Consider the following 55,250-nt stretch of genomic DNA (forward strand, 5'->3'; position numbering starts at 1 on the left):
CTCGCCGCCCCCCGCCACTCCTTGGCGCTCAGCGAGGTCAGCTCGGTGCCGGCGAAGGCGACCGTGCCGTCGACGGTGGTGCGGGCGTTGCGCGACGGCATGCCCATGAGGACCCGGGCCAGCAGGGACTTGCCGGAGCCGGACTCCCCGACGATGCCGAGGCTCTCGCCTTCGGCGAGGGTGAGCCCGACGCCCTCCAGGACGTGCCGCGGCGGGCCGTCCGGAGGGTCGAGCCGGACGCTGAGCGATTCGACGCGGAGCAGCTCTTCAGGCGGGGTTCGCATCTACGGCCGTCCTTTCGACAGGGCCTGACCGAGCACGTTGACCGAGAGCACGGTGGCGCACAGGGTGAGCGCGGGGGCGGCGGTGATCCAGGGTGCGGTGGCGAAGTGGACGCGCCCCTCGGCGATGAGGTTCCCCCAGGAGGGGAGCGGGGGCTGGAGGCCGAAGCCGAGGAAGCTCAGCGAGCCCTCCACCACGATCGAGGCGGTGACGGCGGCGAAGGAGTACGCGCCGACGGTGGGCAGCACGTTGGGGATGATCTCGGTGCGCATCACCCGCAGCGGCCCCGCGCCCATGTTCCGGGCGGCCAGGACGTAGTCCTGCTCGCGGACGGAGATGGTCGAGGCGCGGGCCAGCCGGGCGAACGCGGGGACCGACAGCCCGCCGATGAGCAGCCCGATCGTCCAGTAGCCGGCGCCGGAGAGCGAGACGACCGCCATGATCAGGATCAGCGCGGGGAACGCCAGGATGAGGTCGGTGAGGATCCCGACGGCGCCGTCCACGACCCCGCGCAGGTAGCCGGCGGCGATGCCGAGGAGCCCGCCGGCGACCAGCCCGAAGGCGACCGTCATCGCGCCCACGATCAGCGACGACCGGCCGCCGGCGAGGGTGCGGGCGAGGATGTCCCTGCCGATCGCGTCGGTGCCCAGCCAGTGCTGCGCGGAGGGGGGTTCCAGGATCGCGGAGAAGTCGGCGCGGAGCGGGTCGAGGGCGGGCAGCAGGGACGAGGCGGCCGCGCCGAGCACGACCAGCGCGAGCCAGCAGCTCGCGAGGGCGGTGCCGATCCGGCCGCGGGAGGGGGCGCGCCGGGGGTCCCGGGCGGCCTGGGCCGCGGGGGCGGCGGCGGTTTCAACGGGATGCATTGCGGGTCCTCGGGTCGACGAGCGAGTAGATGAGGTCGACGGCGATGCTCGCGACGACGACGGCCGCGCCGGAGAAGATGATGACGGCCTCGATGACGGGGAAGTCCCGCGTCTCGATCGCCCCCATCGCCAGCTGGCCCATGCCGGGGATCGCGAAGACCGACTCGATCAGGACGGACCCGCCGAACGCGAGCCCGACCGTCATGCCGACGATGGTCAGCGCGGAGAAGCTGGACGGGCGCAGCGCCCGGGTCGCCAGCAGCACCGGGGCGCTCATGCCCCTGGACCGCGCGGCGAGGATGTAGGGCTGGTCGAGCGTCTCGATCAACCCCGCCCGCAGCAGCCGGACCAGGACCGCCGCCTCGGCGAGGCCGGTGGCCAGCACCGGCAGGGCGAGGTGGCGGAGGTGGCCGGCCGGGTCGATCCAGGCGTCCCGCCACCCGGTGGCGGGCAGCGCCCCCAGGGCGACGGCGAAGACCGCGATCAGCCCGAGCGCGATGATGAACGGCGGCGTCGCGATCAGCAGGAACGACGCCAGGGTGCCGGCCCGGTCGACGCGCCCGCCGGGCTTCCACGCCGAGGCCATCGCGAGCGGGACGGCGATGGCCAGCGCGACGATCTGGCCGCCGATCAGCAGTTCGAGGGTGACCGGCAGCCGCCGGGCGATCTCGTCGGCGACGGGCCTGCCGGTCACCAGAGAGGTGCCCAGGTCGCCCTGGGCGGCCGCGGCGAGCCAGTCCGCCAGCCGGGCCGGCGGGGGGTCGTCCAGGTTCAGCTCGGCCAGGAACGCCTCGATCCGCTCCGGGGTGGCGTCGGGGCCGAGGACGGAGAGGGCGGGGTTCCCGGTGAGCAGCATCGGCAGGCTCATCGTGACGAGCCCGAGGAGCGCCAGCACGATCGCCGCGCGGCCCGCCCGTACGGTCCAGGTTCGCATCATCTTCTGATCCACAGTTCCGAGGGCAGGATCGATATCACGTTGTGCTCGCTGAGGTCGGGGATGCCGCCGACGGTGTAGGAGGCGGCGAAGCCGGAGGGGCTCTCGGTGTAGAACAGCACCGGCGCCTCGTCCACGATGATCTGCGCGGCCTCGCCGTAGAGGCCGGCCCGCTCCTCGGGGTCGACGGTCTCGCCGGCCTCCCCGATGAGCGAGGTGACCTCGGGGTCGGCGTATCCCGAGAAGTTGCCGGGGGCCCCTTCGGGGAAGATGCTCTTCATCGCGGTGTCCGTCTCGCCGTAGGCGGAGGTGAAGAACTCGATGGCGTCGAAGTCCCGGCCGAACAGCCGGGTGTCCATGGTCGCGGCGTCGACGGTGTCGATGGTCATGTCGATGCCGACGTCGGCGAGCATCTGCTGGATCACCGCGGCCCGCTGGGCCGATTGCGGGCGGGCGTCGGTGGTGTAGTCGAACGCCACCGGCTCGCCGTACTCCGCGAGCAGCCGCCGGGCCCGGTCGGGGTCGAAGTCCGGGTGGTCGGTCCGCGCGGTGTAGGGCGACCCGGAGGTGATCGGGCCGTCGGAGAGGCGCCCGGCGCCCTGGTCGGCGGCCTCCAGGATGACCTCGCGGTTGATCGCGGCCTGGACGGCCTGCCGGACGCGGACGTCGTCGAACGGCGGGCGGGTGGTGTTCAGGAAGGCGGTGGCGGTCGTGGAGTCGGCGATCGCCGTGGTCAGGCCCTCGGTGCGGGCCTGGGCGACCAGGTGCGCGGTGTTCAGCCAGACCATGTCGACGGTCCCCGACGACAGGCTCTGGTAGCGGGAGTCGGTGTCGGGGAGGAACCGGAACACCAGCCGGTCCAGGATCGGCGCGGGGCCGTGGTACTCGGGGTTGGGTTCGAGGGTCACCGAGGAGCCGGGGTCGGTGGAGGCCACGGTGAAGGCCCCGGCGCCCAGCGGCGCCTTCCCCTCCTCGGGCTCGGTGGCGATCATGCCGAGGGAGCGGGTGAGGCCGCGGTCGAAGGCGGCGTCGGGGGCGGCGAGGGTGAGCCGGACCGTGGTGTCGTCCACCGCCTCGGCGGAGTCGATCTGCGCGGCCGCCGGCTGGCACAGGCAGGTCGACTCGGGGCCGGCCATCCGCTCGAAGTGGCCGATGACGGCCTCGGCGTCGAGCGGTGAGCCGTCGGAGAAGACCAGGTCGGGCTTGAGCTTCAGGGTCCAGGTGCGGAGGTCGCCGGTCTCGATCGACTCCGCCAGCCGGGGCTCCAGGGCGCCCTCGGGGCCGTCGGTGAAGAGCGGCTCGTAGACGGCGTTGCCGACGATGAGGGTGGACTGGTGGGCGACGAGGTTGTCGATCGGGTCGAGCGAGGTGACGTCGGTGTCCAGGCCGACGGTGAGGGTGCCGCCGGCGGCGCCGTCCGCCGCCGGGGCGCAGGCGGAGAGCGCGGCCGCGGCCGCGAGCCCCGCGGCGGCGGCGAGGGGCCTGTAGGGGCTCATCGGCGGTGGCCCTTCGGCTCGGGGGACCGGTCCGGGGCGGCGGGCAGGATGCGCGCGCGCAGGGCCGCGGCGACCTCGTCGAGGCGGTCGGGGGCGATGTAGGCGGACAGGTACCCGCGGGCGCCGCCGCGCGCCCGGAGGAAGTCGAGGACCTGCTCGATGTCGGAGGCCTTGCAGGTCATGTCGTATCCGGCGAGGAGCCGCTCGCCCTCGGTGTCGGGCTGCCGCCCGTCGGTGGACTCCTGGTCGTCGTTGGTGCGCAGGTAGTCCTCGACGATGAGCCGCCGCTCCGCGCCGACGAGGTCGAGGATGAGCGCGACGAGCACCCCGGTGCGGTCGCGCCCGCCCTGGCAGGCGATGGCGACGCGGCCCTCGATCGCGGCGAGGGCCTCCACCGCGGCGGCGAACCGCTCGGTGGACTCGATCAGCATCCGGAGGTACAGGTCGCCGAAGGAGAGCTCGCCGGCGACGAGGGCGCCGAACACGCGCGCCATGTCGTCCCGGCTCAGCACCGTGCTGCCGGCGACGACCGGGAAGGCGACCGTGGCCAGCGCCTTCGCGGGCGCGTCGGCGCGGTCCAGGGCGCGCTCCGCGTCGGTCCTCAGGTCGAACCAGGTGAAGGGGTGCGGGCAGGCGGCGAGTTCGCCGGGGGTCGCCAGCGAGAGCGCCGCGGCGCGGTAGAGGGTGTCGGAGGAGTGGGTCGGGCGTGCTTCGATCGCTGCGGGGAACTGCACCGATCGCCAGTTGGGCGGAAGTCCGCTTGCGGGGGGCATGCCCGGATGCTAACAAAAATGGCAGGACTGCCAATTTCGAATCGGATGAACGAACCATGAACGCTGACGGCCCGCCCGGCACCGGACGGCGCGCGCAGAAGAGGGCCGACACACGGCTGGCGATCCAGCGGGCCGCGGTGGACCTCTTCGAGGAGCACGGCTACGACGCGACCACGGTCGACGACATCGCCCGCCGGGCGAACGTGGCCCCCCGCACCTTCTTCCGCTACTTCCCGAGCAAGGAGCTCACGCTCTTCAGCGAGGACGTCTCGGAGCGCTTCGCCGCGCTCGTCCTGGAGGCCCCGCCCGACCTGCCGCCGCTGGACGCGCTCGAATCGGCCCTGTCCCTGCTGCTGGAGGACGCCCCCTCCGAGCTCGACCGGCGCCGCCAGGCGCTCCGCCGCCGGCTGCACGAGCAGCCGGGCGTCACCCGGCAGTTCGCCCACGTGCAGGAGCGCATCGCGGAGCGGCTGCGCGCCGCCTTCCGGCAGCGCCTGCGGTCCGGCGGCGACCCCCGCCCCGATCTCGCCGCCGACGCCACCGTCGCGATCTACCTCGGCCTCTCCCGGACCCTGGTGGACGGCGACGCCGACCAGCGGAAACGCGTCCGGGAGTGGTTCGCCGCGGTCCGCACCGTGGTGGGGGAGAGCCGGGCCGGGAGCTGACCGCCCGGCCCCGCGGAGCGGGCCCCGGCCCGCCTCGGCCCGGTCCGGAACGGATCCTCTCGGCCCCGGCGGAGAGGGGGCGCCGGTCCGCCCCGCCGGCGGAGCGTGGACGCCGCAGTATGCCCGCGGGCGTCTGAACGATGGCCGCGGACCGGCCCCGCCGGTTGGATCGAGGGCATGACGAACGACGATGGCAACGGCAACGAGAACACCCGCACGGGGACCGTCCTGGTGCTGGGCGGCACCGGGAAGAGCGGGCGGCGCGTCGCCGAGCGGCTCCGGGCGCGCGGGGCCGGGGTGCGGATCGGGTCGCGCGGCACCGAGACGCCGTTCGACTGGGAGCGGCCGGAGACCTGGCCCGCCGCCGTCTCCGGGGTGCGCTCCGCCTATGTGGCCTACTCTCCCGACGTGGGCTTCCCCGGCGCCTCCGAGGCGGTCGGCGCCTTCGCCGAGCTGGCGGTGCGCGAGGGCGTGCAGCGGCTGGTGCTGCTGAGCGGGCGCGGCGAGCCGGGCGCCCGGCGCAGCGAGGAGGCGCTGTTCGCCGCCGGGGCGCCGGCGGCCTCCGTCGTCCGGGCGAGCTTCTTCGCGCAGAACTTCAGCGAGGGCTTCTTCGCCGACATGGTCCGCTCGGGGGCGGTCGCCTTCCCCGCCGAGGGGGTCCCGGAGCCGTTCATCGACGCCGGGGACATCGCCGACGTGGCGGTGGAGGCGCTCACCGGCGATCCCGCCCGGCACGCGGGCCGGGTGCACGAGGTCACCGGCCCCCGGGCACTGACCTTCCCGGAGGCGGTCGCGGAGGTCTCCGCGGCGGTGGGGCGCGAGATCGCCTACGTCCCGCTGGCCTTCGAGGCGTTCCGCGACGGCATGGTCGGGCAGGGCGCCCCGCCGGAGTTCGCCGCCCGGTTGACCGAGCTGTTCGGCGAGATCCTGGACGGCCGCAACTCCGCGGCCACCGGCGGGGTCCGCGACGTCCTGGGCCGGGAGGCCGCCGACTTCTCCGAGTACGCGAAGCGGACCGCCGCCACCGGGGTGTGGGCCCCCTCCTCCTGAGCCGGCCCCCTGGTCCGGCCCGGACCCCGCCGGCCCCGGCCGGGCGGGCGGCCCGCGGGCGCTCCGAGCGGGACCGCGCGGCGGCGCGGGGCGGCGGCGGTACGGCCGGTGCGGACGGGTTCCGCACCGGCCGCGGCCGTTCCGGGACCGTTCCGGGGCCGCCTATCCGCGCTCCGGCCCCGGCTCGGCGTCCTCGGGGGCCTCGGAGGGTCCGTCCGGGGCCGCCCCGGGCCCGCTGTGCAGGATCTCGCGCGCCTGCTCCGCGGCGCGGAGGATGCTCTCGCTGACGAAGTCGCTGAACCGGGCGACGTTCTCCAGGCGGGCGGCGGTCAGGGTGCCGCGGCCGACGATGTCGACGCCCTGCCGCGCGATCTCGGCGATCTGGGCGGTGCCGCGGGCGCCGGCGACCGTCGACCGGTACCAGACGTCGTCGTCGACGGAGTAGCGCTCGCGGCGGCCCTCTTCGCGCTCCCGGCGGACGAGGCCCTGCTCTTCGAGGAACCCGATCGCCTTGGAGACCGACGCCGGGCTGACCTGGAGCCGCCGGACGAGTTCGGGCGCGGTGAGGCTGACCGTGTCGGCGATGAAGAGGCAGGCCAGAACGCGGGCCGCCATCTTGGGCAGGCCCTGCCGCATCAGCAGGGTGGTGAACGCCTCCTCGTACTCGCGCACGGCCTCGTCGTCGCGCCCGGGGGCCTGCTCCCGGGGCGGGGCGCTCCTGCGCCGGCGGGCGCGGTGCTCGGTGGCGCGCTGCGCCAGGTCGGCGCGGTAGGCGGTGGGGCCGCCGTTGCGCATCACCTCGCGCGTGACCGTCGAGGTGGGGCGCTCCAGGCGCCTGGCGATCTCCGCGTAGGCCAGGCCGTCGGCCAGCCCCAGCGCGATCTGCTGGCGCTCGGGCTGGGTGAGTCTTCCTCCCCGCACAGCGGTCTCCCTTCGTCTCTCCCCTTGCACCGCGAGCGTAGCGTTCACCCCCACGTCAATGCAACAGAAAGTCGTCTCTCATTGCGTTGATTGCACACTCAGTGCAACGAAATACATACTTCTACCTGCATAAATTCAATAAGTCTGCAACGAACTCATTGCGTGATCCATGAAGGCAACGTAGCGTTTCCCACATCGGAAACGACAAGCGCAGCAGGAGGACACGATGCAGACGTTCGACACCCCCGCCCCGATCTCCGCGGTTCTGGACATCCCCGCCGGGCGCATCCAGGTCATCGCCGCCGACCGCACCGACACCATCGTCGAGGTCCGGCCCGCCGACCCCGCCAGGCGCCGCGACACCGCGGCCGCCGAGCAGACCGAGACCGACTACCGCGACGGCGTCCTGCGGATCCAGGCCCCGGCGGCGAAGAACCGGCTCACCGGCCCCTCCGGGGCCGTCGAGGTGACGGTCCGGGTGCCCGAGGGCTCCCGCGTCGACGCGAAGTCCTCCTGCGCCGGGTTCCGGGGCGTGGGGCGCCTGGGCGAGGTCGCCTGCGAGGGCGCCGCCGCCGGGGTCAAGATCGACGAGGCCTCCGGCGTGCGGCTGACCGCCTTCGGCGACGTCTCGGTCGGCCGGCTGACCGGCTCCTCCCGGATCAGCACCCGGAAGGGCGACGTCCGCATCGACGAGGCCGCCTCCGGCACGCTCGAGCTGGCCACCATGGCCGGCGACGTGACGGTCGGCGCCGCCGCCGGGGTCTCCGCCTCGCTGGACGCCGGCACCGACCACGGCCGCATCCGCAACGCGCTGGCCGGCGCCGGCGAGGCCGGGGCCGCCCTGGAGATCCGCGCGACCACCATGCAGGGCGACATCACCGCCCGCAGCCTCTGACCGCGCCGCCCGGCCCCGCGACCTCCGCGGGGCCGGCGGTCCCCGAACCCCCTGACCACCGGCGCCGCACCGGGCGCCGCGCAGATCGAACACCGAAGGAGCACCGAGATGGAGAACAACGGCGGAGGCCTTTCCGAGACCGGGCTGCGCAGAGTGCGCGACGTGCTGGAGCGCCATGTCGGTTCCGGGCGGATCCCCGGCGTCGTCGCCCTGGTCGGCCGGGGCGGGGAGGCGCACGTCGAAGCGGTCGGGACGATGCGCCACGACGGCGGTGCGCCGATGCGCCGGGACACGATCTTCCGGATGGCCTCGACGTCCAAGCCGGTCTCGATCGCGGCGGCGATGATCCTGCTCGACGAGTGCCGGCTGCGCCTGGACGACCCGGCCGAGGAGTGGCTGCCCGAACTCGCCGACCGGCGGGTGCTGAAGCGGCCCGACGGCCCGCTCGACGACACCGTGCCGGCACGCCGACCGATCACCGTGCGGGACATCCTGACCTCCACGTTCGGGCTCGGCATGGACCAGACGGCGCTGGGCACGCCGATCATGAACGCGGTCTTCGAGCAGGGGCTCACCCCCGACCTGCCGGAGCCGATGCCCGAGCCGGACGAGTGGATGCGCCGCCTGGGCGAGCTCCCGCTGATGCACCACCCCGGGGAGCGCTGGCAGTACCACATCGCCGGCGACCTGGCGGGCGTGCTCGTCGCCAGGGTCACCGGCCGGCCGTTCGAGGAGTTCCTGCGCGAGCGCGTCTTCGAGCCGCTGGGCATGGCCGACACCGGCTTCCACGTGCCCGCCGGCGAGATGGACCGGCTTCCGCCGCTGTACGCCCCCGACCCGCGGACCGGCGAGTTCCACGTGTGGGACGAGGCCGAGGGCGGGCGGCACGGCCGGCCCCCGGCGTTCCCGGGCGGCGGAGGCGGGCTGGTCTCCACCGCCGACGACTACCACGCCTATTTCCGGATGCTGCTCAACGGCGGCGTGCACCGGGGCGAGCGGATCCTGTCCCGGCCCGCCGTCGAGCTGATGACCACCGACCGGCTCACGCCCGAGCAGCGGGCCGCCCGGCACCGGCAGGCCGTCGACAACGTGCACATCTCCTTCGGCCAGGGCCAGCACGGCGGCTGGGGGATGGGGGCGGCGGTCCGCACCTACCGCGGCGACTACGCGCCCGTCGGCCAGTTCGGCTGGGACGGCGGAGCCGGCACCTCGGCCTACGCCGACCCGGTGCACGGCGTCGTGGGGATCCTGCTCACCCAGGTCGGGATGTCCGTCCCGGACTCGGCGCGGCTCATCCACGACTTCTGGACCACGCTCTACCAGGCGATCGACGACTGACGCCGGCGCCCGCCCCCGGCGAAGCCCTGCGGAGAGAGGGGACCGCGGAGCCGAAGCCCGGCGGCCCCGGCCCGATGGCACCCGCCCGGCCCTCCGGCCTCCGGTCCCCGCCCGCTCAGGGAAGGGCGGGGGCCGGAGGCCCCGGGCCGCGGCGGCCGCAATCGGGCGGCGCGGGCGCACCGCGGTCCCGGTCCGGCCGGAGTCGCGGCCGGGCCGGGACCGCATCCGTCAGGCCCGCCGCGTGGAGGCGGCTCGGCTCCCACCGGCGCCGGAGAGGGACGTCCCGTCCCCGGGCCCCGAGGGCCGGCGGCGCGAGGGGCCGCTCGGCCGCCCTGGTCCCCGGTCTCCGAGGGCGTGCGCAGGCGCGCCCGCGGGGGCTCAGCGGGTGTCGTCGCCGTCCTCCACCAGCCCCCGCAGCAGCTCCAGGGCGGCCCGCCACCCCTCGGAGTTCTCCCGGGCCCGGAGGCGCTGCTCCTCCTCGGTGCAGTTCAGCGCCGCGAAACCGGTCTCGACGATGCGCACCCGCGCCCCGTCGCCGTCCGGCTCGACGTGGAACTCGACCAGGGTCGCGCTGCCCGGCTCCGGTTCGGCGCCGGGGAACAGCGAGCAGCGCAGCGCCAGCAGGCTGCCGGGCACCACGCGCTCCACCACGCCCCGGTAGTCGCCGTGCTCCCTCCAGCGGAAGACCACGGCGCCGCCGGGCACCGGGTCGAGTTCGGCGCCGTCGAAGGCGTACCAGCGCCGGACGCCGTCCGCCTCGGCCAGCAGCGGCCAGATCCGCTCGACCGGCGCGTCCAGATGCGCGGCGACGTCGATCATGGTCTCGGTCACGGCTTCCTCCCAGCTTCGTCGGCCGCCCCCGCGCGCCCCGGTCGACCGTGGCGGGGTCTCCACGATCATCCCACCGGCGGACGCATCGGCGCAGGTGAGCGGGGCGTGTCCGGCTCCCGTCCACCGGGCGGGGCGGCCGCGCGGAACGGCCGGCCGAAAGCCTTCCGACCCCGCCCCGCGAGCCGCGCGGAACGGGCGGGCGGACCGCGGAACGCTCCCCCGCAGGGCAGGATGGTCGGTGTGAAGTCCGACCGGCTGCTCTCCATCCTCCTGCTGCTGCAGACCCGCTCTCGGATACCCGCCGGGGAGCTGGCCGAGCGGCTGGAGGTGTCGGTCCGGACCATCTACCGGGACGTGGAGGCGCTGTCCGCGGCGGGGGTGCCGGTCTACGCCGAGCGCGGGCGCAACGGCGGCATCGCGCTGCTGCCCGGGTTCCGCACCGACGTCCCCGGGCTGACCGGCGACGAGGCGCGGGCGCTGTTCGTACTGGCCACCCGCGGGACCCACAGCGAGCTGGGGCTGGACGGGCCGATGGCCTCGGCGCTGCACAAGCTGATGGCGGCGGTGCCCGCGGCGCACCGCCCCGCCGCCGAGCTGGCGCGCACCCGGATCATCGTCGATCCGGACCGGTGGACGCGGACCCCGCGCGGGCGGGTCGACCTGGACGTGCTCCAGGAGGCGCTCTTCGCCGACGCCCGGCTCCGGCTGCGCTACCGGAGCAGCGGGGCGGGCGAGGCGCGGGAGTACACCGTCGACCCGTACGCGCTGGTGGCCAAGGCCGGGGTCTGGTACCTGGTCGCCGACCGGGACGGGGAGCCGCGGCTGTTCCGGGTGGACCGGATGGTGCGGGCCGGGATCGTGGACGAGCCGGTGCGCCGCCGCCCCGGCGTGGACGCCGAGGCGCTCTGGCAGGAGCTGCGCCGGCGGGTGGAGCACCGGCCGGCCGGCGTCCGGGTGCGCGCCCTGGTGCGGCGCGGGCGGCTGGAGATGTTCCGGCGGATCACCGACCTGTTCCTGCTCTCCGTCCAGGACGGGGAGGCGCCGGACGGGGAGCGGGGCGCCGGCGGCGGGCCGGGGGAGTGGGTCCCGGTGGAGCTCGGCTACCCGGAGCGGGGCGCGGCCCGCCAGCTCCTCCAGTTCGGCACCGACGTGCGGGTCGTCGACCCGCCGGAGATCCGCTCCCTCCTCGCCGGCCTGGCGGCCGAGGCGGCCCGCCACCACGCCGCCGGTCCGCCGGACGCCTGATCGGGGCCCGGCCGGTCCGCCCCTGGTGCGCCGGCCCCCTGGCGGAGGCCGCCGACGGAGCCGCGCCTTTCGGCCGGGCGACAGCGGAGAGGCGGCGCCCGGTCAGGCGTCGCCGGGGCGTTCGCCGATCCACTGGACCGGCTGGACGACGACGCCGTTGGGGTCTGTGACCTGGAACAGCCGCTCGCCCCGCTCCTCGTCGCGGAGCGGGGTGGTGATCTCGACGCCTTCGGCGCGGAGCCGCTCCTGCTCGGCGGCGGCGTCGCCGACCTCGAAGGCGAGCACGGCCCCCTCGGTGCTCTCCCAGCCGGAGCCCGGCACCAGGACCAGCTCGGAGGAGGGGTCGTCGTGCAGGAACTCGACCGCGTATCCGTCGTCCGCGACGGCCCGGAAGCCGAGGTGGCGCACGGGGCCTCCCAAAGTGATCGTACGACGTACGAAGTTTAATGGTACGGTGTACGATAGTATTCTCGGGACGGCGTGGAACGATCGGGAGGAGCGGCCGCGATGGCCATCCGGAACAGCGGCGGCGGGGACCCGGTGCGGACCCTCGCGCTGCTCTGGCGCACCGCCGGGCCGGCCCGGAAGGGGCGGACCGGGCTCGACGCCGACCGGATCGTCGCCGCGGCGGTCGAGATCGCCGACGCCGAGGGGCTGGACGCGCTGTCCATGCGCAAGGTCGCCGACCGGCTCGGCGTGGGCGCGATGTCGCTCTACACCTACGTCCCAGGCAAGGCCGAGCTGGCCGAGGCGATGCTGGACGCGGTCCGGGGCGAGCTGCCCGACCCGGCGGAGGCGGGGGAGGGGTGGCGGGCCCGGCTGGAGGCGGTCGCCCGGCAGAACCACGGCCTCTACCTGCGGCACCCGTGGCTGCTCCAGGTGGCGGCCGGCCGCCCGGTGCTGGGGCCGAACAGCATGGTCCGCTACGACCGGGAGCTGCGCGCCCTGGAGGGGCTCGGGCTGAGCGACCTCGAGATGGACGGCGTGATCGCGCTGCTCTCCGACTATGTGCACGGCGCCGCCCGGGGCGCGGTGGAAGCGGCGGCCGCGGCCGCCGCCAGCGGCCGCACCGACCGGGAGTGGTGGGAGGAGCACGCCCCCGAGCTGGAGCGGATCGCCGACCCGTCGGCCTACCCGGTGGCGGCCCGGGTCGGCACCGCCGTCGGGGAGCGGTACGACGCCTCGCACGACCCCGCCGCCGACTTCGACTTCGGCCTCGGGCTGGTGCTCGACGGCATCGCCGCCCTGCTGGAGTCGCGCTCGGGGGGCTGAGCGGTCCGGCGCCTCACCCGCCGCCGGAGCGGCTCGGGAAGGAGAAGTCCGCGAGCAGGTGCTCCACGCAGAGGATGAACACCACCACCGCGGCGGTGACCTGCAGCGCGATCGCCCACTCCCGGGGCCCGGCACCGGTGGGCCGCTCCTCGGCCGGCAGGGCGAAATGCCGGCGCAGGTGGCCGCCGTGCCCGATGGTTCCGATGAAGATCACCGCGGGGAACGTCGTCGCCCAGACCAGGGTGGGCCGGATGTCCTGGTAGCCGAACCACCAGACGAACGGGAACAGCGAGAACAGTGCGACGGGGCCGAGGGCCGCGAGCCGCCGCCCGGCGGGCGCCAGCGCGATCCCGCGCAGCGCGAACACGGCCACCGCGGCGGCGTACGCGGCGAGCAGGCGGGAGAGCGGGACATCGGCGAGTACGACCACGGGACTCCTCATCGCACGGGGGTGAAGAATGCCCCGTTCGCACCTTTTATACCGCTACCAGCGGTCACCCCGGCCCGGGAAGCCGACCGGTGCGCCCCGCACCGCCCGCGGCGTGAACGGGCCGGGGCGCCGGTCAGCCCTCCCCGATCTCCGCCTCGATCAGGTCGGCGGCCCTCTCCGCCCCGCCCTCGCCGCGGAGTCCGGCGCGGAGCCCGGCCAGCCGGGCGGCGACCTCCGGGGAGGAGGTGAGCTCCTCCAGCGCCGCGCGCAGCCGCTCCGCACTGGCCTCATCGGTGTCGATGCGCCGCGCCACCCCGTGGTCCCGCAGCGTTTCGGCGTTGACGAACTGGTCGCCGAACTGCGGCACCGCGATCATCGGGACGCCGCAGTACAGCCCCTCGGCGGCGCCGCCCATGCCGGCGTGCGTGACGAACGCCGATGCCCGCTTGAGGATCGCCAGCTGGGGCACCCAGCGGTGCACCTCGGTGTTGTCCGGGATCGGGCCGAGCGCGCCGAGGTCGGTGGCCCCGCCGACCTGCAGGACGACGTGCCAGCCGGGCAGGGAGCCGAAGGCCCGCAGGCACTCCCGGTAGAACCCGGGCAGGTCGGTGAAGGAGGTGCCCATCGACACCAGCAGCGTCCTCTTGCCCTCGGCGCCCGCCGGCGAGTGCCATTCGCCCTGCTCGGCGCGGTCGCCGAAGCAGGGGCCGACGAAGTCGACGACCCGGGGGTCGACGGTGCCGGCGAAGGGCTGCATGGCGCGCGGGATCAGCGCCAGCACGCGGCGCGGGCGTCCGGTGAACTCCTCCGCCCCCAGCCGGACGCCCTGGCCGGCGAGCCAGGCGCCGAACCGGGCGTAGTGGGCGCCGACACCGGGGAGCGCGCCGACCTCCTCCTCGTGGCCCTTCCAGGCGACGTAGGTCGGGGAGAGCTGGACCGCGGGGATCCCCCAGGTCTCGGCGAGGACCCTGGCCGGGTAGGCGGCGATGTCGTACAGGAAGAGATCGGGCCGGTCGTCCCGGTAGGCGCGGCGGACCTGGGGCAGGGCCGCGATCGCGTCGTCCAGGAAGACGTCCAGCGCGGCGGCGGGGTCCTCCGGCCAGGAGTGGTCGTCCACCGGCAGGGTGGAGGTGTAGTGGACCGGTTCGGCGCCGGTGCCGGCGACCAGGCCGTCGACGCGGGGATCGTTGGCGTAGGTGACGCGGTGGCCGCGGGACACCAGCTCCCGGATGACCTCCAGGCTCGGCATGACGTGGCTGACCGCGGGGATGCCCGCCATCGCGATGTGGGCGGGCCGTCGGGTGCGGCGGGGCATGGGGCTCCTCTTCCTGCGCGTCCGCGGTGCGGGCGGTGGAGCGGCGCCGTGCGGCGGCCGCCCGGCGCGGCCGGCGTCGACGCGCCCGTCCACCGCCTCCGGTGCATCCGACGCACCGGGGGCGGTTCCGGATCCGCGCGGCCGGCGGGAGCGGTCAGTAGAGCCGTTCGGCGTAGGAGGGCCCGTAGTACTCCTCCAGCGCCTCCAGCGGGACGTCCGGGCTCTCCAGCCGCTTGGCGATGCGGGGCCGGGAGGGGACCGCGTCCCGCCCCCAGGTCTCGGGGCGCCACAGCTCGGAGCGGAGGAACGCCTTGGAGCAGTGGTGGAAGACCGTGTCGATGTCGACCACCATGGCCAGCCTCGGGCGGCGGCCCTTGACCGCCAGCCCGTCGAAGAACGGGGCGTCCTTCACCAGCCGGGCCCGGCCGTTGATGCGCAGGGTGTCGCCCCGGCCTGGGATGAGGAAGATCAGGCCGACGTGCGGGTTGGACAGGATGTTGCGGTAGCCGTCGGCCCGCCGGTTGCCGGGGCGGTCCGGGATCGCGATGGTGGTGTCGTCGAGCACCAGGGCGAGCTTCCCGGCGGGATCGCCCTTGGGGGAGACGTCGCACGCCCCGTCCGCGTCGGCGGTGGCGACCAGGCAGAACGGGGCGGCGGCCAGCCACTCCCGGTCGACGTCGGCCAGGGCCGAGCGCTCCTTGTCCAGGGCCCGCTGCACGGGTTCGCCGAGCAGCTCGCGCAGCTCGGCCTCACCGGTGATCTCGGTCTGCTGGTGCGCCTCAGAGGTCATGCCCGCTCCTCATCGCTGGACGGCCCGACGATCCTACGACCGCCCCGCCCCCGGCGGGCCCGCCGGGGCGGGCGCGCCGGAAGGGCCACTGGTCAGACCGGGCGGACGGTGACAGAGTGCGGGGTATGCAGACCGTTACCTTGGCGGAGCGGCCGGACCTGGCCGCGGCGCTGGACCGGCCGGACCTCAACCCCGGCCCGGAGTTCGTCCGCCACGACGACGTGGCGGAGCGGCTGTGGGACCGGTTGGAGACCAGGTTCCCCGAGTACCAGGTGATGCTGCTGGACGAGGGGCGGGTGGTGGCCCGCGGCGCCTCGGTCCCGCTGTGCTGGCAGGAGCCCGACGTCGACCTGCCCGACGAGGGGTTCGACTGGGCGCTCTCCCAGGCGGTGGACGACCACGACGCGGGCCGGGCGCCGACGGTGGCCGCGTCGCTGCTGATCGCGGTGGTCCCGGACCGGCGGCGCCAGGGGCTGAGCACCGCGGTGGCCGGGGCGCTGCGGGAGAACGCGGCCGCCCGCGGGCTGTCCGCGCTGATCGCGCCGCTGCGCCCGACCCTCAAGCACCGCTACCCGCTCATCCCGATGGGCACCTACGCGGGATGGGCGCAGGGCGGCGGCGAGGCGCCGTTCGACCCGTGGCTGCGGGTGCACTGGAAGGCCGGCGCGCGCATCCTGCACACCTGCGAGCGGTCCCGGACGGTGACCGGGACCCTCGCCGAGTGGGAGGAGTGGGCGCGGATGGACCTCCTCTCCTCCGGCGAGTACGTCATCCCCGGCGGCCTGTCGCCGCTGGCGCTGGACCGCCTCTCCGGGACCGGCCACTACGTCGAGGCCAATGTGTGGGCCCGGCACGACATCGGCCCGGGCGCCGGGACGCAGGCGTCCGATTTCCGCTAGCGCCGGGGGTGCCCGGGGCGCGAGACTCGTCGTCATGGAGCTCGACACCGCAGAGAACGACACGATCCCGACCGGGCCCGCGCACGCCGTGCTGGACAGCCCGGTGGGGCCGCTGACCCTGGTCGCGCAGGACGGCGCGCTCACCCGGCTGCTCATGGAGGAGCGCCCCGGCGCGCCGGCGCCGGACGGCTCGGCCGACGCCGCGGTGCTGGCCGAGGCGGCCCGGCAGCTCCGGGAGTACTTCGACGGCGGCCGCACCGGCTTCGACCTGCCGCTGCGCCCGTCCGGCACCGCCTTCCAGCGGCAGGTCTGGGCGGAACTGGCGGCCGTGCCCTACGGCGGCACGGTCACCTACGGCGAACTGGCCGAGCGGATCGGGCGCGGCCCGTCCTCGGCCCGCGCGGTCGGGTCGGCCAACGGCGCCAACCCGATCGCGCTGGTCATCCCCTGCCACCGGGTGGTGGGCGCCGACGGCGGCCTCACCGGCTACGAGTGGGGCGTGGACCGCAAGCGCTTCCTGCTCGACCTGGAGCGGGACGGAGGCTGACACCGCGGCGGAGGCCCTGCGGACGGCGCGCGCGGGGCGATCCCCGATGGTCTCGACGGCGCGGCCCCGTCGACACGCGTCGGCAGGCCCGTGCCGCCGAGGCCATCGCCCTGGGGCGGGTTCTTCCCGGCAGCGGTCTCAGGAGGCGCGGGCGCCGGAGGCCTGGTGGTCGGCGGCCTCGTCCGCCGAGGGGAGGCGGGAGGCCAGTTCGGCCAGGTCGAGGCCGATCGCGCCGGCGATGGCCGCGACGGTGAAGAAGGCGGGGTTGGGGATGGCCCCGCGCTCGATCTTGCGCAGGGTGTCGATGGAGACGCCGGCCGCCTGGGCGACCTCGGCGGCGGTGCGCGGGGCCCGGGCCGCGCGGAGGACCTGGCCCAGGGCCCGGCCCCGGTCCCGCTGGCCCTCGGTCAGGGGTGTGCGAACCATGTCCGAACCCTAGCCGATGGGGCGCCCGGTCGGCGATGAAGAATGGCTGGTATTTCAATACCGGTCCGATGATCCGGGCGGGCCGGTGCGGCGCGGACCAGGGCGGCCCGGCGGCCCCTGGAGGACTCCGCCGGACCGGATGCGCGGGGCCGGCGGCCGGCGCACTGCGGGGGCGCGGCCGTCCCGAACCGTCCGCCGGCGCCAGGCGAGCCGCGCCCCGGCGCCTCCCGGTGCCCCCGGGGACGGGGAAGAGCGGGGGCGGGCCCCTCCACCCCGCGGGATTGCTAGTTTTCATCCATGCGGCCAGAAAATCGTCAGGGCGGCCGGGAAAGCGGCGCCGGCAAGCAGAAGAAGCGGTCCTTCATCGAGGAGGCCCGGCGCGCGCAGATCATCCAGGCGGCGATCGAGACCATCTCCGAGGAGGGCTACGCCAACTCCTCGCTGGCCCGCATCGCCAAGCACGCGGGCATCAGCAAGGGCGTCATCTCCTACCACTTCGCCAGCAAGGACGAACTGCTGCACGAGGTCGTCGTGCAGGTGTACACCAAGGTCGCCGAGGCGGTCGCCCCCGCCGTCACCGCCCAGCCCGACCCCGTCCAGGCGCTGCGCGCCTACATCACCACCGCGGCCGGCTACATGCGCGGGCACCGCGCGGAGCTGCTCGCGCTGACCAGCATCTTCATGGGGTCCCGGGACACCGAGGGGGAGCCGCGCTACGGCGTCGGGGGCAACGAGGAGCTCTACCGGAACCTGGAGGAGATCTTCCGCTGGGGGCAGGAGGAGGGCGCGTTCCGCGACTTCGACCGCCGGGTCATGGCGGTCACCTTCCAGGCCTCCATCGACTCGATGTTCGGCTACTGGGTCTTCTACCCCGGGCACGACCTGGAGGGCCACGCCCGGGAGCTGGCCGACCTGTTCGAGCACGCCGTCCGCGCCTCCGGCTGAGGCGCACCGCGCGGGTCGCCGCGGTGGCAGGGAGGGGCGGGGCGCCTTTCCCCGCCGCCCGGCGGCCCCGCCCCGAGGCCGATCTGCACCGCTCCACCGGAGGAGGGGCGCCCGATCGCCGTCCCCCGGTGCTCCCGGGAGCGGTGGCCGGAAGCGCCGTGCTCAGCGCTGCGCGCACCGTTCGCGCAGCACCTCCGCGCCGTCCCCCTCCAGGTCGTCGCAGTGGGAGGCGCGGCCGGTCATCGCCATCACCAGTGACAGCGTGGGGCCGGAGACGAGCCGGCCGGAGCCGGTCCGGAAGGGGCCGTCGTCCGCGGCGAGCCGCAGGCCGCCGAGGCGGCTCTCGGCCGGGACGACCATGTCGGTTCCGCAGTAGTACTCCGCCACCCGGGTGACCGCCGCGACCGGGAGGTCCCGGCGGATCCCCAGCGGCCGGCGGACGTCCTCGCCGTGCACGACCGCCTCGCCGAGCATCGCCACCGCGGGCAGGGGCGGCTTGGTCCTGCTCGGCACGGTGCGCCGGAACCGCTCCAGCGTCTCGGCCGGCGAGGCGCCCAGCTGCTCGGCCAGGCGCATGGCCACCTGCGCGTCGAAGTCGAACCGGCAGCGGACGACGCCGGCCAGCCAGCGCAGCGGGCCCAGGCTCGCCCCCGCGGTGAGGTGGGCCAGCACCTCGCGCACGGTCAGCCCGTCGCACAGCGACGGCACCTCCCACCGCTCGTCGGCCAGGTCGGCGAGGTCGGCCGCCAGGGCGGCCCGCTCCGCGCGGATCAGCGGCCAGAGGTCCGCTCCGCGCCGGGCCGCCGGTTCCGGGTCGGCCGTTCCGCTCGTGCCGGTCATGGGGGTCCTTTCGCCGTGCTCCCTCGCCTCGGCCGCACCGGGCCCGGAGGGCGCGGGCGCCCCGGTGCTCTGCGCCGAGGGTAGGACCGGCGCCGCCCGCCGGACTCATCGCCGGCGGCGGATCTTTCCGAGTGGGTTCCGGGACGGCCGGGGAGGGCCCCGGGGCCCGGATCCGGGAAAACCCCGATGCGTTTTCCGTCCACCCGTGCAAGAATCTGGCCGAGCGGCCAGAAAATCGGCCGCACGACCACATTCACCGCTCTGCACGGGGGAGAGGCAGCACCATGTCCACAGGACCCGCCCCGGGCGTCCGGCCCGCACCCGCCCCCTCGGGGCCGGCGCCGCGGCCCCGGCTCGCCTACATCGACAACCTGCGCATCCTGCTCACGGTCCTGGTCGTGCTGCACCACTGCGCGGTGACCTACGGCAACATCCCGGCCTGGTTCTACACCGAGCCCGCCCAGGACCCCTCCGGCGTCGCACTGGACCTGCTGGTCATCTTCGACCAGGCCTTCTTCATGGGGTTCTTCTTCCTGCTCTCCGGGTTCTTCACCCCCGGCTCGGCCGACCGCAAGGGGGCGCGGCCGTTCCTCCGCGACCGGCTGGTCCGGCTGGGCGTCCCGCTGCTGCTCTTCGTGCTGCTGATGCGGCCGCTGCTCACCTACGGCATCTACACCGAGCTGGCCGCCGGCGAGCTGCCCTACTGGCTCTTCTACATCCTCAGCTGGGACGCCGGACCGATGTGGTTCGTCGAGGTGCTGCTCGTGTTCTGCCTGGCCCACCTGCTGATCCGCCGGTTCCGCGCCCCGCAGGAGGCCCGGATCGCCGAGCGGCGCACCGGCCGGATGCCCGGCCCCGCCGCGGTGCTCGGGTTCACCGCCGGGCTCACCGCGCTCACCTTCCTGTGGCGGCTGCCCGTCCCCACCGGCACCTACTGGCCGGTGGTCGGCCTGCCCACCCCCTACTTCCTGCCGCAGTACGCGCTGATGTTCGCCGCCGGCGCGCTGGCCTTCCGGCGCGGCTGGTTCGACTCCGTCCCGCGGGCCGCGGGGTGGGGCGGGTTGGCCATGGCGGTCTTCGCGGCCGCCATGCTCTTCCCGCTCAGCGGCGGAACCGGCGTCCTGCCCGGCGCGTGGGGCACGCTGTCCGGGGCGGCCTTCGAGAGCGTCTTCGCGGTGGGCACGGTGCTCTTCCTGCTCCGGCTCTTCCAGCGGTTCTTCGACCGGCAGGGCCCGTTCGCCCGGTTCCTCTCCGCCAACGCCTTCGCCGTCTACTTCCTGCACTCGCCGATCCTGGTCGGGATCGGGTACGCCCTGTCCGGGTGGGAGGCGCCGGCGGCCGCCAAGTTCGGCGCCATGGCGGTGCTCGCGCTCCCGCTGTGCTGGGGCGCCGCGCACCTGATGCGCTCCCTGCCCTTCGCCAAGCGCGTGTTCTGACCGCCCCGCCCCTGGATGAGGAGAGAGCCCATGAGCGCGTTCACCGGAAAGAGCGTCCTGGTCACCGGAGGCGCGAGCGGGATCGGCGCGGCCACCGTGCGCCGCGCCGCCGCCGACGGGGCCCGGGTGCTGATCGCCGACACCGACGAGCAGGCCGGGACCGCGCTGGCGGAGGAGACCGGCGCCCTGTTCCGGCGCACCGACGTCGGCGACTTCGACCGGATGAAGGCGGCGGTGGACGCCGCCGCCGAGACCCACGGCGGCCTGGACGTGCTGTTCTGCAACGCCGGGATCGGCGGCCCCAGCGAAGGCCTCGCCGACCGGGGCGTCCCCTACGAGCTGGACCGGTACCGCGAGACCGTCGCGGTCAACCTGCACGGCCCGGTCTACGGGGTGCACGCCGCCCTGCCGCTGATGCGCGGCCGCCGGGGCGCCTCGATCCTGGTCACCTCCAGCATGGCCGGCCTGTTCGCGCCGCCCCTCGGCGAGGTCTACGCCGCCACCAAGCACGCCCTGGTCGGCTTCGTCCGCTCCCTGGCGCTGACGCTGGCCGGCGACCCGCTCACGGTGAACGCGATCTGCCCCGGCTACGTCGACACCCCGATGATCGCCCCGCTGCGCGCGATGATCGACGAGGCGGGGCTGACCGGGACCATCGCCGCCCCGGAGCAGGTCGCCGCGCTCGCCGAGCGCATCGTCGCCGGGCGCGGCAGCGGGGAGGCCTGGCTGATCACCAGGGACGCGTGCGCACCGTTCCCCTTCCCCGACCAGGACGAGGTGCTGCGGCGGATGCACGGCACCGGACCGGCATGACACACCGCCGGGGGTCTGGCCGCCCCCGACGCCCGCAGGGCAAGCTGGCCCCATGAGGGTGATCGTGATCGGCGGCGGCATCGTCGGTGCCAGTGCCGCCTACCATCTGGCCAAACGGGGGGTGTCCACCACGCTGGTGGACGCCTCCCGGGCCGGGCAGGCCACCGCGGCCGGCGCCGGGGCGGTCTTCCCCTGGCCCCTGCCCTGGGACCCGCCGCCGATGCGCGACTTCGCGCTCCAGGCGGCCGCCCACTACCCCGGGCTGATGCGCGAACTCGCCGAGGACGGCCAGGTGACCGGCTACCGGGTGGTCGGCGGGGTCTCCGCGGGCACCGACCCCGAGCAGCTCGACCGCGAGCTGGCCCTGCTGCGGGAGCTGCGCGGCCGCCCCGGCTACGAGGGCCTGGGGGAGGTCCGCCGCCTGCCCGCAGGGGGGCCGGCCGAGCTCTTCCCGGCCCTGACCGAGGAGTACCAGGGCGTCTTCGTGGAGGGCACGGCCCGGGTGGACGGCCGCCGCGCCCGGGACGCGCTGTTCAACGCGGCCGAGGAGCGCGGCCTGCGCTACGTCAAGGCCGGCGCGGAGCTGGTGGCCGCCGGCGGCCGGGTGACCGGGGTGCTGGCCGGCGGTGAGGAGCTGCCCGCCGACGCGGTGGTGGTCGCGGCGGGCGCCTGGTCGGCGGCGCTGCTCCGCCCGTTCCGCGTCGACCTGCCGGTCTACCCGATGCGCGGGCAGATCGTGCACGCCGCGCTGCCCGGCGCCCGGACCCGGGACTGGCCGGTCGTCCGCCTCCCCGAGAAGGACGGGTACCTGCTGGCGCTGCCGCCGGACCGGGTGGTGCTGAGCGGGACGCGGGAGCCCTGGGCCGGGTTCGACCACCGGGTGACCGTCGGCGGCGTGCTGGAGGTGCTCTCCGGCGCCGTCGGCCCGGCGCCCGCGCTGGTGGAGGCCACGGTCGCCGAGACCCGGGTGGGGTTCCGTCCGGCCTCCCGGGACGACCTGCAGCTCCTCGGCCCGGTCCGGGCGCTGTCCGGGGTGGTGGTGGCGACCGGGCTGGGCGCGTCCGGCCTCACCCACGGCCCCTACCAGGGCGCCGTCGCCGCCCGGCTGGCCCTGGGCGAGGACCCGGGGAGCGACCTGTCGGCGTTCCGCCCGGACCGGGTGGCGCCCGCGGCGGGGATCCCGCCGGAGCGCACCGGCCCGGTTGAGTAGCGGTACTCATCCGCACCGCACCGGCCTCGCCCACCATGGACCCATGAGCTCCGCACCCCTGAACACCAAGGTCACCCCCGCCTTCTACCTCCAGTCCGTGATCGCCTTCGGCGTCTCCAGCGCGGGCCTGTGCGGCGGCGTCGCCCTGCTGCCGATCGACCCGTGGATGCGCGCCTTCATCGGGATGGGGGTGCTGTTCGTCATCACCTCCACCTTCAACCTGGCCAAGTGCGTCCGCGACCGGCAGGAGGAGGCGCTGACGGCGGCCTGGGCCGAGCAGGCCCAGGCCTACGGTGCCGGCAGCCACCACGCCTACGCGGGCAAGAGCGGCTGACCGCCCGTCCCGCGATGATCTTGACGTTGCGGGGGTATCAGGGCGCCCTGATACCCCCGCAACGTCAAGATCATCGTGTTGTGCGCGGTGTGCGCGGTCACCGGCACAGGGCGCGGACGGCCTCCTCGAAGTGCGGGAACTCCTCCCGGGCGCGGCCCAGGATCTCCTCCGGGGGCCGCCGCCCGCCGGGGGCGTGCCGCTCGGCGATCTCGGCGGTGCGCGGGCAGGGGTCCTTGGGGTCGTCCCAGTCCAGCGCCTCGACCGGGCCGACGCCCTGGGCCAGCAGCCACAGGAAGGAGCCCAGGTCGGCGGCGAGCACCAGCAGCTCCCCCTCGGATCCGAAGAAGACCACGGGCTGCTCCGGCAGCGGCCGGCCCTCCCGGGCCAGCCACAGGCCGGTGTAGCCGCCCGACCCCTCCATCCCGAAGAACCGGTACTCCCGCCCGTCGGCCTCGGGGTTGCCGGTCCACTGCCGGAACCACCAGGCGGTCTCCTCCGGGTCCTCGAGCGCCTCGTACATCTCGAAGTCCATCTCCCCGTCGGGGAGCTCCTCCGCCGCCACCTCCGCCAGCCCCGGCGGCAGGTCCGATCCGGCTCCGCCGGCGTCCCGCGGCTCGGCGCCGGCCGGCGCCGAGCGGTCCAGGAAGTCCCCGACGGTCCGGGTGAAGGCCTCCGGGGCGTCCAGCCACGGGTAGCGGCCGGCGCCGGGCAGGACCGCCGTCTCGCCCCGCGGGAACAGCCCGGCGATCTCCGCGGCGACCCGGGGGAGCGGTCCGCCGTCCAGTCCGCCGGCGACGGCCAGCACCGGGACGTCCGGTCCGGCGGCGCGGGCGGCCTCCTCCCACCGGCGCTCCTCGGTGGAGTCCGCGCCCAGGGCGCGGCCCCGGGCGGTGACCAGGACCAGCGAGCGGACCCGCTCGGGGTGCCGGGCCGCGTACAGGACCGCCAGGCCGCCCGCGGCGGAGTGGGCCAGCAGGTCGACGCGGTCCAGGCCGAGGTGGGCGCGGAGCGCCTCGACGTCGCCGACCTGCCGGTCGCCGTCGCCGGAGTCCCCGGTGCCGCGCGGGTCGGGCACGATGAGCCGGCGCCGCCGCGCCAGCCCGCCCAGGTCGCCGGGGCAGGCGCCGGCGCGGATCGGGCCGCCGGGCAGGCAGAGCAGCGGTTCCCCCTCGCCTTCGGCGCGGTAGGCGAGCACGGTCCCGTCGGGTGCGGTGTAGGAGGGCATGGCGCGATCCTTCCGCCCCGCACCGGAACGGGCAAACGCCGCACCCCGGGGCGGATCGCCGATCCGGGCCCGGTATGGTCGTCGGCACGGCGCGGGGTGCACCGGTCCGATGTCGGCATCGGCCGGAGCTGAGATCACACCCGTCGAACCTGATCTAGCTCGAACTAGCGAAGGGAACGCCCATCTTGAGCGATTTCTGTGCCGAGGTGTGGAACGAGACGGCCGGCGTGCGCGCGGCCATCGACGACCTGCCGTTCGTCCGCGGCCTGGCCGACGGGTCCCTGTCCCGGGACCGGTTCGACTACTACATGGCCCAGGACGCCCTCTACCTGCGCGGCTACGCCCGCGCCCTGGCGTCGGCGGCGGCCCGGGCCGACCGCTCCGAGGAGATCGCCTTCTTCGCCAAGGCGGCGCACGACGCCATCGCGGTGGAGAGCTCCATGCACGAGGGCTTCGTCGGCGAGGTGTCGGACCTGCGCCCCTCGCCGACCTGCACCGCCTACGTCTCCTACCTGCTGGGCCTGGCCCAGACCCAGGGGTACGGCGAGCTGGCCGCCGGGGTGCTGCCCTGCTTCTGGGTCTACACCGACGTCGGCGCCCGGCTGATGGAGAAGGCCGGCGACCTGTCCGGGCACCCCTACGGCGAGTGGATCTCCACCTACGCCGACGAGGAGTTCGCCGCCTCCACCCGGCGGCTGTGCGCCATCACCGACGGCATCGCCGAGCGCTCCGACGCCGCCACCGTCGCCCGGATGCGCGAGGCCTTCACCACCGCCACCGCCTACGAGTTCCACTTCTGGGAGGCGGCCTGGGAGAAGGAGGGCTGGGCCTTCTAGCCCGCTCCGCGCCGCTTCCGGCCGGCCGGCCCTCCCGGGGTGCGGCGGAGCCCCGCCTCCGGGGAAAGCCGCCCTCCGGAACGGGCGTCCGGGACCGGCCGGAAGCGGCATATTTCCCGATTGCCCGGCGGGGCCGGGGTGCGGCGGGTACCGTTGCCCCGACCGAGAGCCCGGACGAGCGTGGGAAACAGCAGATGGAGCCATACGACAGGACCCTCTCCGCCGGGGACCTCAAGGGCAGGACGACGGTCACCGACACCGGGGGCAACACGGCCGTCATCCACGCAGGGCCGGTCCGCATCCGCTGCACCTGGAACGACCGGGCCGCGCTGATCCAGCTGGCCTCGGCCGCCATGCAGGCGCTGACCATCGTCGACGGCGACCACCGCATGGAGCACTGAGCCGCACCCGAGAAGGCCCCGCCGGGAGGGCGGGGCGCCTCTGCCCGGCGCGCGGGCGGGCGGGTCCGGCCCCCGTAGGGCGGTGGCCCCGAGGCCGCGGCCTTCTCCACCCGCCCGCCGCAGGGACCGAGCCCCGCCCGCCCCTCGCGGCCCTTGCCGCGGGAACCCCTCGCCCCACTGGGGACCGCGGCGCCCCGGCCGCCGGCGGGGTCCTCCGCTCCGCAGGTGCCCGTTCCGCACCGGTCCGCCCCTCCCCGGCGCCGCGGAGTCGGCGCGGGACCGCGTCCTCCTCCGCCTGCCCGCCGCCGGGGCCGACCCCGGGCGGCGGTCCGGCGCGGCGCCTTTTCGGCCCGGGGCGGGGCGGGTCGGCGGGCGGCCCCCTGGGAGACCCGCCCCGTTCAGAGAGCGGTCCCCCCGTGATCGGGACGGACTCCGCTCCTCGGTAACGGACGACCGGATTCCGGCCCCGGTGGGCGGGGAGGACCGCCGGGCCCCGCCCGCCCTCCGCGTCCGGAGCGGGGAGCGGAGCACGGTCGAGCCGCTGCTCGCACTACCTCGGCCGGCGTCCGCGGGGATGTGTCCGCGAGGAGACACTCAGGTCACCTCGGCGAGAATTTTCGTCCTACCTGTGCTTCCAGGCGACTAATCGGCTACCCACGGTCGCGTTTTCCTGAGAGAATCCACATTCCTGGGAGAACTCCCAGGAAGTGCGCCGCGACGGCCCCGCCCGCTCAGCGGGCATGCGGCGCGCGCCCCGAGCTCCACCGAGACGGCCCCGAGACGCAGGCAAGGAACCCCGTGCCGACCCAATCGCAGCCCGCGCCCGCACCCCCGGCAGCCCGCCCCGCACCACCGCGCCGCTTCTTCCCCGAGGTCCAGGGCCTCCGCGCACTCGCGGTGGCGCTGGTCGTCGTCTACCACGTCGACAAGGAGCTGCTCCCCGGCGGCTACATCGGCGTCGACGTCTTCTTCGTGATCTCCGGATTCCTCATCACCACGCTGCTGCTGCGCGAGGCCCGCGAGCAGGGCCGGGTCTCCCTGTCGGGCTTCTACATCCGGCGGGTCCGGCGCATCCTGCCCGCGGCCACCGTCGTCCTGCTGGCCACCGGCGCCGCGGCCATGGCGCTGCTGCCCTCGGCCCAGCTGCTGGACACCGCCAAGCAGCTCGCCGCCTCGGCGCTGTACGTGCAGAACCTGCTGCTGGCCCACGAATCGGTGGACTACCTGGCGGCCGGCGCCGCGGAGAGCCCGGTGCAGCACTTCTGGTCGCTCGCCGTGGAGGAGCAGTTCTACCTGTTCTGGCCGCTGCTGTTCATCGGCTGGACCGCCCTGCCGGAGCGGCTGCGCCGGGCCCGGATGCTGCTGCTCGGCGGCGGAGCGGTGATCGCCGCCTCCTTCGCCTGCTCGGTCTGGCTCACCCTGTCCGACCCCGCGCCGGCCTACTTCCTGCCGCAGACCAGGATGTGGGAGCTGGCCGCGGGCGGCGTGCTGGCGATGGTGCTCGCGCACCGCACCCTGCCCGCCGGGGTCCGGGCCGGCCTGGGCTGGGCCGGCCTGCTGGCCATCGCCGCCGCCGCGTTCACCTACGACGACGCGGTGGCGTTCCCCGGCTGGACCGCCGCCCTGCCGGTGCTGGGCACCGCCGCCGTGATCGCCGCCGGCCGCACCGAGGGCCGCTGGTCGGCCTACCGGCTGCTCAGCGCCGCCCCGGCGCGGTTCGTCGGCGACCTGTCGTACGCGATCTACCTGTGGCACTGGCCGCTCATCGTGTTCTGGCCCCTCCTGCCCGGCACCGATGTCTTCGGCCCGTTCGGCGGCGTGCTGATCGGCGCCGGCTCGGTGCTGCTGGCCTGGGCCACCAAGCTCCTGGTGGAGGACCCGGTGCGCACCGGCGGGGCGCTGCGGACCGGCCGCGCCGCACTGGCGTTCGCGCTCTCCGGGGCCCTGCTGGTGTCCGGGACGAGCTGGATCCAGTACCAGCAGGTGGAGCAGCGCCGCAACGTGGCCTTCGACCCGGAGGTGCACGTCGGCCCGGCCGCCATCGACGACGACCGGCCCGAGGGCGACGCGGGGCAGGCCGTCTACCCGGCCCCGATCGACGCCCTGGACGACCTGCCCAGCGTCTACGGCGACGAGTGCCAGGCCATGCCGAGCGACCGCGCCGCCGACCCGTGCGTGTACGGCCCTGAGGACGCCGAGGTGACGGTGGCCGTGGTCGGCGACTCGCACGCCGCCCACTGGGTGCCGGCGGTGCGCGCCGTGGCCGGGGAGCGGAACTGGCGGGTCTACACCTTCACCAAGTCCTCCTGCCCGTTCACCGGCGAGCCCGTCACCAGGGACGGCGGCGACGACCGCCGCTACGCCGAGTGCGAGGACTGGAACGCCGACGTCGTCGACCGGCTCACCGGCGACGTCCGGCCGGACCTGGTGTTCACCAGCGCGCGCAGCCGCGCGATCAGCGCCACCGCGGGCGACACCGAGGAGGGCAAGCGGCTGATCGCCGAGGGCATGGCGGAGCAGTGGACCGAGCTGGAGGAGGCCGGCGCCCGGGTGGTCGCGATCGCCGACACCCCGGTGGCCCGCCCCCGGGTGCCCGAGTGCGTCGAGATGAACCCGACCGCCCCGGGCGACTGCGCCAAGGAGCGCGACGACGCCCTCGGCGAGGAGGACCCGCAGATCATCGCCGCGGACCGGCCGGAGACCGGCGCCGAGGTGGTCGACCTCAACGACCGGCTGTGCACCGACGACACCTGCCCGGCCGTGGTCGGCAACGTCCTGGTCTACCGGGACGCCCACCACCTGACCGCCACCTACTCCGAGATGCTCGCCGCCGACCTGGAGGAGCGGGCCGAGCCGATCCTGGAGGCGCTGTGACCCGCGCCCGCGCGGCGGCGGCGGGCGGGGCCGGCACGGGCGCGCCCGCCCCGGGGGTCGGGGCTCCCGGCTCCGGCGCCGGGGCGGCACCGCCGGTGTAGGGTCGGTCGCCATGAGAATCGGCTGGGAGGCCTTGACCGTCGACGCCCGCGACCCGCTCTCCCTCGCGCGGTGGTGGGCGCAGACCCTCGGTTGGGAGCTGATGGATCCCGCCCCGGCCGGCGTCGAGGTGCGGCCGCCGGACGGGCGCCCGCCGTCCCTCTTCTTCGCCCGCGCGGACGGCGCGAAGCCGGCCGGGAAGAACCGCCTCCACTTCGACCTGTACGCGGAGGACCAGGCGGCGGCCGTCGAGGGGCTCCTCGCCCGGGGCGCCGCCCGCACCGCCGCCCCGGCCGGGGGACGCCGCCCGGGGGCCGCGCCGCGGCCGGCCGGGCAGGGGCGGGGGCGGGACGCCGCCCCCTTTCTTCTCCCATGGCGGGCATCGGCCCGCCTATTGGTGCCGGGGCCGCCCGCCCGGCTAGGGTCTGCCGGTGCCCGGCCGCGAGGGCGGCCGGTGTTCAGGAGGCGGGGTCATGGGCGGCTTCTACCACGTGTGCTTCGCGGTGCCCGACATCGGGGCGGCCATGGAGGAACTGAGCGGGGCGGTTGGCGTGGAGTGGACGCCGCCGCGCGCGGACCGGATCGGGGAGTGGGATTTCCGCATCGCCTTCACCCGCGGCGACCCGCCGTTCATCGAGCTGATCGAGGGGCCCGAGCACAGCCCGTGGGGGTGCGGCGGGGAGGGGCGCTTCGACCACCTCGGGTTCTGGACCTCCGACCTGGAGGCGGGCGCCGCCCGGCTGTCCCGCGCCGGCGTCGGGGCCGACTTCGACGGCTGCCCGTTCGGGCGGCGCTTCGCCTACCACCGCGCCGGGTCGATCGGCGGGCGGATCGAGCTGGTCGACGCCGCCCGCCTGGCGGACTTCCGCGCGGCCTGGGCCCCGGGGGCCGGCGCGATGCCGATCATCGATCCGCCGCGCGGGCCCGGTGCTCGGTGGGGCTGACCCCGTAGGCGCGCTTGAACGCCGAGCTGAGCGCGAACGGCGTGGAGTAGCCGACCTTGCGGGCGATGGAGCCCAGCGTGGCGTCGGAGCCGCGCAGCAGGTCGGCGGCGGTGGCCAGGCGCAGCCCGGTGAGGTAGGCGACCGGCGCCTCGCCCACCAGCGCGGTGAACCGGCGGGCCAGCGCTGCGCGGGACACCCCGCACTCGGCGGCCAGCCCGGCCACCGTCCAGGCCCGGCCGGGGTCGGCGTGCAGCAGCCGCAGCGCCCGCCCGACCGCCGGGTCGGCGCGGGCCCGGTACCAGGCGGGCGCGGCGCTGCGCTGCCCGGCGAACCAGGACCGCAGCGCGGCGATGAGCAGCAGGTCCAGCATCCGGTCCAGGACGACCTCCTGGCCGGGCTCGTCCCGGCCGACCTCCTCGGCGAGCATCGGCAGCAGCGGGCTGTCCCAGGAGCCGGCGGGCACGTGCGCCACCTGCGGGAGGACGTCGAGCAGGCGCCGGCTGAGCTCGCCCTCCACCAGGTAGGTGCCGACCAGCATCTCGGTGGGGGCGTCCTGGCCGTCGCCCCAGGTGCGCACGCCCAGCGCCATCGACTCCCACAGCGGCTCGCCGTAGAGGGTGTGGCACTTCTGGTCGGCGTCGATCACCACCCGGACGGGGGTGCCGGGGTCGTCGGCGACGGTGTAGGGGCCGTTCCAGCGCACCACCGCCACGTCCCCGGGGCCCATCCGGACCGGGGCGCCGTCCGCGCAGACCACGTACGCCTCGCCGCGCAGCACCGCGGTCAGGCTCAGCGGCGCCTCGTCGGCCACCCGGATCGCCCAGGGCGGCCGGAGCAGAGTGCGGAGCAGGAAGGCGCCGCGCGCCCGCGGCCCGTCGAGCAGGCCCGCCAGTTCGTCCATCCCGGACCGTCCTCCCCGAGGGCCGAAGCCGCCTGACGGAACCGATGATAGACGCTCGCGTATGCGGATGAGCGGCGAGGCCATAGCCCGTCTCGGCGGGGCCCGGTTGAATCGGAACCGTTCAGCGGTCCGACCGGGACCGCCCGCCGGGAGGAGAGACCCATGCCGGACCTGTTGCGCACCGCCGCCGGGGCGGCGGCCCTGATCGCGGCCGGCCTGAACGCGGGCCTGTTCTTCGCGTTCACCACGGCCGTCATGCCGGGGCTCGGCGGGGCCTCCGACACCGCGTTCATCGACGTGATGCAGCGGATCAACCGGAGGATCCTCAACGGGCGGTTCTTCGCGGTGTTCTTCGGCGCCCCGGTCCTGGCGCTGATCTGGGCGGTGGCGGCGACCGGCTCCGGCGCCGCCGTCGCGGTGCCGGCCTGGGCGGCGTTCGTGCTGCTGGCCGGGCACTTCCTGATCACCGCGGCGGTCAACGTGCCGATGAACGACGCGCTGGAGGCCGCGGGACCGGCCGACCGGTCGGCCGACCCGGCCCGGGTCCGCGCCCGCTTCGAGGGGCCGTGGAACCGGTGGAACCGGATCCGCACCGTGCTCAGCGCCGCCGCGCTGGCCTGCACGGCCACCGGGGTCGCCCTGCTCTGAGCCGACGCGGCCGCCCGCCGCCCCCGCCCGCTCTAGGACGGCGGCCGGGCGGAGGGGCCGCCGCCCGCCGCGCGGCCGGGGAGGAACCGGAGGCCGAGGCCGAGCACCACCGCGATCCCGCCCGCCCCGGCGGCCGCCACCGCGGCCCCGGGCGGCGCGAACTCGGCGAACGCCCCGGCCGCGGCGAAGCCCAGCCCCTGGGTGATCATCATCCCGGCCGAGGAGATCGCGAACACCCGGCCGCGCAGCGCCTCCGGGGTCGCCTCCAGCAGCAGGGCGTCCAGCGCCAGGGTGTAGCCGAAGCCCAGCGCGCCCAGGGCCAGCGCGGCGACCGCCACCGCCGGGCCGGGGCCGGCCAGGAAGAGCGGGAAGGGCGCGAACACCGCCAGGGCCGCCGGCACCATCCAGCGGCGCCGCCGCTCCGCGGTGAGCAGCGCGCCGGCCAGCAGCTCCCCGGCCACGGTGCCGACCGGGGCGGCGGTCAGCAGCAGCCCGACGAGCACCGGGCCACCGCCCATCCCGTCGGCGAGCGGGGCGGCCAGCGCCTCGGGCCACACCGCCAGCGCCGGCAGGATCCAGACGAGCAGCAGCACCGCGCGCAGCCGGGGGAGGGCGAACGCCTCCCGGACCCCGGCCAGCGAGTCGCCGAGCAGCCGGCCGCCGGCCCCGGCGGCCCCGGCGGCCCGCCGCGCGGGGCGGGCCGGGGTGCCCAGGCCGATCAGCGCGGCCGACGCGGCCATCAGCGCCGCGGCGACCAGCAGCGCGGTGGACGGCCGGACCAGCAGGAGCAGGGTGCCGCCGAAGGAGAACCCGGCGATCTGCGCGGTCTGCGCGGCCATCCGCAGCAGGGAGCGGCCCAGCGGGAACAGCCCGGCGGGCAGCACGTCGGCGAGGGCGGCCGAGCGGCTCCCGGAGTACACCGGGGCGATGGCCCCGGTGACCGCGAGCAGGGCCAGCATCGCCGGGATCGGCGTTCCGGGCAGCGCCATGCAGGCCATGACCGCGCCGACCGCCCCCTGGGAGGCCGCCATGACCCGGCGCGCGGGGAAGCGGTCGGCCGCCGCGGACAGCAGCGACGCGCCGAGCAGGTGCGGCAGGAAGCCGAGGGCGAAGGCGAGCGCCGACAGCAGCGGCGAACCGGTCCGCTGGAAGACCAGCACCGAGAGCGTCACCTGCACCGCGACCTGGGCGAGGATGGAGAGGACCTCGGCGGCGAACAGCACCCGGAACTCGGGCACCGCGAGCACGCCGGCGTACCCCTGGCGGGGTCCGGACACGGCGGGGGAGCGGCCGTCGGCCGCGGATGTGGGCATGCCCCCACGCTTCCGCCCCGCGCCGCCCGGTTCAACGGATTCGCCCACGCCCGAATCGTCCGGGGCGGCCGTCCGCGGTGCGGCATGATCGAACGGGTGCGGATCCCGCACGGGAGAAGGGGGCGGCGCGGTGGCCGGACGGGTGGTCTTCGGGCGCGAGGACCTGATGCGCTGCAGGTTCGCCGTCTCCCCGCTGTGGGAGACCTTCGCCGCGGTGCACACCCTCTTCGAGCCGCACCGGCAGGGCTTCCACCTGCCGTGGGTGCGCGCCGCCCGGCTGCCGGACGGGGTGGACCTGGAGCCCTTCCGGCTGCTCCTGCCCCGCCCGGGGTACGTCCCGGACTTCCTCACCCCGCCCCCGCTGGGGCCGCTCGCCTCCATCGAGGAGGAGCTGGACCGGCTGCGCGCCACCCCGCCCGCGCAGGTCGGCGCCGAGCTGCGGGCCTGCCTGCTCGACCCGCGCCGGAACCTGCCCGCCTCGGCCACCGCGCCGCTGCTCGCCGATGCCGCGGCGACCCGGGACGCCATGGCGGGCCTGCTCGGCGCCTGCTGGGAGCACCTGGTGCGGCCGCACTGGCCCCGGCTGCGCGCCCTGCTCGACGCCGACATCGCCGACCGCTCGCGCACCCTGGCCGAGCACGGCCTGGAGCGGCTGCTCCCCGCCCTGGACGGCCGGCTCTCCTGGGAGCGGGGCGCCCTGCGGGTGGACAGCGCGGCCGCCTTCGACGAGCTCCGGCCGGACGGGCGCGGCCTGCTGCTGATGCCCAGCGCGTTCGTCTGGCCGGAGCTGATCCTGGTCGGCGACGAGCCCTGGCAGCCGACGCTCATCTACCCGGCCCGCGGTGTCGGCGACCTCTGGTCGCCCCCGCCCGGGCGCCCGCCGGAGGCCCTGGCCGCGGTGCTCGGCCGGACCCGGGCCCGGCTGCTGGCCGCGCTGTCCCGCCCGGAGACCACCACCGGCCTCGCGGCCCGGCTGGGCCTCAGCCCGGCGGGCGTCTCCGGCCACCTGACCGCGCTGCGCGACGCCGGCCTGCTGGAGTCCTGGCGCTCCGGCCGCCGCGTCCTCTACGCCCGGAGCCCCCTGGGCACCGCCCTGACCGGCGAGGGCCCGGACCCGGCCTGACCGGCGGCCCCGCGGCGCCGCCCGGCCGGAAAGGCGCGCGAGCCCGCCGCCCCTCCCCGCGCGGCTCCCGCAGCCCCCGGTCGCTTCCGCCCCGACCTGGGAAAAAGACGGGTATGAGTACTGCGTTGGCGCTCGCGTCCGACGGGCTGTACCTGTGGCGGCGCGGGCCGGAGCTGACCGGGAGCACCGACCACGCCCGCCGCGTCGCCCAGCTCGCCGCCCCGATGTCGGTCTTCGTCTTCGGCCTGGGCCTGGCCTGCATCGCCATCGCCTGTGCGGGCGTGGTCTACCGGCTGTTCGCCGCACCGCCCGAGGAGCCCGTCTCGGGCCTGCTCGCCGACTACCCGATGGTCGAAGCGGTCTTCATCTCCGGCCTGTACGCCCTGGTCGGCGTCGGCGCCGTGCTGTTCCGGTGGGCGGTCCGCACCCCCCCGCGGACCCGCGGCCACCGTCACCGGCGCGTGCCGGCTGCTGTCCGGCGCCGCGTTCCTGCTGTTCGGCGCCATGAGCTACTTCACCCACATCGGGTTGATCGTCAACACGATTTGACTGCTCCTTCGGAGCGCGGACGGAACCGGGAGAGGACGGCGAACATGGCCGAGCAGGACCGCTACCCCGCCGGTGCGCCGTGCTGGGTGGACCACTCCTCGCCCGATCCGGCCGCGGCGGCCGCGTTCTACGGCGAGGTGCTGGGATGGGAGTTCACCCCGGGGAGGCCGGCCGGGCACCGGTTCACCGCCCGGCTGGGCGGAGGCGAGGTCGCCGGGGTCGGCATGCCGGACCCGGCTCCGGCGGATCCCGCGCAGTGGATCACCTATGTGCGGGTCGGCAGCGCGGACCGGGCGCTGGGCCGGGTGGTGGAGGCCGGGGGAGAGGAGCGCACCCCGCCCCGGGAGGTGGAGGGCGCGGCCCGGGTGGCGCTCTGCGCCGACCCCGGCGGGGTGGTGTTCGGCCTGTGGGAGGCGCGCGGGCTGGGCGGGGCGCGGGTGGTGAACGCCCCCGGGGCGTGGAACTCCAGCACCCTGGTGGGGGTCGCGTCCGGCGCCGCGGAGGCGTTCTACGGCGCGGTGTTCGGCTGGGAGGTGCGGAAGGCCGACGTCGGCGGGGAGACCGTGCTGATGTGGCGCCTCCCCGGGTACGGCGACTTCCTGGAGCGGACCGCGGACCCGGGCGTCCGCGGGCGGCAGGCCGGGGCCGGCGCGCCCGGGGGGTTCGAGGACGCGGTGGGCCGGCTGCAGCCGCTGCGCGGCAGCGGCGTCGCCGACGGCCGCCCGCGGTGGAACGCCGAGTTCACCGTCGCCGACGCCGAGGGGACGGTGGAGCGCGCGGTCCGGCTGGGTGCGGTGGTCACCTCCCCGCCGGTGGACCTGGGCGGGGTGAGGCCGGCCTCGTTCCGCGACCCGCAGGGCGCCGACGTCTCGGTCAACGAGTTCCACCGCCCGCCCGCCGCCGGCTGACCGGTTCCGGCCGCGGCGCCGCTCCCGGGCGGCGGGGGTTCGGCGGCAAAAAAATATTGCGGTAATATTTTTTCATGGCACGTACCGCAGACCATGACGAACGCAGGCGGCAGGTGGCCGAGGCGCTGCTGCGCACGGTGGCCCGCCGGGGCCTGGCCCGGACCACGCTGGTCGACGTCGCAGAGGAGGCCGGCGTCTCGGTGGGGCTGGTGCAGCGCTACTTCCGCTCCAAGGCCGACCTGCTCCGCTTCGGTGTGGAGCACATCTACGAGCGCAGCACCGCCCGGCTGGCGGAGGTCGAGCTCGCGCCGCCGATCCGCGACCTGATGCTGAAGGCGGCCGAGACGCTGCTGCCGCTGGACGGGGAGCGGCGCACCGAGCTGGCGGTGTGGCTGGAGTTCATCGCCGCCTCGCTCACCGACCCGGAGATGGCCCGGATCCACCGGGAGGCCACCCGGAGGGTCATCGACGGGATGGCCGACGGGCTGGACGGCGCCCGGGAGCGCGGCGAGCTCCCGGCCGGCCTGGACCCGCGCGCCGAGGCGGTCGCGCTGGCGGCCTTCGTGGACGGCCTCGCCCTGCACCACCTCGCCACCGGCGAGGACTTCGGCGCCGAGGCGATCCGCGCCGCCCTGACCGGCTACATCGACCGGCTGTTCGGCACCGGGGGGAACCGGTGACCCCCGGGCTGGCCGTGGTCCTCGCCGGCCTGGCCCTGCTGGACAGCATGAGCGTCGGCACGCTGTTCATCCCGGTCTGGCTGATGCTCGCCCCGGGCCGGATCCGCCCGCTCCGGTTCGCCGCCTACCTGGCCACGATCGCGGTCTTCTACTTCTTCCTCGGCGTGCTGATCAGCCTGGGCGCAGGGGCCGCGCTCTCCGGGGCCGCCGGACCGGAGGACGGCCCCGCCCCGGGGTCCTCCCTGCTGCTCCGGGCCGGCATCGGCGCCGCCCTGCTGGCCGGCGGCGCCCTCCTGGAGTGGCGGGAGCGCAGGCGGGCGGACCGCCCCCGGCGCCTGACCCGGTGGCGGGAGCGGGCCATGACCGGCGGCGGCGGCGCGGCCGCCCTGATGGCGCTGGCCGTGGCGGCCGCGCTGCTGGAGGTCGCGACCCTGCTGCCGTTCCTCGGCGCCATCGGCGTGATGGCGGGCATGGGCCTCACCTGGACGGCGACGGCCGCGGGGCTGGCGCTCTACTGCGCGATCATGGTGGCGCCCGCGGTCGTGCTGTTCCTCGGCCGGACCTTCGCCCACTCCCGCATCGCCCCCTACCTGGAGCGGTTCGACGCCTGGTCGGCCCGGAACGGCGGCAAGGTCATCGCCTGGGCCCTCCAGGGCCTCGGCGGCTACCTGCTGGGCAACGCCCTGCTGGTGCACCTCTTCGAGTGATCCCGCGGCGGCCCGGGCGGGGCCGCCGCCCGGGCCGCCCCCTCACGGGTGCGCCGGGGCGGGGTGCCGTGCGTCGGGGGCCGGCACCCCCTCCGGGCGGCGGTGGGCCCAGGGGCGGGCCTCTTCCAGCTGGGAGGCCAGGCGGAAGAGCAGCCCCTCGCCGCCCTGGGCCGCGATGAACTGCACGCCCAGCGGCAGGTCTCCCGGGGTCCAGTGCAGCGGGACCGACATCGCGGGGACGCCGGTCAGGTTGGCGGTCAGGGTGAACGGGGTGGCGGTGAGGTTGTTGACCACCTCGGTGCCGACCAGGCCGGTCGCGGCGACCAGGCGCTCGGCGCGGGTGCGGACCAGCAGCCGCTCGGCGGCCCGCAGCCACGGGGGCGGGTCCAGCCGGCCGACGGCCACCGGCGGCCCGGCGATGGTGGGGGTGAGCAGCAGGTCGTGGCGGGCGTGGAACTCGGCCAGGGCCAGCACGTGCCGGTGCCAGCGCTCGTTGCCCCGGACGTAGTCGGCCGCGCTGAGGTTGCGGCCCATCGCGGCGAGCATCAGGGTGTCCGGTTCGAAGTCCTCCGCGCCGCACCCGGTCTGCTCCCGGACCCCGTCGACCAGGGCGGCCATCGAGCCGTACCACAGGGTCATGAAGTCCTCGGTGAGGGCGCGGCCGTCGATATCGGGCTCGGCCTCCTCGACGTCGTGGCCGAGCAGCTCCAGCAGGGCGGCGGCCTCGCGCACCGCCTCCACCGCCTCCGGGTGCACCGGGGTGCCCAGCGGCGAGCGGGCGGTGAACCCGATCCGCAGCCGGCCCGGGTCCCGGCCGACCTCCTCCAGGTAGGGCCGCTCCGGCGGGGCGATCGGGAACGGGGAGGACGGCTCCGGGCCGGCCGCCGCGTCCAGCAGCGCGGCGCTGTCGCGCACCGTGCGGGTGAGCGCCCCGTTCACCGCCGCGCCGTGCATCGGCTCGCCCATGCCCGGCCCGAACGGCACCCGGCCGCGCCCGGGTTTGAGGCCGAACAGGCCGCAGCAGGCCGCCGGGATGCGGATCGACCCGCCGCCGTCGTTGCCGCCGGCGGCCGGCGCGATCCCGGCCGCCACGGCCGCGGCCGACCCTCCCGACGAGCCGCCGGGGGTGTGCCCGGGGTTCCACGGGTTGCGGGCCGGGCCGAACTCGCGCGGCTCGGTGACGCCCTTGGCGCCGAACTCGGGCACGTTGGTCTTGCCGAACGGCACCAGGCCCGCGTCCAGCCAGCGCCGGACCACTTCGGCGTGGCGCGGCGCCGGCACCTGCCGCAGCGCCCGGCAGCCGCCCGACGTCGGCACCCCGGCGTAGTCCTGGAACAGGTCTTTGAGCAGGAACGGGACGCCGGCCAGCGGCCCGTCGAGCGGCCCGGCGGCCCGCTCCCGGGCCTCGGCGTACATGGGCAGCACGATCGCGTTCAGTGCGGGGCCGACCTGCTCGGCGCGGGCGATCGCCGCCTCCAGCAGCTCGGCCGGGGCGACCTCCCCGGACCGCACCAGCCCCGCCAGCCCGACTGCATCGTGTTCCATGTACTCGTCGAGTCGCATGGTCGGGAACCTAGCACGCTGATGCAACCGGTTCTAGTTCGACGCGGGGCCCGTCGGTCTCGGCATCGCCGCCGCCCCGGCGCCGGCCGGAACGGCGACGGCGACGGCGACGGCGACGGCGACGGCGACGAGATCATCGCAGGGAGGGGCGGGGCGGGGCGGCGGGGCGCGCCGCCCCTCGGTCAGCCGGTGCGCAGCTCGCCCGCCCGGGCCGCGGCCAGCGCGATCCGGGCCGCCCGGTCGGCGGCCTCGCGATCCACGGGCTCCCCGCTGACCAGCAGCCGGAAGTAGAGCGGCGCGGCGAACGCCTTGACCACCTCGTGCGGGCCGGTGCCCTCGGGCAGCTCGCCGCGGGCCACGGCGCGCAGCACGACCGGCTCCGCGCGGCGCAGCCGGTCGCCGAGGACCCGGCGCCGTATCCCGGCGACCTCCGGCAGCCGCGCCGCGTCGGTGCCCAGCACCGCGGCGATGACCCGCCCGGTCGGCCCGCCGAGGGTGTCGGCCAGCGAGCGGGCCAGCACCTCCACGTCGCCCTGGACCGAGCCGGTGTCGGGGATGGGCACCTCGTCGGCGACGCGCTCGGACAGCGCGTCCACCACCAGCCCCTGCCGGTCCTTCCAGCGCCGGTAGACGGTGGTCTTGTGCACGCCGGCCCGGCGCGCGACGCCCTCCACCGCCAGTTCGGCGTAGCCCTTCTCGGCCAGTTCGGCGACGGTCGCGGCGAGCACCGCGGCGCGCACCTTGGGTCCCCGGCCGACGACCGGCCTGCGCGGACTCTCTTCCAATGCAACTCCCTGTTGCGTTACGGGGTAGGGGTATGCGACATTCCCATTATCGCAACTTCGAGTTGCGATGTATCCGCGGACCACGCCCGAACCGAGGAGGTTCCCGTGTTCTTCATCGAGGTCTTCATCCCCAAAGGGGCGCTCGACCCCGAGCGCCGCCGCCTGCTGATGCAGCGGCTCGGCTCCATCGACGAGCTGCTGCTGGGCGAGCCCATGCACCCCGAGGCCGAGCGCACCATGCGCTCCTGCTACCAGGCCGTCCTGCACGAGCAGGAGATCTGGACGGTCGGCGGCGACCTCTGGTCCGAGGGGGACCCGCCCCGCTACGTCGTCCGGCTGCAGGTCCCCGGCAGCTGGCGCAAGGAGATGGCCGAGCACCTGATCCCGATCTTCCTGCGCGTCATCGGCGAGATCGACGGCGACCCGGAGGGCGTGGCCTGGGAGCCGCGCGCCCTGGTGAACGTCGTCGGCGTGCCCGAAGGGTCGGTGGGCGTCTTCGGCGGGCCGATGCGCTCCGAGGACCTGGGGCTCAGGATCGGCCGGTCCTTCCGCGAGGTCCGGCGGCGCGGCGAGACCGAGCCCGGCCCGCGGCCCGGCGCCGTCTACGACCCGATGTGCGGGATGACCATCGAACTCGCCACCGCCGAGTTCACCCTGGAGCACGGCGGCGAGGTCTACGGCTTCTGCTGCGACCCCTGCCGGACCGCCTTCCGGAAGGAGCTGGAGGAGGCCCCCGCCGGGTGACCGGAGCGGAAGGCGCGGGGCCCGTCCCGGCGGCCCGCCCCGGACGGGGAGGCGGGCCGCCGGGGCACCGCGCACCGGCCCTGGCAGCCGCGGCGCGCGGCGCCTACCGTCGACGCATGGCCGATGACACAGAGCAGGGAACAGGCTCCGCCGGGATCCCGCCCGCCGTACGGGCGGTCTACGGGCCGGAGGACCTGAGCGCGGTCCCCTCCTTCGCCGGAGGGTTCATCAACTTCGGGCACTGGGACGGCATCCCGCTGGACGGGCCGCTCGGCACCGAGGAGCGGGTCCGCAGCGAGCAGAACCTCTACCGCAGAGTGCTGGAGCACCTCGGCGCCACCGAGCGGAAGAGCGCCGCGGAGATCGGCTGCGGCCTGGGGCTCGGCTGCGCCCTGGCCCTGCGCGAGTTCGGGTTGGCCGAGGCCACCGGGGTGGACCTGCACCCCGCGCAGCTGGAGCGGGCCCGCCGGGCCAACGCGGACCTGCTCGCGGCCTCCCCGCCGCGGCTGCACTTCGTCCTCGGCTCCGCCGAGCGGCTGCCCTTCGCCGGCGGCGCCTTCGACCTGCTCTACAGCGTGGAGGCCGCGCAGCACTTCCGCGACCTGGGCGCCTTCGCCCGCGAGGCCGCCCGGGTGCTGCGCCCGGGCGGCCGGATGGCCGTCGCCTCCTTCTTCACGCCCCGGGGCGGGGCCGGCGAGGCCGAGGAGCTGGCCGCCCGGCTGGAGGGCTTCGCCACCGGGCTGGACGTGGCGCACCCGCTGCCCGGCCTGCTCGGCGCGCTCGAGCGGGCCGGGCTGGCCGGGGTGCGCGCCGAGTCCATCGGCGCGTCCGTCTGGCCCGGGCTGGACCGCTTCCTCGCCGGGATCGACCTGCCGGTGCAGTGGCCGCGCAACTTCCTCGGCGCCTACCGGGACGGCCTGCTCGACTACTACACCGTCACCGCGGAGCGGCCCGCGGCCGGGTGAGCCCCGGGCCGCCCGGCGCCGGCGGGCGGCCCGGCAGGGGGCGGCGCGGGGCGGGCCCGCCCCGCCCTCTTGCCGGCCGGGCCGCAGGTCAGGGCTGGGGCCGTACCCCCGGAGCGTCGGCGTCGATGGTGAACCGGGCCCGGTCGTGGATCGGGGAGCCGGGCTCGGAGACGTAGTCCAGGGTCCGGTAGACCGCGGTCCACTCGGTGGGCGTGACCGTGTTGCGGACGTAGCCGCGCCGGCGGTTGATGAACTTGATGTGCGGGTTCTCCTGGAGCTGGACCGCGTCGCCGGGGTTCTGCTCGGCGCCGTCCCGGCCGCTGGTGAAGGAGGTGCCCACCAGCTCGGTGGCGACGGTGGCCGAGCCGGGGTCGTCGAAGTCGGCCTTGACGTCGCACACGTAGTTGGCGTGCACGTCGCCGGTGATCACCACCGGGCCGGGCGCCCCGGCCAGCCGGTCGCGCACCTCGTTCCGCTCGACCTCGTAGTTGTCCCAGGCGTCGTTGCTGAAATTCGTCGGCGCCCCGTCGGCGAAGTCCCGCTGGGAGAAGAAGACCTGCTGGGCCAGGACGTTCCAGCGGGCCCCGGAGCCCTCCAGGCCGTCGAAGAGCCACCGCTTCTGCTCGGCCCCCAGCAGGGTGCGCGAGGGGTCGTCGCGCCGGTCGTCGCCCACCTGCACGCTGCGGTACTGGCGGGTGTCGAGCAGGTGCACGTCGATCAGGTCGCCGAAGGAGAGCCGGCGGTACAGCCGCATGTCGGCGCGGTCCGGGCGCTGCGCCGAGCGCAGCGGCATGTGCTCGTAGTAGGCCTGGAAGGCCCGCGCGCGGCGGCGCAGGAACTCCTCCGGGGGCACGTCGTCCTCGTAGGAGATGTCGTCGGCCCAGTTGTTCTCCACCTCGTGGTCGTCGAAGACCACCGCCCAGGGAAACGCGGCGTGCGCCGCCTGCAGGCCCGCGTCGGCCTTGTACTGGGCGTGCCGGATCCGGTAGTCGGCCAGCGACTCGGTCTCCCGCGCGGGGACGTGCGGGCGGCCGATCTCCCCGGCCTCACCGGTCTCGTAGATGTAGTCGCCGAGGAAGGCCACCAGGTCCAGGTCCTCCTCGGCGAGGTGCGCCTGGGCGGTGTAGTGGCCGTGGGTGTAGCTCTGGCAGCTGGCGAACGCGAAGGCGAAGGAGTCCAGGCGGGACCCGGGCGCCGGGGCGGTCCTGGTGCGGCCGACCGGGCTGATCTCGCGGCCGGCGCGGAACCGGTAGAAGTACTGCGCGCCGGGGCGCAGCCCGCCGGCCTCGACGTGCACCGAGTGGGCGCGGTCGGGGCGGGCCCGCACCGCACCGGAGGCGACGACGTCGCGGAAGCGCTCGTCCTCGGCCACCTGCCACTGCACGCTCACGTTCCGGTCCGGCATGCCGCCGCGGCCGTCCTCGGCGAGCGGGTCGGGGGCGAGCCGGGTCCACAGGATGACGCTGTCGGGGAGGGGGTCGCCGGAGGCGACTCCGAGGGTGAACGGGTCGGACATGGGGGATCCTCCTCGGGGGGCGGTGTCCGCGCGCGCCTCGGTCGCGGGGAGCGTACCCAGTGCGGCGGCGCCCAGCGCCAGCGCGCCCCCCACCAGCACGCCGCGCCGCGACGCGCCGGAGCCGGCCGCCGCGGAGGCGGGGAGGGCGGCGGAGGAGGAAGGGGAGCCCGGGACGGGGGAGGGGGAGGGGGATTGGGGGGTACCCGGCATACGAGGTCTCCTCGGAGTGGCGGAGAGCCCGCCCCGGCGGGGCGGGCGGGACCGTGCTCCATCCCGTCATGGAGGACGGCACGTCCCAACCACCGCCCGGTGAACGTTGGTCCCAGGTAGGTGGCCGACGGGTTACGCACGGTCGCCAGGCATGGGCCTACCGTGCCGCCGCCCCCGGGAAACCCGGCCGGGGCGGCGCCGCCCGCCCGGGGCCCGCCCCGGTGCGGAGGCACCGGCCCGCCGCCGGCCGGGCAGGGCGCCGGCGGCCGCGCCGAGCGGGGAGAAGGCGGCACGCCGGCGGGAGGCGGCGCTCTTCCCAGGGGCTCCGGGCCCGGATCCCGGGCCGAAAAAGGCGGTGCGCGCCGCGCCGGCCGGCCCTAGGGTGGCGCCCATGCCGACGACCGCCTCGCCCCTCTCCCCCTACCCCCCGCTGAACGTGCGGGTGCACACGCCCCGGCTGTCCCTGATGGGGGCGACGGACGAACTCCTGGAGCGCCTGCTCCCGGTGGTCCGCAAGGGCGTGGCCACCGGGCCCCCGTGGCCCTTCGACGACCCGATGTCCCTCTACGAGGACGGCCGGGAGCGCGAGTGGAGCTGGCTGCGGAGCGTGTGGCGCGGCCGGGGCCGGGTCGGCCCGGACCTCTGGCGCCTGTACTTCGTCGTGGTCGTCGACGGCGAACCGGTGGGCATGCAGGATCTGACCGGCGCCGACTTCGCCCTGTACGGGACGGTCTCCACGTTCTCCTGGCTCGACCCGGACCTGCGCGGCGGCGGCCTGGGCAAGGAGATGCGGCAGGCGGTGCTGCACCTGGCCTTCGACGGGCTCGGGGCCCGCGAGGCGGGCAGCGACGCGTTCTTCGACAACCACGCCTCGAACGGGGTCTCCCAGGCCCTGGGCTACGCGCCGAACGGCGTCACCTGGGACACCCGGCGCGGGGAGCCCGCGCAGATCAGGCAGTGGAGGCTGACCCGCGAGCGGTGGGCCGGGCGGCGGCGCGACGACATCGAACTCGTCGCCGTCCGCGAATGCCTCCCGGTCCTCGGCATCGACCCGCCGCCCGCCGGCTGATCACCCCCGGGAGCGGCGGAGCCTCGCCCCCCTCCGGTCCGCGCCGGTGAGCAGGCGGCGGCCGGGCAGCTCGGTGCAGAGCCAGGTGAGCACGGCGACCACCGCGGCGGCGGCGAGCGGCACCCAGGGCGGGCCGCCCGGCCACGGGCGGCCGAGGAACCCGATCCCGGCCAGGGCCAGCGGGGCCGCCGCGGCGAGCAGGCCGGCCGCGACCGCGGCGGCGGCCAGCATCGCCGCCTCCCGGCGCAGCAGCGAGCGGGCCTGCCCAGGGGTCATCCCGATCGAGCGCAGCGCGGCCAGCTCCGGGCCGCGCTGCAGGGTCTGCGCGGCCAGCCGGTTGGCCACCGACAGCAGCACGTACCCCAGCAGCGCCCCCAGCACCGCGAAGTTGACCGCCGTGTTCGCCTGGACGCCGCCGGCGGGGGCGCCCGCCGCGTCCGCGCCGCCGACCCGCACCCCCGGGTGGCCGGCGGCGGCCCGCTCCAGCGCCTCCCGCGCCCGCCCCGCACCACCGTCCTCGGCCCGGACCAGCAGGGACGCGTCCAGGTCGCCGGTGATGTGCCCGGCCGCCAGGTCCCGGGAGACCAGCATCCGGCCGAAGCCCAGTTCGCGCCGGTAGACCGCGACGACCTCGGCCTCCACCTCGGCGCCGTCGCCCAGGTGGAAGGAGACCCGGTCGCCCGCCCCGATCCCGTGGAACCGCGCGAACGAGGCGCCGAGGGCGACCGCGTCCCCGGTGAGCCGGCCCAGGTCCCCCTCGGTGACCCCGGGGTCGATCACGCCGGAGGCGCCGGGGCCCAGCACGGTCGCGGGAAGCTCGGTGAGCGCCTCCCGGTCCGAGCCGAACTCCCGGGAGCGCCAGATCGCGGTGGTCGGGGTGGCGGTGGCGGCCGCGGCCACCCCGGGCACCCCGGCGGCCTCGGCCTCCAGTCCCTCCGGGACGCCGCCCGCCGCGGGCGCGGTCAGCTCGATCCCGGACGGCGTCCCCGCCGCCCGCTGCTCCGCCCCGGCCTGCAGCAGCGTGGTGTTGGCGTACACCTGCGCCAGGACGAAGGCCACCGCCATCGCCAGCGCCGAGACCGCGCCCGCCGACCGGTAGGCGTACCCGTGCAGGTTGCGCACGGCCAGCCAGGTCAGCGGCGAGGTGCGGGCCGGGAGCAGCCGGGCGGCCGCGCCGCTCGCCGCGCGGATCGCGGCCGGCCCGGCCAGCGCGATCCCGACCACGCCCACCAGGCTGCCGGTCGCGGTGCCGATGACGCCCTCCTCGGAGCCGCCGAGCAGCAGCGGGGTCACCGCCATGCCGGCCGAGGCGAGCAGCAGCGCGCCGCCCGCGCGGGCCCGCCAGGGGCGGGGCGCCCGGGGCTCGGCCTCCGACTCGGCGAGCGCCCCGGCCGGCGCCGCCTTCGCCGGCCGGCCGGAGACCGCCGAGGCGGCGGCCCACACGGTTGCGAGCAGCAGTACCGCCGCGGCCAGGGCGGGCAGCGGCCCCGCGGCGAGCGGCAGCCCGGCGGGGACCGCGCCCAGGCCGGCGAGGAGGCCGCGCATCCCGTCGGCGGCCGGGTAGCCGGCGGCGGCCCCGAACGGCAGCGCCGCCGCCGCGGCCGCCACCGCCGGCACCACCGCGATCCGGCGGACCTGGCGGGGCGTGGCGCCGACGGCCCGCAGCAGCGCCAGCTCCCTGCGCCGGCCCGCGATGGAGACCGACAGGGCCCCGGCCACGGTGAAGCCGACGACGATCAGCACCACCCCGCCGCCGGAGGCGGCGATGGCGACCAGGGTCGTCCGCGCGGCGCCGCCGGCCGGGGACTCGGCGTCCCCGCGCTCCGCGCCGGCGGCCACCTCCAGGCCGTCCGCGCCGCCCAGTTCCGCCCGGACCGCGCCGGCCAGCTCATCGGCGGAGACCCCGGGGGCGGCGCGCAGCGCCACCAGGTCCGCGGTGCCCGCGCGCGGGCCGGAGTCCCGCCCGCCGAGCGCGGCGGCCTCGCCGTCGGCGAAGAAGACGCCGGTCCCGGCGCCGTCGACCACGGCGGAGACCCGGTACCGCGCGGTGCGCCCGGCCGCGCTGATCCGCACCTCGTCGCCGACGGCGGCCCCGGCGGCGCGGGCGGTGGCGGCGTCCAGCGCCGCCTCCCGGGCGCCCTGCGGCGGCGCGCCCTCCACCCGGGCGCGGGGCGAGAACGGCACCGCGGACCAGGCCCGGCCCGCGGTGCGGGGGTCGGCGGCGGAGACCGGGCCGCCGGGGGCGTCCACGGCGGCGGGGAAGCCGACGTCGCCGACGGCGGCCGCCGCCTCGGGCAGCGCGCCCAGCCGGGCCGCCAGGGAGTCGGGCACCCCGGCCCGCTCCGGCAGCGCCACGTCGAAGTCCTCTTCCTGGGCCAGCCACCGCTCCCCGGTGACCAGCACGTCGGCGGCGGGCAGCCGCTCGGCCGGCGGGTGCGAGCGCAGCCCCGTCTCGGCGAGGACCCCGCCGGCGGTCACCAGCAGCGCGCCGCCGAGCACCGCGACGGCCACCGCGACCAGCCCGCCGATTCCGCCCCGCGCCGACTTCAGCGCGAGCGCCGCCACGGTTCCCTCCCTTCGGGGCGGGGAGGTGTCGTGGTCGCTCTCGGCCATGGTCTGCTTCTCCTTCGAAGAGGCCCGGTGCGGGCCGTGGTCATACCGGTCAGGGGGTGGGAGGGAACGCGCCGGACGGCCGCCGGAAGCCCGGGGCGATGAACGTCGGGGACCGCTTCGGCCGGTCCGCCATCGGCGTGGTCGGTTTCCGTGCGGGCCCGGGGCCCGAAGGATCGAGGGGCCCGGCGGGGCCGCCTCCGCGGCCTCCGCGCGTGCGGGGCCGGGGCGTCATGCCCGGGCCTGCTCCAGGGAGGCCAGGTGGGCGGCGAGGTCGGCGGGGGCCGGCGAGTGCAGCACGCCGTCGATGCGGCCGTCGGCCATGACGGCGGTGGCGTGGGCGCGGGCGGCGGCCTTGGGGTCGTGGGTCACCATGACCACGGTCTGGCCGAGCTCGTCGACGACCTCCCGGAGCAGGCCGAGGATGCGCGCCGCCCCCGCCGCGTCGAGCGCCCCCGTGGGCTCGTCGGCGAAGACGACGGCGGGGCGGGCGGCCAGCGCCCGGACGATCGCGACCCGCTGCTGCTGGCCGCCGGAGAGCTCGGCGGGCCGGTGCCGCAGCCGGTCCGCGATGCCGACCCGCTCCACCAGGGACCCCAGCCACTCCCGGTCCGGTGCGCGCCCGGCCAGCCGCAGCGGCAGGGTGATGTTCTCCTCCGCGGTGAGGGCGGGCAGCAGGTTGTATGCCTGGAAGACGAATCCGACCCGGTCCCGCCGGAACAGGGTGCGCTCGGGCTCGGCGAGCGCGCCCACGTCGGCGCCGCCGATCCGCACCGTGCCCGAGGTCGGGACGTCCATCCCGGAGGCGCAGTTGAGCAGGGTGCTCTTGCCCGACCCGGAGGGGCCCATGACGGCCAGGAACGCCCCCGTCGGCACCCGCAGCGACACCCCGGCGAGCGCGGAGACGACGCCGTCGCCGTCGGTGTAGCCGCGGTGCACGTCGTGCAGGAGGACGGCGGCGTCCGGGTCGGCGGGCAGGGCCCGCGCGGCCTCTGCGGCGGCCCGCGCCGCGCGCCGCCGGATCACCGCCGCCTCCGCCGCACCGCGCGGACGGTGAGCGCGATGATCGCGATCAGGGCCGGGGCGCCGAAGCAGGCGCCGATCAGCGGGTGCGCGCCGATCGCGGAGCAGACGACGTTGCCCGCCACGCCCGCGGCCGCCACCGCCCACAGCACGGCGGTCAGCAGGGCGTCCAGCACCCCGCCGCCGGCTGGTGCGGGGGCGGGGGCCGGCTCCGGGGAGGTGTCGATGCGGAACGGGTCGGGCATGGCGGATCCTCGCAGCTCTCGAAGGCGGTCTCCGGGGCGGCCGGACGGCCGCCCCATGCCCCACGAAGCTACGGATCCGCCTGCGCCCGGGGCGATCCTGCGGCCCCGCCCATCCGCCGCCCTGCGCACGACACCCCGGTGGTGGAGCGGGCTACACCTTTAGCGTCGGCCCCGGGGCATCGCGGTCGAACACTGCGGCCGACCTGCCCGGTCCGGACCGCATCGAATCTTTACTGTCAGTGCCGGGCCCTATCCTGCGGGTCATGGGTGAAGGCGGGGCGGAAGAGGACCCGGTGTATGACATGGCCGATGCAGCGGCATCGATTCGCACCCGTCTGTACGGCAGGCGGGCCGCCCGCCGCCGGGCCGGGAAGGCATCGGCCGTACAGGAGGACTGCTCGTGAGCCATAAGCAGGGGGTGCGTTTCGAGCTGGCGCCCACCGGGGGGCAGGCGGTCGCCATGGGGCGGCATTGCGGGTTGTCGCGGGTGGTGGAGAACTTCTGCCTGGAGACGGTGCGGAAGAAGTACGCCCAGCGCAAGGCCGAGGAGAGCTACGGCATCACCGGTGACGGCCTGACCAAGGTGCCGTGGTCGGCCCCGGCGCTGGAGAGGGAGTGGCGCGCCGCCCACCCGAAGCGCTACCCCTGGTTCTCCCAGGGCGGGCTGTCCTCCCGCATCCCCAAGGAGGCGTGCCGGGTCCGGGCGGCCGGTCTGAAGAACTACTTCGCCTCCCGCGCCGGGAAGCGCAAGGGGACCCGGGTGGGGTGGCCGAGGTGGCGCAGGCGCAAGCACGGCTCCCGGTTCCGCTACGACGCCGACCGCGCCAAGCCGCTCGATGCCCGCACCGTGCGCCTCCCGGCGATCGGGGATGTGGCCGTGCGTGAGGACATGTCCTGGCTGACCGACCGGACGGCCACCGGAAGGGCGCGCATCCTCGGCGCCACCGTCCGCGAGCAGGCCGGGCGGTGGTGGGTCTCCTTCCAGATCGAAGTGGACCGCGACGACGTCGACAAACGCCGCCAGGCGCCCGATGGTGCTCCCGCCTGCGGGATCGACCTCGGTTTGAAGACCTTCGCCGTGATCAAGAGCAGCGACGGCACCACCGAGGAGATCCACGCCCCGAAACCGCTGAAGGCGGCCCAGCGGGCGCTCAAGCGCGCCGGCCGCAGGCTCTCCCGCTCGGCTGAGGGCTCCAAGAACAGGGCCAAGGCGCGCGAGCGCGTCGGGCGGCTGCACCTGCGGGTGGCCGATCGGCGGCGGGACTTCCTGCACAAGACCACCACCTGGCTGACGAGAACCAAGTCGGCCGTCGCGGTGGAGACCCTCAACGTCAAGGGAATGGTCAAGAACCGCAGGCTGTCCCGCGCCGTCACCGACGCCGGATTCGCCGAGTTCGTCCGCCAGCTGGAGTACAAGGCCGGCTGGTACGGCTCGAGGGTGTGGAGGGCCGACCGCTGGTTCCCCAGCTCGAAGACGTGCGGGGAGTGCGGGCGGATCAACCGCGTCCTGATCCTGGCCGACCGCACCTGGGCCTGCCCCGGCTGCGGCGCCGTACACGACCGCGACCACAACGCGGCCGGGAACCTCCTGGACTCGATGCTCGCCGACACAGACGCTTGACCTCAAAACCCTCGCCGGGAAGTTGCCCGGAGAGGAGAAACGCCTCGTGGAGACCGTGTGAGACCTCGCTCTTCGGAGCCGGCGGCGGTCGGTGAAGCAGGAATGAAGACCAGCGAGAGGAACGCTGAGATTCACTCAACGGTCGGAGAGGACGTCGAGCGCTGACATGCGATCAACGTAAGTGTTTCCTTACATAAAGGCAAGGGGAGGGCCACCCCTCTGCTCCGGGCCCGGCACCGCTCCGGACCAGGGCGCGGAGGGGCCGCGGCGGCGCCGGCGGGGTCAGGGGCGGCGCCGCCGCGGCCCGGCCTCACCCGCCCTTGGGGCGGACCGACTGGTGGTGCCGGAACACGTTGTGCGGGTCCCAGTCCGACTTCACCTGCTGCAGGTCCGCATAGGCGTCCTTGTAGTACAGGACGGGCCAGGGCTCGGCGGCCCCGTCGGCCTCCGGGCCCGGCAGGTCGCCGTCGGGGTAGTTGATGTAGCAGCCGTCGGTGTTGTGGTCGCCCGTACCGGAGTAGGTCTTGGGCACTCCTCCGGTGGCGCTGAACGTGGCCCGGAAGGTCCGGCGGATCCAGTCGACGTAGTCCGCCTCCTTCTCGTCCCCGGGGAACCAGTACACCTGGTACTGCATCTTCAGGATCGAGTCGCGCTGCGGCACCGCCGTCGCGGTCGCCAGCTCCGGGTCGTTGATCGCCGACCCGTAGGAGTCGATCTGGATCAGGGAGTCGGGGTTGTCGTACCTCCCCGGCTTGAACCGGTCCTCCCCCTTCCCCAGGTGGTTCCACATGGCGTCGATCTGGGCGCCGGTGAAGGGCTTGCGGATGTAGGCCGACTTGTACTTGCCGCACCGGTTCTCGCCGGAGCCGTTCAGGGACTGGGTCGCGGTGAGCCAGGGCAGCCGCCGGGGCCGCTTCATCCGGGCGATCGGCGGGTGCTCGCCCATCGTGCTCCGCTGCTCGGTGGCGGGCGGCCGGATGCCGCCGTCCACCGTGCGGATGAAGCGGTCCATGACCTCCTTCGCGCCCTCGGCGCCCGCGTCGAGCTGGACGGTCATGCCGATCTGCCCGTTGCTCACGTGGTTGAGCTTGAGCATCGCGAACAGGCGGCCCTCCGGGGTCTCCGGGTCCTGGTGCTTCTGGAAGTAGCCGCCGAACGCGGTCAGCAGGGCGTGGAAGTCGCTCTTGTCCTTGAAGTCCGCCCAGTCCCAGGCCAGGGCGCAGAGCAGCACCTCGCTCGGGGGCTTGGGGACGTCCCGGAACCAGAAGCGGGTCACCACGCCGAAGTTGCCGCCACCGCCGCCGGTGTGCGCCCACCACAGGGCCTTCTTCTTGGGGTCGTCGTCGTCCCTGGTGGCCGTGGTCAGCTCGACGCTGTGGTCGGGGCGGACGACGGCGACCTCGACCCCGTAGAGGTAGTCGACGGTGAGCCCGGACTGCCGGGACAGCAGGCCGAACCCGCCGCCGGTGATGTGCCCGCCCAGGCCCACCGAGTAGCAGGAGCCGCCGGGCAGGGCGAGGCCGGTCTCGGGGTAGAGGTGGCTGTAGACGTGCCAGTTGGTCGCGCCGGCCTCGACGCAGTACGCCTCCTTCTCCTCGTCGTAGTGCATGCCGCACATCGGGCTGACGTCGATGATCACCCCGACGTCGTCACTGCACACGAAGTCCTCGTAGCAGTGGCCGCCGGAGCGGACCGTGATGCGCCTGTCCTGCCCGTTGCCGGTCTTCTTCAGCGCCTCGGCGAGGGCCTGCCGGGTCTCCTCCGGTGTGCGGACCACCATGATCTCGCTCGGGCGGGCGATCCAGCGCTGGTTGAAGCCGCGGCTCAGCGAGGGGTAGCGCGGGTCGTCGGGTCCCACCCTGTTCTGCGCGGAAAGGGCCGTTTTCTCTGCCAATCGGACCACCTAAAAGAACAGTGTACGAGGGAAGCGGTCTCTGCCCTACCCGTCCGCGCTTCCCGCGCAATCGCCTTTTCCGACCCCCTCACCGGTTGCGGTCGACCGGTTCCCCGAAAAGGCCCGACGGACCGGTTCCGGAGGGGCCGGGAATACCGCCCTTTCTTCGCATCAGTGCAGTTCAGAGCGTCCGCACCGCCCTTTCTCCGCGAATCCGCCATTCCCCCTTCCGCCCAACGGAGGAGACATTCCGCCCGCCGAAGGGAAACGGCCATACCGCCGGCCCGGAACCGCCCTCGAATCGGCTCATCCCCCCAGGCCGCGGAAGTGCTCCAGGTCGGCGTTGGCCCCGGTGACGACGGTGGCGACCGGGCCGGGGACATCGTGCGCCTCGATCGCGGCCAGGCCCGCGGCGCCCGCCGGCTCGGGCAGCACCCCCAGCGTCTCGGCGGCCAGGTGCATCGCCGAGCGGATCCGCCCGTCGTCGACCAGGACCACCTCGTCGACCAGGGCCCGGGTGCGGCGGACCGATTCGGGGTGCGGCCGGGCGATGGTGATGCCCGCGGCGAAGGTACTGGACGGGGCGACCGGCTCCGGCACCCCGGTGCGCCAGGCGCGGGCCAGGGCGGGTGCGGCGGCCGCCCCCGCGCCGATGATCCGCACCCCGGGGGCGTGCGCCTTGACCCACCGGGCGACCCCGGTGACCAGCGCGCCGTCGCCCAGCGGCAGCACCACCGCGTCGAACCCGCCGGTGCGCAGCAGCTCCGCACCGATGGTGCCGGCGCCCTCGGCGATGGCGGCGTCCCGGCCGTCCTGCAGGAGCACCCGGTCGGGGCCGTCCTCGGCGTAGGCGGCGGCCGCCGCCTGGAAGTCGCCGCCGACCCGGTGCACCCGGGCGCCGAAGCCCTCCATCCGCCCGGTCTTCAGCGGCGAGGCGGTGGCGGGCACGAAGACCGTCGCGGTCATCCCGCGGTGCCGCGCGGCGTAGGCCACCGCCTGGCCGAAGTTCCCGCCGCCGGAGGCGCAGACCAGCTCGGCGCCGGCCGGCGCCTGCGCGGCCGCGAACCCGGCCCCGCGCCCCTTGAAGCTGCGCAGCGGGTTCAGCGTCTCCACCTTGACCAGCACCCGGCGCCCCAGCCGCTCCTCCAGGGCGGCCTCCCGGTACTGCGGGGAGTCCAGGAACACCGGGTCGATCACCTCCCGCGCCCGGGCGATGTTCTGCAGGTCCAGGTCGGCGGCGGCCTCCGGGCCGGTCTCGGTTCGGTGCTGGGGCATGGTCGCTCGGTCCCTTCCGGTCGGCGGATGCGGGCGCCGTCCTGGGCGGTCGGACCGTCCGGGGCGCTCAACGGCCACGCTAGGGCGGACGGCCCGGGCGCCGATTGAATGTTTCCGGCCCCGCGTGCAAGATTCTTGCGTGCGCACCGATCCCGACCTCGACGACCTGGACCGCCGCCTGCTCGGCCTGCTCCAGCGGGACGCCCGCCGCCCGCTGCACGAGCTCGGCGACGAGGTGGGGCTCTCGCCCAGTGCGGTGCAGCGGCGGCTGAAACGGCTGCGCGCCTCCGGGGTGATCCGCGCCGAGGTGGCCGTGCTCGACCAGCGGGCCCTCGGCGTCGGCCTGGGCTCGGTCGTGCTGGTGGCACTGGTCGACGACGACCCGGCCCGGCACGCCGCGTTCCGCGACCGGCTGCGCGCCGAACCGGCGGTGCAGCAGTGCTTCGGCATCATCGGGCAATGGGACTACGTGGTCCTGCTGCTCTCCCGGGACATCGCGGAGAACCGGGAGCTCTCCGCCGAGCTGTTCGGCCCCGGGACCGGGGTGCACCGGTACGAGACGCTGCCCGCCTACGAGACGGTGAAGTCGGGGCTGGCCCTGCCGCTGCAGCCTCCTCGCCCCCGATGATCATGACGGTGCGGCCTATCAAGGCGGCCTGTCGTCAAGTGGCCGTTGCAACGAGGAACCCGGGGAGGGGCGGGGACGGGAGGGCGCGCCGGCCGCCCGGTCGGGCGCGGCGCCCCACGGAGCGAAGCTCAAGACCAGCGGCGACGGCGCCGGTAAGGGCAGGGTGCAGGCGTCGCCCGGGCGCGGCATCTCGCGGGGCCAGGGTTCAAACCGGCGGCGAGGGCGGGAGGGGGACCGGCCGGTCGGTCCGGTGCGGCGCCTCGCGGAGCGGGGGTTCAAGCGGGCGGCGACGGCGGGAGGGGCCGGGCGCCGCGTTCACCGGCCCGGCCCGCACCCACCAGGGGGCCTTATCCCCATATGCCTGGTTCGCGGCGGGGAACGGGCGGGAGCGGCAGCGCCCTGCGCACCGCGAGAGCACCCCGATTACATCTACCAGCGAGTAGTAAGCCCCGAAGCCCCCATTGCCCCCTCCCCGGTTACCCGGAGTGGCCAAGGCGGGCCCTCCCGGCAGGGCAAATACGACATCTCGCCCCCGCGCCATCCCTCCCCGGGTTCCGGCCCCCTGCATCCCGGCCTTCCGGGCCGCTCGAACCCCCCAACACCGGCCCGACCGAGGCGATTCGGACCCCTGGAGGGCCGATCCGGGCCGGGATGCGCGCCCGGGAATCACCGGGGGGCTCTCGCGGTGCGCAGGGCACCCCACCCAACCATCACCCTACGCATTCACCCAGGTCAGGGAGGGGTAGCGGATTCAGGGGCGGCCGGCCCCGGCGCCCGGGCGACGCGGGAACGGCGAACCCGCCACCCCGGACCGCCCCGACCGCCCAGCCCGCTCTGCCGCACCCGACCGACCGGCCGGTCCCCCCACCGCCGCCCTCGCCGCCCGCTTGAGCCCCGGCCCCGTGGGGCCCGACACCCGGGCGACGCCTGCACCCCGCCCCACCGCTGCCGTCGCCGCCCGTCTTGACCTGCACTCCGCGAGGCGCCGCACCGGACCGACCAGCCGGTCCCCACCACCGCCCTCGCTGCCAGCCTGAACCGCCACCCCGTGGGGCCCGACACCCGGCCGAGGCGCCCGACCGCGCCCCTGCCCGCGCCGTCGCCGCCGGTATGAACCCTCGCTCCGCGAGGCGCCGCGCCCGGCCGACCGGCCGGTCCTCCTGTCCTCCTGTCCTCTGGTGTGCGGTGTTGGAACAGACGCTGGAAACCACCCGGTTCGATAGGGCCGCGCCGCCATGATCATCGGGGGCGGGGGGTGGAAAACCTGTTGCGCCCGGCCCCGGACGTGGTCCAACCTTGGGCCGTCTTCGGTCACCGAGAGTGAGGAGCAGCGGCGTGCGGCGGTCCTGCGGAGTCTTCGAGTCCCTTTTCCGCTCTCGAATTCCCGAGGACACCACCGCCCATGGCCCCGACCCTCAACATCGGCATCGTCGCGCATGTCGACGCCGGTAAGACCAGCCTCACCGAGCGGCTCCTGTTCGACACCGGCGCGATCGACCGGCTCGGCCGGGTCGACGCCGGCGACACCCGCACCGACACCGGGCGCATCGAGCGCGAGCGCGGCATCACCGTGCGCGCCGCCGTCGCCCCGTTCACCGTCGGCGGCACCCGGGTCAACCTGATCGACACCCCCGGCCACACCGACTTCGTCGCCGAGGTGGAGCGCGCCCTCGCCGTGCTCGACGGCGCGGTCCTCGTCCTCTCCGCGGTGGAGGGGGTGCAGGCGCACACCCGCGTCCTGATGCGCACCCTGCGCGAGGCCGGGCTGCCGGCGCTGCTCTTCGTCAACAAGACCGACCGGGCGGGCGCCCGCCCTGAGGGCGTGCTGGCCGACGTCCGGCGGCGGCTGGCGCCGAACGCGCTCGCCCTCGGCGCGGTCGAGGAGCCGGGCACGCCCGGCGCGCGCACCGTGCCGTTCTCCCTGGCCGACCCGGTGTTCGCCCTGCGCGCCGCGGAGGTCCTCGCCGAGCACGACGACGGCCTGCTGGCGGCGGTCGTGGACGACCTGCCGCTGCCGCCCGCGGCGGAGCTGGCCGAGCGGCTGGCCGCGCAGACCGCCCGGGGCCTGGTGCACCCGGTGCTGTTCGGCTCGGCGATCACCGGCGCCGGCGTGGACGCGCTGATCTCCGCCGTCACCGGCCTGCTCCCGGCGGGAGGACTCGGGGCGGAGGACCCGGAGGACGGCGGGCCGCGCGGCACCGTGTTCGCGGTCGAGCGCGCCCCCTCCGGGGAGAAGACCGGCTACCTGCGGCTCTTCTCCGGCCGGCTGGAGCCCCGGGCCCGGGTCGCCTTCGACCGGGCCGATCCGGGCTCCCCGCCGCACGAGGGGCGGATCACCCGGCTGGAGGTGGTGGGCGCCGAGACCGACCGGGGCCGGGCACTGACCGGCGGGGAGATCGGCCGCATCGGCGGACCGCCCGGCCTGCGCGTCGGCGACCGGCTGGGGCCGCCGCCACCGGGGGCGCGGGCCGCGCGCTTCGCCCGCCCCTCGCTGGAGTCGGTGGCCCGCCCGGTGCACGCCGCCGACGCGCCGCGCATGCACGCGGCGCTGAGTGCGCTCGCCGAGCAGGACCCGCTGATCCGGGTGCGCACCGTCCCGGGCGAGGGGGCGGCGGTGCTGCTCTACGGGGAGGTGCAGAAGGAGGTCATCGCCGCGACGCTGGCCGAGGACTTCGGGGTGAAGGCGGTCTTCGAACCCGGCCGCACCGTGCACACCGAGTACGTGGCCGGCGTCGGCGAGGCGGTGGAGACCATGGACTCCCAACCGCAGGACGGCTTCTGGGCCTCGATCGGGCTGCGCGTCGCGCCGGCGGCAGGGGAGGGCGTCCGGTTCACCCGGGAGGTGGAGCTGGGGGCGCTGCCGGCCGCCTTCGACCGCGCCATCGAGGAGACCGTCCACCTCGCCCTGGAGCAGGGCCTCTACGGCTGGCCGGTGGCCGGCTGCGAGGTGGTGCTGGTCCGCAGCGGCTTCTCCTCGGTGTTCAGTACGGCGGCCGACTTCCGCGCGCTGACCCCGCTGGTGCTGATGCGCGCCCTGCACCGGGCCGGGACCCGGGTCCACGAGCCCGTGCACGCCTTCGAGGCGGACGTCCCCGCCGACGCCCTGGGCCCGGTCACCGCCGCCCTGTCCCGCAGCGGCGCCCGCGTCCGCGAGTCGGCCCCGGCGGGGGAGAAGGGGGGCGAGTGGCACCTCACCGGCGACCTTCCGGCCCGCGCCGCGCACCCGCTGCAGCAGTCCTTTCCGGGCCTGACCGGCGGCGAGGGCGTCCTGGTCACCCGCCCGGTCGGCGGGGACCCGCCCCGCCGCCCCCGCACGGACGGCAACCCGCTGGACCGCGCGGAGT

52 protein-coding genes, 1 pseudogene and 1 riboswitch (1 of these 54 running past the window's edge) are annotated in these 55,250 nt (G+C 75.8%); of the genes and pseudogenes, 29 read left to right on the plus strand and 24 right to left on the minus strand.

Features of this window, described 5'->3' with window-relative positions; translation table 11 throughout:
• The 5 genes from D459_RS30630 to D459_RS0103580 all read right to left on the minus strand — a co-directional run.
• On the minus strand, nt 1-284 hold a 284-nt coding region (locus D459_RS30630; RefSeq protein WP_040709139.1), incomplete at its 3' end, for an ATP-binding cassette domain-containing protein.
• Nucleotides 285-1,145, minus strand: coding sequence for an ABC transporter permease (locus tag D459_RS30635; protein ID WP_017591622.1), 861 nt, complete (start codon nt 1,143-1,145; stop codon nt 285-287).
• Complete coding sequence (locus D459_RS0103570) at nt 1,132-2,082, minus strand: ABC transporter permease (RefSeq protein ID WP_020380041.1); 951 nt, start codon at nt 2,080-2,082, stop codon at nt 1,132-1,134. Before D459_RS0103570 ends, D459_RS30635 begins: the two co-directional genes overlap by 14 nt.
• Entirely contained in the window at nt 2,079-3,575 is a 1,497-nt protein-coding gene (locus D459_RS0103575; RefSeq protein WP_017591624.1) for an ABC transporter substrate-binding protein, read from the minus strand. The genes D459_RS0103570 and D459_RS0103575 overlap by 4 nt, the downstream gene beginning before the upstream one ends.
• On the minus strand, nt 3,572-4,348 hold the full coding sequence (locus tag D459_RS0103580; RefSeq protein WP_081620431.1) for a tyrosine-protein phosphatase: 777 nt from the start codon (nt 4,346-4,348) through the stop codon (nt 3,572-3,574). Before D459_RS0103580 ends, D459_RS0103575 begins: the two co-directional genes overlap by 4 nt.
• A 56-nt stretch (nt 4,349-4,404) precedes the next feature.
• Here D459_RS0103580 and D459_RS33475 point away from each other — a divergent pair, with 56 nt between their 5' ends.
• Nucleotides 4,405-5,013, plus strand: coding sequence for a TetR/AcrR family transcriptional regulator (locus D459_RS33475; protein ID WP_017591626.1), 609 nt, complete (start codon nt 4,405-4,407; stop codon nt 5,011-5,013).
• 177 nt (nt 5,014-5,190) lie between these two features.
• The gene (locus tag D459_RS0103590; RefSeq protein ID WP_017591627.1) at nt 5,191-6,063 is read left to right on the plus strand and encodes an NmrA family NAD(P)-binding protein; all 873 of its coding nucleotides are present in this window, start codon (nt 5,191-5,193) and stop codon (nt 6,061-6,063) included.
• A gap of 162 nt (nt 6,064-6,225) precedes the next feature.
• Here the strand turns inward: D459_RS0103590 and D459_RS0103595 are convergent, their stop codons facing one another.
• Nucleotides 6,226-6,984 (minus strand): helix-turn-helix domain-containing protein, encoded by a 759-nt coding sequence (locus D459_RS0103595; protein ID WP_017591628.1) that lies wholly within the window; start codon nt 6,982-6,984, stop codon nt 6,226-6,228.
• A 226-nt stretch (nt 6,985-7,210) separates the two neighbouring features.
• Here D459_RS0103595 and D459_RS0103600 point away from each other — a divergent pair, with 226 nt between their 5' ends.
• Together D459_RS0103600 and D459_RS0103605 are read left to right on the plus strand one after the other, a co-directional pair.
• Complete coding sequence (locus D459_RS0103600) at nt 7,211-7,879, plus strand: DUF4097 family beta strand repeat-containing protein (RefSeq protein ID WP_017591629.1); 669 nt, start codon at nt 7,211-7,213, stop codon at nt 7,877-7,879.
• A 108-nt stretch (nt 7,880-7,987) separates the two neighbouring features.
• A complete protein-coding gene (locus tag D459_RS0103605; RefSeq protein WP_017591630.1) occupies nt 7,988-9,217 on the plus strand; it encodes a serine hydrolase domain-containing protein in 1,230 nt (409 codons plus the stop codon).
• A gap of 378 nt (nt 9,218-9,595) precedes the next feature.
• Here D459_RS0103605 and D459_RS0103610 read toward each other — a convergent pair whose 3' ends face one another.
• Nucleotides 9,596-10,048: an SRPBCC domain-containing protein gene (locus tag D459_RS0103610; RefSeq protein ID WP_017591631.1), complete on the minus strand. Its 453-nt coding sequence runs from the start codon at nt 10,046-10,048 to the stop codon at nt 9,596-9,598.
• A 231-nt stretch (nt 10,049-10,279) separates the two neighbouring features.
• Between D459_RS0103610 and D459_RS0103615 the strand changes: the two genes are divergently transcribed.
• On the plus strand, nt 10,280-11,293 hold the full coding sequence (locus D459_RS0103615; protein WP_206540754.1) for a helix-turn-helix transcriptional regulator: 1,014 nt from the start codon (nt 10,280-10,282) through the stop codon (nt 11,291-11,293).
• 102 nt (nt 11,294-11,395) lie between these two features.
• Here the strand turns inward: D459_RS0103615 and D459_RS30645 are convergent, their stop codons facing one another.
• Nucleotides 11,396-11,701 carry a VOC family protein gene (locus D459_RS30645; protein ID WP_017591633.1) on the minus strand — a complete coding sequence of 102 codons (306 nt, stop codon included), beginning with the start codon at nt 11,699-11,701 and terminating at the stop codon, nt 11,396-11,398.
• A 99-nt stretch (nt 11,702-11,800) separates the two neighbouring features.
• Here D459_RS30645 and D459_RS0103625 point away from each other — a divergent pair, with 99 nt between their 5' ends.
• On the plus strand, nt 11,801-12,565 hold the full coding sequence (locus D459_RS0103625; protein WP_017591634.1) for a TetR/AcrR family transcriptional regulator: 765 nt from the start codon (nt 11,801-11,803) through the stop codon (nt 12,563-12,565).
• A gap of 13 nt (nt 12,566-12,578) precedes the next feature.
• Here D459_RS0103625 and D459_RS0103630 read toward each other — a convergent pair whose 3' ends face one another.
• From D459_RS0103630 to D459_RS0103640, 3 genes are all read right to left on the minus strand, one after another.
• Entirely contained in the window at nt 12,579-12,995 is a 417-nt protein-coding gene (locus D459_RS0103630) for a hypothetical protein (RefSeq protein WP_017591635.1), read from the minus strand.
• Nucleotides 12,996-13,128: 133 nt separating this feature from the next.
• On the minus strand, nt 13,129-14,310 hold the full coding sequence (locus tag D459_RS0103635; RefSeq protein ID WP_017591636.1) for a macrolide family glycosyltransferase: 1,182 nt from the start codon (nt 14,308-14,310) through the stop codon (nt 13,129-13,131).
• A gap of 154 nt (nt 14,311-14,464) precedes the next feature.
• Entirely contained in the window at nt 14,465-15,100 is a 636-nt protein-coding gene (locus tag D459_RS0103640) for a pyridoxamine 5'-phosphate oxidase family protein (RefSeq protein ID WP_017591637.1), read from the minus strand.
• 125 nt (nt 15,101-15,225) lie between these two features.
• Between D459_RS0103640 and D459_RS30650 the strand changes: the two genes are divergently transcribed.
• The gene (locus D459_RS30650) at nt 15,226-15,999 is read left to right on the plus strand and encodes a hypothetical protein (RefSeq protein ID WP_040709142.1); all 774 of its coding nucleotides are present in this window, start codon (nt 15,226-15,228) and stop codon (nt 15,997-15,999) included.
• Between the two features lie 34 nt (nt 16,000-16,033).
• Nucleotides 16,034-16,546: a methylated-DNA--[protein]-cysteine S-methyltransferase gene (locus tag D459_RS0103650; protein WP_017591639.1), complete on the plus strand. Its 513-nt coding sequence runs from the start codon at nt 16,034-16,036 to the stop codon at nt 16,544-16,546.
• A 138-nt stretch (nt 16,547-16,684) separates the two neighbouring features.
• Here D459_RS0103650 and D459_RS0103655 read toward each other — a convergent pair whose 3' ends face one another.
• Nucleotides 16,685-16,972, minus strand: coding sequence for a helix-turn-helix domain-containing protein (locus tag D459_RS0103655; protein WP_017591640.1), 288 nt, complete (start codon nt 16,970-16,972; stop codon nt 16,685-16,687).
• Nucleotides 16,973-17,269: 297 nt separating this feature from the next.
• Here D459_RS0103655 and D459_RS0103660 point away from each other — a divergent pair, with 297 nt between their 5' ends.
• Nucleotides 17,270-17,917: a TetR/AcrR family transcriptional regulator gene (locus D459_RS0103660; RefSeq protein WP_017591641.1), complete on the plus strand. Its 648-nt coding sequence runs from the start codon at nt 17,270-17,272 to the stop codon at nt 17,915-17,917.
• 162 nt (nt 17,918-18,079) lie between these two features.
• Here the strand turns inward: D459_RS0103660 and D459_RS0103665 are convergent, their stop codons facing one another.
• Nucleotides 18,080-18,757, minus strand: a complete 678-nt coding sequence (locus D459_RS0103665; RefSeq protein ID WP_017591642.1) for a maleylpyruvate isomerase family mycothiol-dependent enzyme — start codon at nt 18,755-18,757, stop codon at nt 18,080-18,082.
• 284 nt (nt 18,758-19,041) lie between these two features.
• On the opposite strand from D459_RS0103665, the gene D459_RS0103670 reads away from it, so the two are divergent.
• From D459_RS0103670 to D459_RS0103685, 4 genes are read left to right on the plus strand one after another with little or no spacing between them, the layout of a single operon-like run.
• Nucleotides 19,042-20,193, plus strand: coding sequence for an acyltransferase family protein (locus tag D459_RS0103670; protein WP_017591643.1), 1,152 nt, complete (start codon nt 19,042-19,044; stop codon nt 20,191-20,193).
• Between the two features lie 30 nt (nt 20,194-20,223).
• Nucleotides 20,224-21,006, plus strand: coding sequence for an SDR family NAD(P)-dependent oxidoreductase (locus D459_RS0103675; RefSeq protein WP_017591644.1), 783 nt, complete (start codon nt 20,224-20,226; stop codon nt 21,004-21,006).
• 52 nt (nt 21,007-21,058) lie between these two features.
• The gene (locus tag D459_RS30655; protein ID WP_017591645.1) at nt 21,059-22,216 is read left to right on the plus strand and encodes an NAD(P)/FAD-dependent oxidoreductase; all 1,158 of its coding nucleotides are present in this window, start codon (nt 21,059-21,061) and stop codon (nt 22,214-22,216) included.
• A gap of 43 nt (nt 22,217-22,259) precedes the next feature.
• Nucleotides 22,260-22,550 (plus strand): YiaA/YiaB family inner membrane protein, encoded by a 291-nt coding sequence (locus D459_RS0103685; RefSeq protein ID WP_017591646.1) that lies wholly within the window; start codon nt 22,260-22,262, stop codon nt 22,548-22,550.
• 97 nt (nt 22,551-22,647) lie between these two features.
• Here D459_RS0103685 and D459_RS37470 read toward each other — a convergent pair whose 3' ends face one another.
• Entirely contained in the window at nt 22,648-23,775 is a 1,128-nt protein-coding gene (locus D459_RS37470; protein ID WP_017591647.1) for an alpha/beta fold hydrolase, read from the minus strand.
• Between the two features lie 82 nt (nt 23,776-23,857).
• Nucleotides 23,858-23,969, plus strand: a riboswitch (TPP riboswitch).
• A gap of 12 nt (nt 23,970-23,981) precedes the next feature.
• On the opposite strand from D459_RS37470, the gene D459_RS0103700 reads away from it, so the two are divergent.
• The 5 genes and pseudogenes from D459_RS0103700 (at nt 23,982) to D459_RS0103720 (ending at nt 28,929) form a co-directional block, all read left to right on the plus strand.
• Nucleotides 23,982-24,611 (plus strand): TenA family protein, encoded by a 630-nt coding sequence (locus D459_RS0103700; protein ID WP_017591648.1) that lies wholly within the window; start codon nt 23,982-23,984, stop codon nt 24,609-24,611.
• Between the two features lie 194 nt (nt 24,612-24,805).
• Nucleotides 24,806-25,012 (plus strand): hypothetical protein, encoded by a 207-nt coding sequence (locus D459_RS0103705; protein ID WP_017591649.1) that lies wholly within the window; start codon nt 24,806-24,808, stop codon nt 25,010-25,012.
• Between the two features lie 798 nt (nt 25,013-25,810).
• The gene (locus tag D459_RS0103710; protein ID WP_081620432.1) at nt 25,811-27,886 is read left to right on the plus strand and encodes an acyltransferase family protein; all 2,076 of its coding nucleotides are present in this window, start codon (nt 25,811-25,813) and stop codon (nt 27,884-27,886) included.
• A 112-nt stretch (nt 27,887-27,998) separates the two neighbouring features.
• Nucleotides 27,999-28,274, plus strand: a pseudogene (locus D459_RS37530) (VOC family protein); the annotation flags it as partial.
• 184 nt (nt 28,275-28,458) lie between these two features.
• A complete protein-coding gene (locus tag D459_RS0103720; RefSeq protein WP_017591652.1) occupies nt 28,459-28,929 on the plus strand; it encodes a VOC family protein in 471 nt (156 codons plus the stop codon).
• Here the strand turns inward: D459_RS0103720 and D459_RS0103725 are convergent.
• Complete coding sequence (locus D459_RS0103725) at nt 28,889-29,830, minus strand: AraC family transcriptional regulator (protein WP_017591653.1); 942 nt, start codon at nt 29,828-29,830, stop codon at nt 28,889-28,891. The genes D459_RS0103720 and D459_RS0103725 overlap by 41 nt on opposite strands.
• Nucleotides 29,831-29,992: 162 nt before the next feature.
• Between D459_RS0103725 and D459_RS0103730 the strand changes: the two genes are divergently transcribed.
• Nucleotides 29,993-30,478: an anthrone oxygenase family protein gene (locus D459_RS0103730; RefSeq protein WP_017591654.1), complete on the plus strand. Its 486-nt coding sequence runs from the start codon at nt 29,993-29,995 to the stop codon at nt 30,476-30,478.
• A gap of 32 nt (nt 30,479-30,510) precedes the next feature.
• Here D459_RS0103730 and D459_RS0103735 read toward each other — a convergent pair whose 3' ends face one another.
• Nucleotides 30,511-31,791, minus strand: coding sequence for an MFS transporter (locus D459_RS0103735; RefSeq protein WP_017591655.1), 1,281 nt, complete (start codon nt 31,789-31,791; stop codon nt 30,511-30,513).
• 130 nt (nt 31,792-31,921) lie between these two features.
• On the opposite strand from D459_RS0103735, the gene D459_RS0103740 reads away from it, so the two are divergent.
• The 4 genes from D459_RS0103740 (at nt 31,922) to D459_RS0103755 (ending at nt 35,758) form a co-directional block, all read left to right on the plus strand.
• Nucleotides 31,922-32,914, plus strand: coding sequence for an ArsR/SmtB family transcription factor (locus D459_RS0103740; RefSeq protein WP_017591656.1), 993 nt, complete (start codon nt 31,922-31,924; stop codon nt 32,912-32,914).
• A 113-nt stretch (nt 32,915-33,027) separates the two neighbouring features.
• On the plus strand, nt 33,028-34,371 hold the full coding sequence (locus D459_RS36485; RefSeq protein WP_206540755.1) for a VOC family protein: 1,344 nt from the start codon (nt 33,028-33,030) through the stop codon (nt 34,369-34,371).
• Nucleotides 34,372-34,445: 74 nt separating this feature from the next.
• Nucleotides 34,446-35,051 (plus strand): TetR/AcrR family transcriptional regulator, encoded by a 606-nt coding sequence (locus D459_RS0103750; RefSeq protein ID WP_026120028.1) that lies wholly within the window; start codon nt 34,446-34,448, stop codon nt 35,049-35,051.
• Nucleotides 35,048-35,758, plus strand: coding sequence for a GAP family protein (locus tag D459_RS0103755; protein WP_017591659.1), 711 nt, complete (start codon nt 35,048-35,050; stop codon nt 35,756-35,758). Before D459_RS0103750 ends, D459_RS0103755 begins: the two co-directional genes overlap by 4 nt.
• A gap of 42 nt (nt 35,759-35,800) precedes the next feature.
• Here D459_RS0103755 and D459_RS0103760 read toward each other — a convergent pair whose 3' ends face one another.
• Together D459_RS0103760 and D459_RS0103765 are read right to left on the minus strand one after the other, a co-directional pair.
• Nucleotides 35,801-37,321: an amidase gene (locus tag D459_RS0103760; RefSeq protein WP_026120029.1), complete on the minus strand. Its 1,521-nt coding sequence runs from the start codon at nt 37,319-37,321 to the stop codon at nt 35,801-35,803.
• A gap of 182 nt (nt 37,322-37,503) precedes the next feature.
• On the minus strand, nt 37,504-38,106 hold the full coding sequence (locus D459_RS0103765) for a TetR/AcrR family transcriptional regulator (protein WP_241484951.1): 603 nt from the start codon (nt 38,104-38,106) through the stop codon (nt 37,504-37,506).
• 105 nt (nt 38,107-38,211) lie between these two features.
• Here D459_RS0103765 and D459_RS0103770 point away from each other — a divergent pair, with 105 nt between their 5' ends.
• Entirely contained in the window at nt 38,212-38,850 is a 639-nt protein-coding gene (locus D459_RS0103770; protein ID WP_017591662.1) for a YHS domain-containing protein, read from the plus strand.
• A gap of 116 nt (nt 38,851-38,966) precedes the next feature.
• Nucleotides 38,967-39,815, plus strand: coding sequence for a class I SAM-dependent methyltransferase (locus tag D459_RS0103775; RefSeq protein WP_017591663.1), 849 nt, complete (start codon nt 38,967-38,969; stop codon nt 39,813-39,815).
• 88 nt (nt 39,816-39,903) lie between these two features.
• Here D459_RS0103775 and D459_RS0103780 read toward each other — a convergent pair whose 3' ends face one another.
• On the minus strand, nt 39,904-41,541 hold the full coding sequence (locus tag D459_RS0103780) for an alkaline phosphatase D family protein (protein ID WP_017591664.1): 1,638 nt from the start codon (nt 41,539-41,541) through the stop codon (nt 39,904-39,906).
• Nucleotides 41,542-41,932: 391 nt separating this feature from the next.
• Between D459_RS0103780 and D459_RS0103785 the strand changes: the two genes are divergently transcribed.
• A complete protein-coding gene (locus D459_RS0103785) occupies nt 41,933-42,610 on the plus strand; it encodes a GNAT family N-acetyltransferase (RefSeq protein WP_017591665.1) in 678 nt (225 codons plus the stop codon).
• Here the strand turns inward: D459_RS0103785 and D459_RS37300 are convergent, their stop codons facing one another.
• The 3 genes from D459_RS37300 to D459_RS0103800 form a co-directional block, all read right to left on the minus strand.
• Nucleotides 42,611-45,223: an FtsX-like permease family protein gene (locus tag D459_RS37300; protein ID WP_017591666.1), complete on the minus strand. Its 2,613-nt coding sequence runs from the start codon at nt 45,221-45,223 to the stop codon at nt 42,611-42,613.
• Nucleotides 45,224-45,451: 228 nt separating this feature from the next.
• A complete protein-coding gene (locus tag D459_RS0103795; RefSeq protein ID WP_017591667.1) occupies nt 45,452-46,246 on the minus strand; it encodes an ABC transporter ATP-binding protein in 795 nt (264 codons plus the stop codon).
• Nucleotides 46,243-46,488 (minus strand): hypothetical protein, encoded by a 246-nt coding sequence (locus D459_RS0103800; protein WP_017591668.1) that lies wholly within the window; start codon nt 46,486-46,488, stop codon nt 46,243-46,245. Before D459_RS0103800 ends, D459_RS0103795 begins: the two co-directional genes overlap by 4 nt.
• A gap of 400 nt (nt 46,489-46,888) precedes the next feature.
• On the opposite strand from D459_RS0103800, the gene D459_RS0103805 reads away from it, so the two are divergent.
• Nucleotides 46,889-48,109, plus strand: a complete 1,221-nt coding sequence (locus D459_RS0103805; protein ID WP_026120030.1) for an RNA-guided endonuclease InsQ/TnpB family protein — start codon at nt 46,889-46,891, stop codon at nt 48,107-48,109.
• Between the two features lie 310 nt (nt 48,110-48,419).
• Here the strand turns inward: D459_RS0103805 and D459_RS0103810 are convergent, their stop codons facing one another.
• Complete coding sequence (locus D459_RS0103810) at nt 48,420-50,003, minus strand: FAD-dependent oxidoreductase (protein WP_051065306.1); 1,584 nt, start codon at nt 50,001-50,003, stop codon at nt 48,420-48,422.
• Between the two features lie 306 nt (nt 50,004-50,309).
• On the minus strand, nt 50,310-51,278 hold the full coding sequence (locus D459_RS0103815; protein WP_017591671.1) for a threonine ammonia-lyase: 969 nt from the start codon (nt 51,276-51,278) through the stop codon (nt 50,310-50,312).
• 139 nt (nt 51,279-51,417) lie between these two features.
• On the opposite strand from D459_RS0103815, the gene D459_RS0103820 reads away from it, so the two are divergent.
• On the plus strand, nt 51,418-51,906 hold the full coding sequence (locus D459_RS0103820; RefSeq protein WP_017591672.1) for an Lrp/AsnC family transcriptional regulator: 489 nt from the start codon (nt 51,418-51,420) through the stop codon (nt 51,904-51,906).
• A 1,402-nt stretch (nt 51,907-53,308) separates the two neighbouring features.
• Nucleotides 53,309-55,250: the 5' portion of a GTP-binding protein gene (locus D459_RS0103825; protein WP_017591673.1), read on the plus strand. Its footprint extends 41 nt past the window's final position; only the first 1,942 of its 1,983 coding nucleotides appear in the window; the start codon lies at nt 53,309-53,311; its stop codon lies beyond the right edge, outside the window.

Source organism: Nocardiopsis potens DSM 45234 (assembly GCF_000341105.1).
In the GTDB taxonomy this organism is placed as follows: domain Bacteria; phylum Actinomycetota; class Actinomycetes; order Streptosporangiales; family Streptosporangiaceae; genus Nocardiopsis_A; species Nocardiopsis_A potens.

What these genes read in the sequence shown, in the direction of transcription:
- D459_RS0103590 (WP_017591627.1), top strand. Translation starts at nt 5,191, where the DNA reads ATGACGAACGACGATGGCAACGGCAACGAGAACACCCGCACGGGGACC.
- D459_RS30655 (WP_017591645.1), top strand. Translation starts at nt 21,059, where the DNA reads ATGAGGGTGATCGTGATCGGCGGCGGCATCGTCGGTGCCAGTGCCGCC.
- D459_RS0103625 (WP_017591634.1), top strand. Translation starts at nt 11,801, where the DNA reads ATGGCCATCCGGAACAGCGGCGGCGGGGACCCGGTGCGGACCCTCGCG.
- D459_RS33475 (WP_017591626.1), top strand. Translation starts at nt 4,405, where the DNA reads ATGAACGCTGACGGCCCGCCCGGCACCGGACGGCGCGCGCAGAAGAGG.
- D459_RS0103750 (WP_026120028.1), top strand. Translation starts at nt 34,446, where the DNA reads ATGGCACGTACCGCAGACCATGACGAACGCAGGCGGCAGGTGGCCGAG.
- D459_RS0103615 (WP_206540754.1), top strand. Translation starts at nt 10,280, where the DNA reads ATGGTCGGTGTGAAGTCCGACCGGCTGCTCTCCATCCTCCTGCTGCTG.
- D459_RS0103780 (WP_017591664.1), bottom strand. Translation starts at nt 41,541, where the DNA reads ATGCCGGGTACCCCCCAATCCCCCTCCCCCTCCCCCGTCCCGGGCTCC.
- D459_RS0103580 (WP_081620431.1), bottom strand. Translation starts at nt 4,348, where the DNA reads ATGCCCCCCGCAAGCGGACTTCCGCCCAACTGGCGATCGGTGCAGTTC.
- D459_RS0103660 (WP_017591641.1), top strand. Translation starts at nt 17,270, where the DNA reads ATGCGGCCAGAAAATCGTCAGGGCGGCCGGGAAAGCGGCGCCGGCAAG.
- D459_RS0103785 (WP_017591665.1), top strand. Translation starts at nt 41,933, where the DNA reads ATGCCGACGACCGCCTCGCCCCTCTCCCCCTACCCCCCGCTGAACGTG.
- D459_RS0103725 (WP_017591653.1), bottom strand. Translation starts at nt 29,830, where the DNA reads ATGGACGAACTGGCGGGCCTGCTCGACGGGCCGCGGGCGCGCGGCGCC.
- D459_RS0103735 (WP_017591655.1), bottom strand. Translation starts at nt 31,791, where the DNA reads ATGCCCACATCCGCGGCCGACGGCCGCTCCCCCGCCGTGTCCGGACCC.
- D459_RS0103665 (WP_017591642.1), bottom strand. Translation starts at nt 18,757, where the DNA reads ATGACCGGCACGAGCGGAACGGCCGACCCGGAACCGGCGGCCCGGCGC.
- D459_RS0103760 (WP_026120029.1), bottom strand. Translation starts at nt 37,321, where the DNA reads ATGCGACTCGACGAGTACATGGAACACGATGCAGTCGGGCTGGCGGGG.
- D459_RS0103720 (WP_017591652.1), top strand. Translation starts at nt 28,459, where the DNA reads ATGGGCGGCTTCTACCACGTGTGCTTCGCGGTGCCCGACATCGGGGCG.
- D459_RS37470 (WP_017591647.1), bottom strand. Translation starts at nt 23,775, where the DNA reads ATGCCCTCCTACACCGCACCCGACGGGACCGTGCTCGCCTACCGCGCC.
- D459_RS0103650 (WP_017591639.1), top strand. Translation starts at nt 16,034, where the DNA reads ATGGAGCTCGACACCGCAGAGAACGACACGATCCCGACCGGGCCCGCG.
- D459_RS0103575 (WP_017591624.1), bottom strand. Translation starts at nt 3,575, where the DNA reads ATGAGCCCCTACAGGCCCCTCGCCGCCGCCGCGGGGCTCGCGGCCGCG.
- D459_RS0103815 (WP_017591671.1), bottom strand. Translation starts at nt 51,278, where the DNA reads ATGCCCCAGCACCGAACCGAGACCGGCCCGGAGGCCGCCGCCGACCTG.
- D459_RS0103775 (WP_017591663.1), top strand. Translation starts at nt 38,967, where the DNA reads ATGGCCGATGACACAGAGCAGGGAACAGGCTCCGCCGGGATCCCGCCC.
- D459_RS30650 (WP_040709142.1), top strand. Translation starts at nt 15,226, where the DNA reads ATGCAGACCGTTACCTTGGCGGAGCGGCCGGACCTGGCCGCGGCGCTG.
- D459_RS0103655 (WP_017591640.1), bottom strand. Translation starts at nt 16,972, where the DNA reads ATGGTTCGCACACCCCTGACCGAGGGCCAGCGGGACCGGGGCCGGGCC.
- D459_RS0103605 (WP_017591630.1), top strand. Translation starts at nt 7,988, where the DNA reads ATGGAGAACAACGGCGGAGGCCTTTCCGAGACCGGGCTGCGCAGAGTG.
- D459_RS0103800 (WP_017591668.1), bottom strand. Translation starts at nt 46,488, where the DNA reads ATGCCCGACCCGTTCCGCATCGACACCTCCCCGGAGCCGGCCCCCGCC.
- D459_RS0103675 (WP_017591644.1), top strand. Translation starts at nt 20,224, where the DNA reads ATGAGCGCGTTCACCGGAAAGAGCGTCCTGGTCACCGGAGGCGCGAGC.
- D459_RS0103600 (WP_017591629.1), top strand. Translation starts at nt 7,211, where the DNA reads ATGCAGACGTTCGACACCCCCGCCCCGATCTCCGCGGTTCTGGACATC.
- D459_RS0103640 (WP_017591637.1), bottom strand. Translation starts at nt 15,100, where the DNA reads ATGACCTCTGAGGCGCACCAGCAGACCGAGATCACCGGTGAGGCCGAG.
- D459_RS37300 (WP_017591666.1), bottom strand. Translation starts at nt 45,223, where the DNA reads ATGGCCGAGAGCGACCACGACACCTCCCCGCCCCGAAGGGAGGGAACC.
- D459_RS0103670 (WP_017591643.1), top strand. Translation starts at nt 19,042, where the DNA reads ATGTCCACAGGACCCGCCCCGGGCGTCCGGCCCGCACCCGCCCCCTCG.
- D459_RS0103730 (WP_017591654.1), top strand. Translation starts at nt 29,993, where the DNA reads ATGCCGGACCTGTTGCGCACCGCCGCCGGGGCGGCGGCCCTGATCGCG.
- D459_RS0103685 (WP_017591646.1), top strand. Translation starts at nt 22,260, where the DNA reads ATGAGCTCCGCACCCCTGAACACCAAGGTCACCCCCGCCTTCTACCTC.
- D459_RS0103570 (WP_020380041.1), bottom strand. Translation starts at nt 2,082, where the DNA reads ATGATGCGAACCTGGACCGTACGGGCGGGCCGCGCGGCGATCGTGCTG.
- D459_RS36485 (WP_206540755.1), top strand. Translation starts at nt 33,028, where the DNA reads ATGAGTACTGCGTTGGCGCTCGCGTCCGACGGGCTGTACCTGTGGCGG.
- D459_RS30635 (WP_017591622.1), bottom strand. Translation starts at nt 1,145, where the DNA reads ATGCATCCCGTTGAAACCGCCGCCGCCCCCGCGGCCCAGGCCGCCCGG.
- D459_RS0103635 (WP_017591636.1), bottom strand. Translation starts at nt 14,310, where the DNA reads ATGCCCCGCCGCACCCGACGGCCCGCCCACATCGCGATGGCGGGCATC.
- D459_RS0103705 (WP_017591649.1), top strand. Translation starts at nt 24,806, where the DNA reads ATGGAGCCATACGACAGGACCCTCTCCGCCGGGGACCTCAAGGGCAGG.